48 protein-coding genes and 1 pseudogene are annotated in these 47,287 nt (G+C 69.3%); 23 read left to right on the top strand and 26 right to left on the bottom strand.

Going from position 1 to position 47,287, the window contains the following annotated elements; genetic code table 11:
- Window positions 1-383: ThuA domain-containing protein (locus tag Vau01_RS54825; protein ID WP_239152782.1), on the bottom strand; the 383-nt coding region annotated here is incomplete at its 3' end.
- Between the two features lie 250 nt (window positions 384-633).
- Window positions 634-1,713: a hypothetical protein gene (locus Vau01_RS54830; RefSeq protein ID WP_204010040.1), complete on the bottom strand. Its 1,080-nt coding sequence runs from the start codon at window positions 1,711-1,713 to the stop codon at window positions 634-636.
- 16 nt (window positions 1,714-1,729) lie between these two features.
- On the opposite strand from Vau01_RS54830, the pseudogene Vau01_RS65740 reads away from it, so the two are divergent.
- Window positions 1,730-2,010: pseudogene (locus Vau01_RS65740) on the top strand (IS701 family transposase); the annotation flags it as partial.
- 71 nt (window positions 2,011-2,081) lie between these two features.
- Here the strand turns inward: Vau01_RS65740 and Vau01_RS54835 are convergent.
- Window positions 2,082-3,086 (bottom strand): hypothetical protein, encoded by a 1,005-nt coding sequence (locus Vau01_RS54835; RefSeq protein WP_204010043.1) that lies wholly within the window; start codon window positions 3,084-3,086, stop codon window positions 2,082-2,084.
- Between the two features lie 167 nt (window positions 3,087-3,253).
- On the opposite strand from Vau01_RS54835, the gene Vau01_RS54840 reads away from it, so the two are divergent.
- Both Vau01_RS54840 and Vau01_RS54845 read left to right on the top strand, forming a co-directional pair.
- The gene (locus Vau01_RS54840) at window positions 3,254-3,484 is read left to right on the top strand and encodes a hypothetical protein (RefSeq protein ID WP_204010046.1); all 231 of its coding nucleotides are present in this window, start codon (window positions 3,254-3,256) and stop codon (window positions 3,482-3,484) included.
- A gap of 387 nt (window positions 3,485-3,871) precedes the next feature.
- A complete protein-coding gene (locus Vau01_RS54845; protein ID WP_204010048.1) occupies window positions 3,872-4,642 on the top strand; it encodes a hypothetical protein in 771 nt (256 codons plus the stop codon).
- A gap of 184 nt (window positions 4,643-4,826) precedes the next feature.
- On the opposite strand, the gene Vau01_RS54850 is transcribed toward Vau01_RS54845, so the two are convergent.
- On the bottom strand, window positions 4,827-6,158 hold the full coding sequence (locus tag Vau01_RS54850) for an Hsp70 family protein (protein ID WP_308440527.1): 1,332 nt from the start codon (window positions 6,156-6,158) through the stop codon (window positions 4,827-4,829).
- Window positions 6,159-6,572: 414 nt separating this feature from the next.
- Entirely contained in the window at window positions 6,573-7,583 is a 1,011-nt protein-coding gene (locus Vau01_RS54855; RefSeq protein WP_204010051.1) for a WD40 repeat domain-containing protein, read from the bottom strand.
- 210 nt (window positions 7,584-7,793) lie between these two features.
- Here Vau01_RS54855 and Vau01_RS54860 point away from each other — a divergent pair, with 210 nt between their 5' ends.
- Window positions 7,794-8,309: an FBP domain-containing protein gene (locus tag Vau01_RS54860; protein ID WP_204010053.1), complete on the top strand. Its 516-nt coding sequence runs from the start codon at window positions 7,794-7,796 to the stop codon at window positions 8,307-8,309.
- A 2-nt stretch (window positions 8,310-8,311) separates the two neighbouring features.
- On the opposite strand, the gene Vau01_RS54865 is transcribed toward Vau01_RS54860, so the two are convergent.
- The 10 genes from Vau01_RS54865 to Vau01_RS54910 form a co-directional block, all read right to left on the bottom strand.
- Window positions 8,312-8,731, bottom strand: a complete 420-nt coding sequence (locus tag Vau01_RS54865; RefSeq protein ID WP_204010055.1) for a hypothetical protein — start codon at window positions 8,729-8,731, stop codon at window positions 8,312-8,314.
- 92 nt (window positions 8,732-8,823) lie between these two features.
- Window positions 8,824-9,441, bottom strand: coding sequence for a nuclear transport factor 2 family protein (locus Vau01_RS54870; RefSeq protein ID WP_204010057.1), 618 nt, complete (start codon window positions 9,439-9,441; stop codon window positions 8,824-8,826).
- A gap of 13 nt (window positions 9,442-9,454) precedes the next feature.
- Window positions 9,455-10,876, bottom strand: coding sequence for an aldehyde dehydrogenase family protein (locus Vau01_RS54875; RefSeq protein ID WP_204010060.1), 1,422 nt, complete (start codon window positions 10,874-10,876; stop codon window positions 9,455-9,457).
- Window positions 10,873-11,559 (bottom strand): 3-oxoacid CoA-transferase subunit B, encoded by a 687-nt coding sequence (locus Vau01_RS54880; RefSeq protein ID WP_204010063.1) that lies wholly within the window; start codon window positions 11,557-11,559, stop codon window positions 10,873-10,875. Before Vau01_RS54880 ends, Vau01_RS54875 begins: the two co-directional genes overlap by 4 nt.
- Window positions 11,556-12,218, bottom strand: a complete 663-nt coding sequence (locus Vau01_RS54885; RefSeq protein WP_204010066.1) for a 3-oxoacid CoA-transferase subunit A — start codon at window positions 12,216-12,218, stop codon at window positions 11,556-11,558. The genes Vau01_RS54880 and Vau01_RS54885 overlap by 4 nt, the downstream gene beginning before the upstream one ends.
- The gene (locus tag Vau01_RS54890; RefSeq protein WP_204010069.1) at window positions 12,215-13,408 is read right to left on the bottom strand and encodes a thiolase family protein; all 1,194 of its coding nucleotides are present in this window, start codon (window positions 13,406-13,408) and stop codon (window positions 12,215-12,217) included. Before Vau01_RS54890 ends, Vau01_RS54885 begins: the two co-directional genes overlap by 4 nt.
- Window positions 13,405-14,370, bottom strand: a complete 966-nt coding sequence (locus Vau01_RS54895) for an LLM class flavin-dependent oxidoreductase (RefSeq protein WP_204010072.1) — start codon at window positions 14,368-14,370, stop codon at window positions 13,405-13,407. Before Vau01_RS54895 ends, Vau01_RS54890 begins: the two co-directional genes overlap by 4 nt.
- Window positions 14,371-15,453, bottom strand: a complete 1,083-nt coding sequence (locus tag Vau01_RS54900) for an ABC transporter substrate-binding protein (RefSeq protein WP_204010074.1) — start codon at window positions 15,451-15,453, stop codon at window positions 14,371-14,373.
- A gap of 14 nt (window positions 15,454-15,467) precedes the next feature.
- Window positions 15,468-16,337: a cupin domain-containing protein gene (locus Vau01_RS54905; protein WP_204010077.1), complete on the bottom strand. Its 870-nt coding sequence runs from the start codon at window positions 16,335-16,337 to the stop codon at window positions 15,468-15,470.
- A 68-nt stretch (window positions 16,338-16,405) separates the two neighbouring features.
- Complete coding sequence (locus Vau01_RS54910) at window positions 16,406-17,296, bottom strand: DUF6282 family protein (RefSeq protein WP_204010080.1); 891 nt, start codon at window positions 17,294-17,296, stop codon at window positions 16,406-16,408.
- A 198-nt stretch (window positions 17,297-17,494) separates the two neighbouring features.
- Here Vau01_RS54910 and Vau01_RS54915 point away from each other — a divergent pair, with 198 nt between their 5' ends.
- The 5 genes from Vau01_RS54915 to Vau01_RS54935 all read left to right on the top strand — a co-directional run bounded on the left by Vau01_RS54915 (window position 17,495) and on the right by Vau01_RS54935 (window position 21,633).
- Window positions 17,495-18,274, top strand: coding sequence for an IclR family transcriptional regulator (locus tag Vau01_RS54915; protein WP_204010082.1), 780 nt, complete (start codon window positions 17,495-17,497; stop codon window positions 18,272-18,274).
- 56 nt (window positions 18,275-18,330) lie between these two features.
- Window positions 18,331-19,128: an ABC transporter ATP-binding protein gene (locus Vau01_RS54920; RefSeq protein ID WP_204010085.1), complete on the top strand. Its 798-nt coding sequence runs from the start codon at window positions 18,331-18,333 to the stop codon at window positions 19,126-19,128.
- An 8-nt stretch (window positions 19,129-19,136) separates the two neighbouring features.
- The gene (locus Vau01_RS54925; protein ID WP_204010089.1) at window positions 19,137-20,024 is read left to right on the top strand and encodes an ABC transporter permease; all 888 of its coding nucleotides are present in this window, start codon (window positions 19,137-19,139) and stop codon (window positions 20,022-20,024) included.
- Window positions 20,025-20,027: 3 nt separating this feature from the next.
- The gene (locus Vau01_RS54930) at window positions 20,028-20,798 is read left to right on the top strand and encodes an HpcH/HpaI aldolase family protein (RefSeq protein ID WP_204010092.1); all 771 of its coding nucleotides are present in this window, start codon (window positions 20,028-20,030) and stop codon (window positions 20,796-20,798) included.
- A gap of 76 nt (window positions 20,799-20,874) precedes the next feature.
- A complete protein-coding gene (locus Vau01_RS54935) occupies window positions 20,875-21,633 on the top strand; it encodes an SDR family NAD(P)-dependent oxidoreductase (protein ID WP_204010095.1) in 759 nt (252 codons plus the stop codon).
- A 42-nt stretch (window positions 21,634-21,675) separates the two neighbouring features.
- Here Vau01_RS54935 and Vau01_RS54940 read toward each other — a convergent pair whose 3' ends face one another.
- Window positions 21,676-22,299: a hypothetical protein gene (locus Vau01_RS54940; protein WP_204010098.1), complete on the bottom strand. Its 624-nt coding sequence runs from the start codon at window positions 22,297-22,299 to the stop codon at window positions 21,676-21,678.
- Window positions 22,300-22,805: 506 nt separating this feature from the next.
- On the opposite strand from Vau01_RS54940, the gene Vau01_RS54945 reads away from it, so the two are divergent.
- Window positions 22,806-22,988, top strand: coding sequence for a YegP family protein (locus Vau01_RS54945; protein ID WP_204010100.1), 183 nt, complete (start codon window positions 22,806-22,808; stop codon window positions 22,986-22,988).
- A 107-nt stretch (window positions 22,989-23,095) separates the two neighbouring features.
- On the opposite strand, the gene Vau01_RS54950 is transcribed toward Vau01_RS54945, so the two are convergent.
- Both Vau01_RS54950 and Vau01_RS54955 read right to left on the bottom strand, forming a co-directional pair.
- Window positions 23,096-23,611 (bottom strand): WD40 repeat domain-containing protein, encoded by a 516-nt coding sequence (locus Vau01_RS54950; RefSeq protein ID WP_373320468.1) that lies wholly within the window; start codon window positions 23,609-23,611, stop codon window positions 23,096-23,098.
- The gene (locus Vau01_RS54955; protein ID WP_204010103.1) at window positions 23,494-24,006 is read right to left on the bottom strand and encodes a WD40 repeat domain-containing protein; all 513 of its coding nucleotides are present in this window, start codon (window positions 24,004-24,006) and stop codon (window positions 23,494-23,496) included. Before Vau01_RS54955 ends, Vau01_RS54950 begins: the two co-directional genes overlap by 118 nt.
- 292 nt (window positions 24,007-24,298) lie before the next feature.
- Here Vau01_RS54955 and Vau01_RS54960 point away from each other — a divergent pair, with 292 nt between their 5' ends.
- Both Vau01_RS54960 and Vau01_RS54965 read left to right on the top strand, forming a co-directional pair.
- Window positions 24,299-25,915, top strand: coding sequence for a family 10 glycosylhydrolase (locus Vau01_RS54960; protein ID WP_204010123.1), 1,617 nt, complete (start codon window positions 24,299-24,301; stop codon window positions 25,913-25,915).
- 71 nt (window positions 25,916-25,986) lie between these two features.
- The gene (locus Vau01_RS54965) at window positions 25,987-26,760 is read left to right on the top strand and encodes a hypothetical protein (protein ID WP_204010127.1); all 774 of its coding nucleotides are present in this window, start codon (window positions 25,987-25,989) and stop codon (window positions 26,758-26,760) included.
- Between the two features lie 292 nt (window positions 26,761-27,052).
- Here Vau01_RS54965 and Vau01_RS54970 read toward each other — a convergent pair whose 3' ends face one another.
- The 3 genes from Vau01_RS54970 to Vau01_RS54980 all read right to left on the bottom strand — a co-directional run bounded on the left by Vau01_RS54970 (window position 27,053) and on the right by Vau01_RS54980 (window position 31,267).
- The gene (locus tag Vau01_RS54970; RefSeq protein WP_204010130.1) at window positions 27,053-27,721 is read right to left on the bottom strand and encodes a DNA alkylation repair protein; all 669 of its coding nucleotides are present in this window, start codon (window positions 27,719-27,721) and stop codon (window positions 27,053-27,055) included.
- A gap of 465 nt (window positions 27,722-28,186) precedes the next feature.
- Window positions 28,187-28,375 (bottom strand): hypothetical protein, encoded by a 189-nt coding sequence (locus Vau01_RS54975; RefSeq protein ID WP_204010133.1) that lies wholly within the window; start codon window positions 28,373-28,375, stop codon window positions 28,187-28,189.
- 96 nt (window positions 28,376-28,471) lie between these two features.
- Complete coding sequence (locus tag Vau01_RS54980; RefSeq protein ID WP_204010136.1) at window positions 28,472-31,267, bottom strand: AfsR/SARP family transcriptional regulator; 2,796 nt, start codon at window positions 31,265-31,267, stop codon at window positions 28,472-28,474.
- A 133-nt stretch (window positions 31,268-31,400) separates the two neighbouring features.
- Between Vau01_RS54980 and Vau01_RS54985 the strand changes: the two genes are divergently transcribed.
- Window positions 31,401-32,510, top strand: a complete 1,110-nt coding sequence (locus Vau01_RS54985) for a glycoside hydrolase family 18 protein (RefSeq protein ID WP_204010139.1) — start codon at window positions 31,401-31,403, stop codon at window positions 32,508-32,510.
- 18 nt (window positions 32,511-32,528) lie between these two features.
- On the opposite strand, the gene Vau01_RS54990 is transcribed toward Vau01_RS54985, so the two are convergent.
- Window positions 32,529-33,197, bottom strand: coding sequence for a tetratricopeptide repeat protein (locus Vau01_RS54990; RefSeq protein WP_204010142.1), 669 nt, complete (start codon window positions 33,195-33,197; stop codon window positions 32,529-32,531).
- A gap of 250 nt (window positions 33,198-33,447) precedes the next feature.
- Here Vau01_RS54990 and Vau01_RS54995 point away from each other — a divergent pair, with 250 nt between their 5' ends.
- Entirely contained in the window at window positions 33,448-33,654 is a 207-nt protein-coding gene (locus Vau01_RS54995) for a hypothetical protein (RefSeq protein WP_204010145.1), read from the top strand.
- Window positions 33,655-34,264: 610 nt separating this feature from the next.
- The gene (locus Vau01_RS55000) at window positions 34,265-35,212 is read left to right on the top strand and encodes a hypothetical protein (RefSeq protein ID WP_204010159.1); all 948 of its coding nucleotides are present in this window, start codon (window positions 34,265-34,267) and stop codon (window positions 35,210-35,212) included.
- A 244-nt stretch (window positions 35,213-35,456) separates the two neighbouring features.
- Here Vau01_RS55000 and Vau01_RS55005 read toward each other — a convergent pair whose 3' ends face one another.
- Window positions 35,457-35,777 (bottom strand): hypothetical protein, encoded by a 321-nt coding sequence (locus Vau01_RS55005; RefSeq protein WP_204010162.1) that lies wholly within the window; start codon window positions 35,775-35,777, stop codon window positions 35,457-35,459.
- A 133-nt stretch (window positions 35,778-35,910) separates the two neighbouring features.
- On the opposite strand from Vau01_RS55005, the gene Vau01_RS55010 reads away from it, so the two are divergent.
- The 7 genes from Vau01_RS55010 (at window position 35,911) to Vau01_RS55040 (ending at window position 43,256) form a co-directional block, all read left to right on the top strand.
- Window positions 35,911-37,872 carry a sensor histidine kinase gene (locus Vau01_RS55010; protein ID WP_204010165.1) on the top strand — a complete coding sequence of 654 codons (1,962 nt, stop codon included), beginning with the start codon at window positions 35,911-35,913 and terminating at the stop codon, window positions 37,870-37,872.
- Window positions 37,873-37,874: 2 nt separating this feature from the next.
- Window positions 37,875-38,516, top strand: coding sequence for a response regulator (locus tag Vau01_RS55015; protein WP_204010168.1), 642 nt, complete (start codon window positions 37,875-37,877; stop codon window positions 38,514-38,516).
- Window positions 38,517-38,620: 104 nt separating this feature from the next.
- Window positions 38,621-38,842, top strand: a complete 222-nt coding sequence (locus Vau01_RS55020; RefSeq protein ID WP_204010171.1) for a DMT family transporter — start codon at window positions 38,621-38,623, stop codon at window positions 38,840-38,842.
- A 386-nt stretch (window positions 38,843-39,228) separates the two neighbouring features.
- On the top strand, window positions 39,229-39,540 hold the full coding sequence (locus Vau01_RS55025; protein ID WP_204010174.1) for a hypothetical protein: 312 nt from the start codon (window positions 39,229-39,231) through the stop codon (window positions 39,538-39,540).
- Between the two features lie 351 nt (window positions 39,541-39,891).
- Window positions 39,892-40,173 carry a hypothetical protein gene (locus Vau01_RS55030; protein ID WP_204010177.1) on the top strand — a complete coding sequence of 94 codons (282 nt, stop codon included), beginning with the start codon at window positions 39,892-39,894 and terminating at the stop codon, window positions 40,171-40,173.
- Entirely contained in the window at window positions 40,173-41,702 is a 1,530-nt protein-coding gene (locus Vau01_RS55035; protein ID WP_204010180.1) for a hypothetical protein, read from the top strand. The genes Vau01_RS55030 and Vau01_RS55035 overlap by 1 nt, the downstream gene beginning before the upstream one ends.
- Before the next feature lie 807 nt (window positions 41,703-42,509).
- On the top strand, window positions 42,510-43,256 hold the full coding sequence (locus Vau01_RS55040) for a hypothetical protein (protein ID WP_204010183.1): 747 nt from the start codon (window positions 42,510-42,512) through the stop codon (window positions 43,254-43,256).
- Window positions 43,257-43,396: 140 nt separating this feature from the next.
- Here the strand turns inward: Vau01_RS55040 and Vau01_RS55045 are convergent, their stop codons facing one another.
- Both Vau01_RS55045 and Vau01_RS55050 read right to left on the bottom strand, forming a co-directional pair.
- Window positions 43,397-43,720 (bottom strand): hypothetical protein, encoded by a 324-nt coding sequence (locus Vau01_RS55045; RefSeq protein ID WP_204010185.1) that lies wholly within the window; start codon window positions 43,718-43,720, stop codon window positions 43,397-43,399.
- 153 nt (window positions 43,721-43,873) lie between these two features.
- Window positions 43,874-44,224, bottom strand: a complete 351-nt coding sequence (locus tag Vau01_RS55050) for a cupin domain-containing protein (RefSeq protein ID WP_204010186.1) — start codon at window positions 44,222-44,224, stop codon at window positions 43,874-43,876.
- A gap of 553 nt (window positions 44,225-44,777) precedes the next feature.
- Between Vau01_RS55050 and Vau01_RS55055 the strand changes: the two genes are divergently transcribed.
- Window positions 44,778-45,809: a peptidase gene (locus Vau01_RS55055; RefSeq protein WP_239152787.1), complete on the top strand. Its 1,032-nt coding sequence runs from the start codon at window positions 44,778-44,780 to the stop codon at window positions 45,807-45,809.
- Window positions 45,810-46,242: 433 nt separating this feature from the next.
- Here the strand turns inward: Vau01_RS55055 and Vau01_RS55060 are convergent.
- A partial coding sequence (locus Vau01_RS55060; RefSeq protein WP_204010190.1) for a hypothetical protein occupies window positions 46,243-47,287 on the bottom strand: 1,045 nt, incomplete at its 5' end.

The following is a 47,287-nucleotide window of genomic DNA, read 5'->3' on the forward strand; positions in this document are numbered from 1 at the left end:
ATCACCGCCTGGAAGCGGGCCAGGTTGGTGGCGTTGAACTGGGCGGCGTCCTCGGTGGCCTCGACGGTGAAGTTGTTCTGGGCGCCAAGCTGCTGGATCGCAGCGATGCCGGCCGGGATCGAGTCGTGCCGGAACCCGGCTGTCTTGCTGAAGATCAACACATTGAAGTCCGCCGCTGCCTGTGCCGGCGCCACAGGGACGCCGACAGCGGCCAGAATCAGGGCAAGGCAAAGCATTAATCGCCGGAACATGTGGGTGATCTCGCTTCCTGCCGTGCGAAGTACAGACAGGCGTGCGCCGATCACGCCAACGAAACTGGTCGAATCCTGCACCGGCTTCGATGCCTCAGTCAATAGTCGGACGCAGACGTGCCGAACTTTCATTCACTCTCGATAAAAGTCCATCGTCCGACGACGGATCGCTTGACATCGGCCAGCGACGCCGGTCACTCTAATTGTTCGGAGAGCGCTCTCACGTCGGCGGGTCAGAGCCCGTTCCAGGCGTCCCATCCCATGAGGACGCCTACCGTCCCGACCCGGAGGGGTCACGATGAGAGCTGGACCGTCGGCCACGACTCAGAGGCCCCGAAAACGGCAGCGACCCCGCCTGCTGAGCGCCGGCGCGATCGCGCGGCTATACCGTCGCCGGCTCCTCGGTTCGCGGCGTGTCGACCGGCTGCCCGACGCGGCTGATTGCGGCCAGCAGTGCGCCGAGAATGAGGCCTGACAGTATGCCGACCGGGACAATGATGAGGTCCGTGTCGGCGGCGTTGACCGGCGGGTTGCCCGCGATCCTGGTGAATTCCGGGCCGAGGGGCCACCCGATCGCGAAGAACAACAACAGCGCTGTCGACAGCACCGGGTGCCCGACGAGCATGCCGATCGCCGCGATCGCCGTGCCCGGCTTCCACGGGCAGACCACCGCCGCCACGCCGGCGAGCAGCAGCCCGCCCGCAGCTACGTACAGCAGGATCTGCGGCCCCGTTTCGACCACCCGCAGCGCGACCGCGCCGCTGGCTGCGACGGCGGCGGCGCCCGCTACCGCGAGCCGTCGCGGAGAACGACGCGGTGCGGCCGCCACGGCACATCCGAACGCCATCACGACCAGCAGCACCCCGGTCACCAGCGCCGCCGCGTCCAGCGCCGCCGGGTCTGTCTCGGACGGCGATTCGATCCCGGCAGCCAGCGGCGCCGTCGCTGCGGCGACCGACGCCGCGAGAATGAGTGAGACCCGGTCCGGTGCCGATCCGGGCCGCGTGAGCAGCCAGCCCAGGAACAGCAGTGCGCACACCGCTGCCGACAACCAGCCAGCGGCCGGTAGGCCGGCCAGGTCGTACCGGTCAACGGCGAGGTCGACACCGATGAGGCCGCCAACGGCCAGCCACGCTCCGGCCGAACGCCAACGGTCGCCCCGAAACGCCAACACGAGACCGGCGACGACGGCGACGAGCACCGTCCATCGCAGGTCACGCGCCCAGTAGGTGTTGTTCTCCGCCCACTCGTCACGCCAGGGCTTGGCGGGCTCGGTCAGCCGCTGCAGCATCGTCAGATTGGACGCCCACACGATGACGGCCGCGCCGGCACCGCCCAGCCCGACCACGACGCTCCACCGGCCCGTCATCTCGATGATGTTAGTACGGCAGCCGAGTTCGTGAGGTAGATGACCGCTGATGGGTCCGGTCGGCGTGTCCGCCGCGGTTATGGCGGCCGCCACGTGATCATCAGCGACCGTCGACGGCCCGGTCCGCGCGGACCGGCTCGCCGCCACCCTGCCCAGCCGGGCGTGGAACCGGATCTCCGCCGGCCCCGGGCCGAAAGGCGAGCGGTACTACGACTGGGGCGTGGATCACCATCACCGCACCGGCCGACGAGACCGCTGGCAGTCACAGCCTGCTGATCCGCCGCCGGATCAGCGACAGCGAACTGGCCTGCTACCGCTGCTGGACAACCCCGACCGGTGCCGCTACACACCCTGGCCCGGATAGCCGGAACCCGCTGGAACGTGGAGACGCCATCCTCACCGTCATCGCCGCCCACGAACGCGCCGATGTGCGGATGTCTGGATTTAGGCGGTCGTCGTCGTTACTCGCAGGTCCATCTGACGGCGTGAACGTTGCCGTCCTTGCCCGTGGCGTGACCCGCCAGCCTGCGGCCGTCGTCGCTCATGCCCTTGACCTCGGTCACGGTGGCCGGTGTGACCAGTCCGGGCAACAGCATCTCGCCGTTGTCGGTGACATACACAGCCAGGTAGGGGCGGTCGGCCTGCTGGCCGACGATCCAACCGGAGCCGTTGACGTCGGCAGCGAACCCGAGGTGTGGATACGTGGTGGCCGTCCCATCGGCCAGGTTCCACCGCACCGCCGTACCCGTCAGCGCTTCCACCGCCGTGCCGGCGACCCAGCCGTCACGAAGTCGGGATGCCCCGACGAACGACGACGGGCCGAGGGGTGACGCGAGCTCGACGATCCGACCGTCCGGACGCCACACGACGACGCCGGGCTTGCCGGCTCGGTCGAACCAGCCGAGTACGGTTCCATCGTCGTCGATGTCGGCCGCCCCGGCGTGTTCGGCGCCCGGCGGGCGCTCAAGCTTTTGCGGCCAGGTCGAGCCGGCCTTCCAGATCACCGCGTCGCCGTGGCCGTGGCCGACGATGTCGCCGCGTTCGTTGATGCCGGTGGCCGTTCCCGACGCCATTCCTGGCAGCGCGGTGGTGCGTCCGTCGACAATCACCCACGGCGTCATCAACTCGAACGTGTCCGGAACGTTGCTCTGGCCCACGGCGGTCCCGGACGAGTTCACGTCATTGATCATCTGATGCGTTCCCGGGATCGCGACCTCCCGGAGCTGTCCGTTGTCCCATAGGCCCGAGAAGCGGTTGAAGTCGACGGCGTCGGCCGGGTAACCGCCGCCAGCGACGAACCTGCCGGTCGGGTCGGCGCTGTCCACGTTGCTGTACGACCAGTTCGGCGCCTCGGGAAGGGGGGCGACGATGCAAGCCTTCGGCGGCGCAGCGACGGCGTTCGCCGGATTCGTGAGCAACGCCACCGTTGCCGCGGCGGCCAACCCTGCTGAGAAGAAGCGATTCATGCCGATAGAGACACCAGCTTCGACGCGCGCGTTTACACGATGGTCACGGCCGACGAGCGACTGGCGCGGACCCTGCTCGGGCGGACGGCGAGGACCATGGTGCCGGCCCCGGCTCCGATGACTGGCATTGATCCTGCTCGCGCTGCCTGCATCCAATTCCTTCTTCCGTGCAAAGCAGTAGACCGCCGAAGGAGGCAGCGCTGGCCGAGGTCTCCATCACCGAGCACCTGCGGCAAGCCCAAAGCGATGCGGCGATCATCGAGGTACGCCTGGTGGCGCCCGACGTAGACGCGTCGCAGACCGCGGCGGACCGGGTGGCCACCGTGCTCACGTGGTCAGCAGCAGTCGGCCCCGGCCACGCCGCGACGGCGACGGCGACGGGTACAGCGTGTACCTGAACGCCGAACTACCGTCCACACAGGTCACCGGCGAGCCCGGCCCGGGTCGACCTGCCCGACCTGCACCCGATCGCCGGGCCGGTGCGAAACTTCCTCGCCGACCTGCGCAACGCCGGCCGCTCACCACACGGGCCCGCAGGAGAGCCCTCTCCCGCCCGGAACGATTGCCCCTGGTGACAGCTACCCAAGCGTGGGGCCTGGGACACGGACCTGTTGCTCAACAGTGACTCCACTCATGCCGGCCGATGCGGAGCCCGCTGCGGGCGGACCGGTGGAATCCAGAAGAATCGAATCATGATGATGAACTCGCCACGGAAGATAGCCGCAGCGCTGGCCGGCACCCCTCTCGCGGGCCTGCCGGTCGGTCACGGGCCGCGGGGAACGATCATGATCCAGGATATCGATACCGGCTCATTGTTGGACTCCTGGCGGGCGGCGCATGCGCTGCTCCCGGTCACGGGCCGATGGCCGATCCTCGTCGACGACTACCTAGGCGACCTGCAGGACTTCGAGCCGTACCGCGATCCCGACACGCCGACCAAGCGGGAACTGGCCGATCTCGACCGCATCGCACGCATGATCGATCCGTGGCCCCACTTCTTCCGTGGGAAGACCGACGAGCCGGTGACCGCCGATCACGTGCCTTTTCTCGCCAAGGGCTCGTTCAGCACGGTGGACCTGCGCGAGGAGGTGCAGGCCAACGTGCCACCGACAGCAGATGAGGCAACGCTCGAACGCTGGATCTATGACTGCGTCCGGTCCGATCCGAAGCTCACGGCCCAGGTGGTCGACGGCTTCGCCCGCCGCTACGTGAGTACCGACGTCTGGTTCACGCCGGACAACGTCGTGATGCTGTTGCTGCCCACGGACTTCGGATGGTTGGCGCCGAACTGGAGCAGCTTCCATGACGCGCTCGGATATGAAGACCAGCTGGCCGGCGCGCTGTGGCAGTGGCAGGACCAGTGGGACGCCCGGCTGGTGGCGAACTGGGGCACGATGCTGCAGTTCGTCGTCCACCGCCCACCGAAGCCCGGCGACCAGGCCGGGGCCCTGGCCGGCCAGATCAAAGCGATAGCCACCAGCCTCGCCGGGCGCCGCTGGGAACTGGCCATCGTCCTTCCACACGGCGATGCCTGGTTCATCCACAGCCGCCCGTGACGACGGATCGCAGCATTTGCCTGTCGCTCAACAGCCGTATGGATCTGTCATCGGCATGGTTGCTGGCTGTGCTCACCACGGGGTTCGCGTGTTCAGCGGGAGTGCGTCAACGCTGCGGACCTAGTCAGGTCAGTTGGCCAGTTGGTCTGCCGGGTTGGTCGCCCGGTCGCTCAGATGCCGAGCGTCAGGCCGGCTTGGCGAGCAGCGCGCCTTCGGCGACGACGGTCTCCGGGCTGTCCACGGCGGTTGGGGCGACTGCGAACGCGCGGTGCAATAACGTGGCGGCCAGCGGGATCCGGCTGGAGCCGCCGACCAGGTAGACGGCGGCTGGGGTCGACGCGGCGGCGCCGGCTGCCAGCGCGGAGCGGGTGGCGGTGACGGTGCGGTCCAACACCGGACGGGCCAGCATCTCCAGTTGGTCGCGGGTGATGAGCACGTCGTGCTCGAACAGCGGCAGGTGCACCGTCGTCGAAGCGGCACGAGACAGCATCTCCTTGGCGTGCCGAACGTCGTCCCAGAGGGTCCGCCGTTCGCGCCGCTCCGCCGGTGTGGAGGGATAGGTCAGGCGCTGCCACGCTTCAGGGTCACGAGCCGCGTAGGCCGCACCGATGTGCGCCACGAGGGCAGCGTCCACGTCGACTCCGCCGGCGTCGGGCAGGCCCTCGGTGGCAAGCACGGTGAAGCCGCCTGCGGTCATTCGCAAGACGGTGGCGTCGAATGTCCCGCCGCCGAAGTCGTAAACCACGGCCACCGCGTGCTCGTCAATCGGGGTGCGGGTGACGCTGGTGAGAAACCGGGCGGCCGCGACTGGTTCAGGCACCAGGGTCACGGTCGGCAATCCCGACCGGGATGCCGCGGCGGCCAGAACCTCCCGGCGGTGCACGGCCCAGGCTGCTGGGTGAGTGAGGGTCACGTTGTGCACCGGTCCGTCCAAGGCCCGTTGCGCCTCGTCCCGCACTCGCGACAACACCGCCGACACCAGGTCCACGACCGGATAGTCGCGGCCACCGAGCAGGACGCTTCCGTCGTCGATGCATCGCTTGGGGGCGGGTTCGTATCGGTCGGGCGACGTCCGGGCCAGGTGCATCGCGTCATTGCCGACCATCAGGTGACCGTCGTCCGCGGCGAACACCGCTGAGGGCAGGAGCGGGAGACCGTCGAACAGCAACGGCACCCGGCGACCGTCCGCGCTCCGCAGCGCCGCGACTGTGTTCGATGTGCCGAAGTCGATCGCGAGGTGTGCCCCGCTCGGTGGGTGCACCACCGCCGGGCCGGTGGGCGGCCGCGGCCGCGTGGATCCGGGAGGTGGCACCGAAGGCGGGCCGGACGGCAGTCGGGTGGGCGGTGGGACTGTGGCCGACTGCGGCGGACTGACCGGCGGCGGTCGCAACGGCGCGCGCGAGTTCCCGGCCGATGATCGCGTCCCCGCAGGTGGCTCCTTACGCACTGAGCGACGAGCCCAGCGCAGAGCTCCCCATGTCCCGCCGATCAGGAGCGCAAGGAGCAACGAGACCATGATCAGCGCGCTAGTGGTCACGCCATCTCCACTCTCAGGACACGGACGGACTCACAGATCCGACGCCGATGTCGCCGAACGTACCAGCGGCATGCGAACCCCGCCTGGATGCACCAACCGACGGCGAAGTGCAGGCCGACGGATCGACTCGCTCCCCGTACCGGACTCGGACGGGTTGCCGATGCGGCCGGCTCTTGCCGGGCTCATAGCGATGGCAGGCGGTCGCCGATTGTCGGGCTGACGCCGTCGAGGTAGGTGAGGTAGTCCGCGAGTCCGGTGGCGGCTTCGCGTTCGTCGGCGCGATCGGCGGCTTTGGACCCACTGCGCGGCCCAAACGTCACGTCTCGGCAATCGCGTGGCTCACTTTCGGTACGCGGATGGGAGACCGTCGCCGGTTCTGCGGCGGTTTCGTGGTCAGACGGGTGTGGTGGTTAAGGTGGGGCCCGGCCCGAGCAGCACCATGATGGTGCGGGTTCCGTCGTGGTATACGGCGCTGACGGTGTCGGGCAGTCGCCCGTCGATCGGCGTACCAGTGTCCAGGCGCCACCGGTGCACTCCGGCCGGTGCGTCGCCAGCGTCGCCGACGTCCACGAGCGCCGTCGGCACACCGCGGGGATCGGTGTAGACGTCGATCAGAACCGACCAGGGCGGGATCGTGATCGCGGTGCCGATCGGCGTGCCGGTCTGGGCGTCCCAGCGGTGCATCTCGCCGCCCGCCATGTCGAGGCCGACGAGGATGTCACGGTCCACGGTGCGCAGCACGGCGAGCTGGGAGACGTTCTGGATGCTGCCGTCGAGCGGCCCACCGACCGGTTCGCCGGTGACAGCGTTCCAGCGACGGATCTGTCCGGCCTCACACCCGGAGATGATCACCGGTATGCCGTCGGCGCGGGTCGTCGACGTCACCGCCTTGACGCTGATCGGGTGCCCGGACAGTGGTTGGTTGACGGCCTGTCCGGTGGCGGCGTCCCACCGGTAGACCTTCCGGTCGTGTCCGGCGCCGACGAACAAGGCGCGGCCGTCAGGCAACCTCACCGCCGTGACGTCCCAGATCGTGGTGCAGGTCTCGTCCTCACCGGGCTCGTACCAGATCCCGGTTGATGCGTCCATCCGGGTGATGCCCTCTTCGTTGGCGGAGGCCAGGACCGTCCGGCCGTCCGGCAGCGGCGTCCACGCGAAGCCGTCGACCGGCACCCACCGCGGGTCCTCCGACGTGCCCAACCACTCGCCGTCGTGTGCATCGACCCGGTACACCCCGTACTGACTGTCGGCACACACGACGACCCGCCCATCTGCGAGCCGAACGACGCAGGCATGCCCGAAGCGGGTATCCGGCTCAGGAACGCGACCCAACCCCACCACCTTGCGCCGACAGCGACCGGCCCGAATGTTCGGCGCGTGCACGCTAACAGAGCGGATGATCACGGGTGAGCCGAATCCAGGAGTCGCACGCTGTCGGATGCGCACCGGACATGATCGCTGGCCGGGCATGCGGCATATGCTTCTGCCGAGCCGACGTGCGTGCAGCGGCCGTCAGGATTTGTAGCGGCAGGTTCAGCGATCAAGCGGGAACGGCCGGCTCGGGCTGGGAAATCCGATCGGCGGAGGCCGCCACGGTGGCTAGGCTCGGCCGTCATGCAACCCCTCGACGAACACGAGATCCGGTCGTCCTTCGTCAACTGCACCAAGGGCGAGGCGAGCCGGATCCGGATGCCCGCCGGCCTGGCCAACGGTGACGTGGCCTGGGCCGACCTCGACTTCCTCGGCTGGACCGATCCTGGAGCGCCGGCACGCTCGCTGCTCGTGATTCCGGATACTGGCGGGCCGACAGGCCTGGTGCTCCGGCGTCCTGAGATGGCCAGCGCCAAGAGGAACGGGACCCGCTCGACCATGTGCCGCGTCTGCCTGACCGAGCATGGAGCCTCCGGTGTGGCGCTGTTCGTCGCTCCCCTGGCCGGCGCCGCGGGGCGACGTGGAAACACCGTCGGCGAGTATCTGTGCGCCGACCTCGCATGTCCTTTGTACCTGCGCGGCAAACGCCAGCCGAAGATGCGACTCGTTCGACGGGAGGAGACACTCACCCTCGACGAGCGGATCAGCCGCGCGATGACCAACCTGGCGTCCTTCGTCAGCCGCGTTCTTGCGGGGTGACGTCAGCCGGCCGGAGAAGGGCAGTCGAACTTTGCATAGGTGATCTCACGGACGTAGAAGTCCTTGACCGGCTTACGGAAACTGAACCGCCAGCATTCGCGCGCGTCCCGCTCGAACTTTCCGCCCTTGCGGTAGAACAACACGTCGACGTGTCCACCCGGTTGCGGGCCTTGGTACACCGCCGTGTCGAGCACCTGGCCACCGCTCTTGCCCGCGTAGTACTCCAGCAACTTCGCGATCGCCTCTGGTTGGTCGCCCCGCCGGTAGCCGTCGCCGTGCGCCTCGGTCCAGTGCGCGGTCCGTTCGACATTCTCCTTGAACGGGCTGGCACCGACGCGTCTCGACACGACGACCCCGACGACGACGGCGATCATGAGCCCGACCACCGCCACCGCACCAAACCACAGCAGTCGACGTCTCACGATGCGAGGATGGCACGCACCTCGGACGCTCGCTGTCCGGGCCGGTCGCGGCGGACGCTGAGCGGCTCAGCCGGGGCCCGGGGCGCTGACCGCTATCCCGTGCCGGCGAGCCAGGCGGACTCGCCCTGGTGGAACGCGTCGAGCTCGGCCGGTCGGTCGTCGCCGAGCAGGTCCTGACTCACCGTCACGCCGCGGGTCGACTGGATCCAGGTGAGGAACCGGTAGGACGGCCGAAGCCCGGCGAGCTGGGCCGCGTCGACCGGTAGCGCCGCACCCGCGTGGACGGGGCGCAGCTCGTCGCGCTCCAGCAGGACCTCGAAGCTCATCAGCCGCCACCGTCCTTCATCCCGAACGGCACGTGAGAAGAACCGGCAGTAGGCGTGGAAGTCGACCTCCACTCCCTCCACCGTGGTCCGGTTGAAGATCTTCGCCGGGCTCTCGACGGTCGCCCGGTCGCCCTCGACCCGCGCGTAGGCGGGGAAGACCCAGTGCTTGCTGTTCCCGGTCCGCGCCATCCACGTCTTCGTCGCCTCGACGTAGGCCTCGCCGCCGCGTCCGTCGTACCACGTGGTCCGGACGTAGGCGTCGTCGTGGAAGCAGTCCCGCATCACGTCGAAGAGTCGCTGGTCGCGGGCGAAGCGTTCCCGCCTCACCAGGTCGAAGAGCTCCTCGCGGTCCAGGAGGGCCGCCAGCCGGTCGGGGTTCACCATGTCGTCCTCTCGTTCACCGCGGATAGCCGAGCACGGCCTTCACCTCGAGGTACTCCTCGAAGCCGAACCGCCCGAACTCCCGTCCGTTCCCGGACTGCTTGTAGCCGCCGAACGGCAGGCTGCGGTCGAACGGAGCGCCGTTGAGGTAGACGCGGCCCGCACGGATGCGGTTGGCGACCCTGCGGGCGCGGTCGGGGTCCTTCGACTGCACGAATCCCGCCAGCCCGAACGGCGTGTCGTTCGCGATCTCGACGGCCTCGTCCTCGGTCTCGTAGAGCAGGATCGAGAGCACGGGGCCGAAGATCTCCTCGCGCGCGATCCGCATCTGCGGCGTGACGTCGCCGAACACGGTCGGGCGGACGTAGAACCCCTTGTCGAGCCCGTCGGGGCGCCCCGGGCCGCCGACCACGAGCGTCGCACCCTCGTCGATCCCCGACTGCACGAGCGCGGTGATCTTCTCCAGCTGAGCCTGGCTCACCACGGGTCCCATCGTGGTCGACGGATCGAACGGATCCCCGAGACGGACCTCCTCGACCGCCCGTCGCGCAGCGGCGTACGCCTCGTCGCGCTGCGAGCGGTGCACGAGCATCCGCGTGGGCGACTGACAGTTCTGGCCGCCGTTCGTGTAGCACGAGTGCACCCCGGCGACGACCGCGGACTCCAGGTCCGCGTCGGGCAGGATGATGTTGGCCGACTTGCCACCGAGCTCGAGCGCGACGCGCTTCACCGTGTCGGCCGCGAGCTTGGAGACCCTGATGCCGGCACCGGTCGAGCCGGTGAGCGAGACCATGTCGACGTCGGGGTGCGCCGCGATGGCCTCACCGACCGTGGGACCGTCACCGTTGACGAGGTTGAACACGCCGGGCGGCAGCCCGGCGTCGTGGATGATCTCGGCGAGAACCATGGCGCTGAGCGGCGCGATCTCGCTCGGCTTGAGCACCACGGTGCATCCCGTGGCGAGGGCCGGGGCCACCTTCGACGCGACCTGGTTCAGCGGCCAGTTCCACGGCGTGATGAGACCGCAGACGCCGATCGGCTCGCGCCGCACGACCCCGGCTCCCATCTCCTCCTCGAAGTGGTAGTCCGCGAGCACGCGGGCCGCCTCCTCGAAATGGAACAGCGCCACCGTGGCCTGGCGTTCGGTCGAGAACGTGATCGGCGCCCCCATCTCGCGCGTCATCGTCCGGGCGATCTCGGGCAGCCGAGCCCGGAAGCCGGAGATGATCCGCTCGAGGTACTCCAGCCGTTGCTCCACGCTGACGTGCGAGTACGCGGCGAAGGCCGTGCGCGCCGCCACCACCGCGCGGTCGACGTCCTCGGCCGTCCCGAGGCTGATCGTCGCGAACGTCTCCTCGGTCGCGGGGTCGAGGACACCCAGGGTCCGCGGCGCGGCCGGATCGACCCACGCACCCTCGATGTAGAACTTCGTGGTCATGCTCCACCCTCCTGACTCGCCGCGGTGAGCGGGACGTCGACGCGCGAGCGGAGCTCGCGGAACGAGATCCCCCACGTCTCCCGGACGAGGACCTGGCCCCGCCCGGTGATCTCGAACGTGGCGACGTCGGTGTAGACCCGGTCCACGCACCGCAGCGCGGTGAGCGGATACGTGCATTCCCTGACGAGCTTCGGCTCGCCGGTCCTGGTGAACAGCGACATCAGCACGAAGACCTGCTTGGCGCCCACGGCGAGGTCCATCGCCCCGCCGACCGCCGGGATCGCGTCGGGCTCGCCGGTGTGCCAGTTGGCGAGATCCCCCGATGCCGAGACCTGGTAGGCGCCGAGGACGCACAGGTCGAGGTGGCCGCCTCGCATCATGGCGAACGAGTCGGCGTGGTGGAAGTACGAGGCGCCGGGCAGCTCGGTCACCGGGAACTTGCCGGCGTTGATCAGGTCGGGATCGATCGCGTCGCCCGTCGCCGCCGGCCCCATGCCGAGCATGCCGTTCTCGGTGTGGAGGATGACCCCCGACTCCGGGGGGAGGTGGTCGCCGACGGTCGTGGGCTGACCTATGCCCAGGTTGACGTACGCCCCGCGGGGAATGTCGCCCGCGAGCACCCGGGCCATCTCGTCGCGTCCGAGCGGGCCACGGTCGGTGTGCTCGACGATGCTCTCGCTCATGACTGCACCCGCACGATCCGGTCGACGTAGATGCCCGGGGTGACCACGGCCTCAGGATCCAGCACTCCCGGCTCGACGACGTGCTGCACCTGAACGACGGTGGTCGTCGCGGCAGTCGCCATGACGGGGGCGAAGTTGCGTGCCGTCTTGCGGTAGACGAGGTTCCCGAGGGTGTCCGCGGTGTGGGCGCTGATGAGCGCGACGTCGGCGGCGATGGGCAGCTCGAGGACGTACATATGGCCGTCGATCTCGCGGGTCTCCTTTCCCTCTGCCAGGAGGGTCCCGACTCCGGTGCGCGTGTAGAACCCGCCGATCCCGGCTCCGGCGGCGCGCATACGCTCGGCCAGGGTCCCCTGAGGCGCGACCTCGAGCTCGATCTTCCCGCTGCGGTACAACTCGTCGAAGACCCAGGAGTCCGTCTGCCGGGGGAACGAGCACACGATCTTGCGCACCTGCCCGGCCGCGAGCAGCGCCGCGAGCCCGGTGTCGGCGTTGCCCGCGTTGTTCGACACGACGGTGAGGCCTCGCGCTCCCTGCCGGATCAACGCGTCGATCAGGTCGAACGGCATGCCGGCCGTACCGAAGCCGCCCACCAGCACCGTCGAGCCGTCGGCGATGCCGCTGACCGCCTCGTCGACCGAGGCGCAGAGCAGCGTCATGTGACGTTCTCGAGCACGACGGCCAGGCCTTGACCCACACCGATGCAGATGGCTGCCACGCCCCATCGTTCACCGGACTCCACGAGCCGCGCCGCGAGGGTCCCGAGAATGCGCCCGCCCGAGGCACCCAGTGGGTGCCCGATGGCGATCGCCCCGCCCTTGGCGTTCACGACCTCGGCGTCCCGCAGCCCGAGCCCGATCCAGGCGTCGACACAGGCGATCGACTGGACGGCGAACGCCTCGTTCAGCTCGACGGCGCCGATGTCGTCCCAGGTGATGCCCGCCCGCTCGAGCGCGCCGTTGGCGGCCTCGACCGGGGCGTAGCCGAACTGCTGCGGCTCCAGCGCCGCCCAGCCGCGACCGGCGATCCGCGCGAGCGGGTCACGACCGATGGTCGCGGCCGCGCTCGCCGAGCCCAGCAGGACCGCGCTCGCGCCGTCGTTCAACGGTGAGCAGTTGCCGGCGGTGATCGTCCCGTCGGGCCGGAACGCCGGCTTCAGCCGTGCCAACGCCTCGATCGAGGTGTCGGTACGGATGCTCTCGTCCTGGACCAGGTCGGTGCCGGGGACGGGCACCACGAGGTCGTCGTAGAAGCCCTTCGCCCACGCCTCCGCCGCGAGGCGGTGCGAGCGAGCGGCGAACTCGTCCTGCCGCTCCCGCGAGATCGAGAACTTCTCCTGCAACTGCTCGTTGCACTCGCCCAGCGAGGCCGTCCACTCGGCGGGCATCCGCTCGTTCACCAGACGCCAGCCCAGCGTCGTGGAGACGGCGGTGACGTCGCCGGCCGGGAACCGACGCGACGGCTTCGGCAGGACCCACGGCGCCCGCGTCATCGACTCCACGCCTCCGGCGATCGCGATCTCCGCGTCGTCGACCTCGATCATGCGTGCGGCCATCATGGCGGCGTCCAGCGACGAGCCGCAGAGCCGGTTCACCGTGGTGGCGGTCACCGAGACGGGCATGCCCGCCAGCAGCACGGCCATCCGGCCGACGTTGCGGTTGTCCTCGCCGGCGCCGTTGGCGTTGCCCCAGAACACGTCGTCGACCAGGCCGGGGTCCAGGTCCGGCGAGCGGTCGAGAAGTCCCTTCAACGCGGTCGCGGCCAGATCGTCGGTCCTCGTGTCGGCCAGGGCTCCGTTGAACCGGCCGAACGGGGTCCGGACCGACGCGTACACGAATGAGCTGCTCATCGGGTCGTCTCCATTGTCATGTCGTGCCAGTGCGGGAGGACGTGCCGCCCGACGAGGTCGAGCGTGTGGCGGGCGACGTCCGGCGGCGTGCCGAACGGGGCGACCCGCAGCTGGACGGACGTGACCCCCGCCCGGACGTACCGGGCGATCGTCGCGTCGATCTCGTCGGGCGTGCCCACCATGGGGAGCTCGAGCTCAGCAGGCCCGTCCGCACCCATCCATGAGCCCCGCTCGGTGTAGTAGTCGGTCGCGGCCTTCAGGTGGCGCGCGGCGAGCTCGCGGGCAGTGGCGGCATCCTCGTGGACGACGCAGAACCTGGTGGTGGCGACCACTCCCCCCGTCTCGCCCGGCCGTCCGCCGCGACACGACCAGTAGGCGGCCGACTGCTTGATCAACAGGTCGTCGCGGTAGTTCGTCGCGCCGTAGAATCCGTCGGCGAGCGTCGCGGCACGACGGGCCGAGGCTGCCACCTTGCCGCCCACCAGGATCTGCGGCCCGCCGCGCTGCACCGGGGGTGGGATCGCCACCGGCGAATCGGCACCCGCGGACCACATGGAGCGCAGCAGCGTCAGCGTGGCGTCGAAGGCCGCGCCGGCCGGACCTGACGCGGGCAGCCCGACCCGTTGGGCTACCTCCGGGCTGCCGAGCCCGAGGCCGAGGGTGAGCTTCCCGCCGCACAGCTGGTCGAGCAGCGCGGCCTCGTAGGCCAGCTTCTGCGGACTGTACGCGTGCAGGAGCAGCACCGCTGATCCCAGCGCCAGGGACGTCCGGCCGGCCAGATGTCCGAGGACCGTCAGGGCGGACGGGAGGTGGAACGGCTGAGCGGCCGCGTGATAGCTCTCCCCCACCCACGCGGAGTCGAATCCGTGCTGCTCCGCGTGGGCGAGCATCGTGACCGTGCGATCCACCTGTGGGCGGACCGGCTCCTGGGAGCTCAGGTCGAGCGCGACCCCCAGCCGCATTCAGCTGGCGCTCTCTGCTTGCTTCTTGACGTCGTCGTAGGAGAAGTCGTTGAACGCCTTGAACATCTCGTCGGTGTAGACATCCTTCGCCGGGAACTTCTTGCTCAGTCCGGCCGAGGCCATGAAGTCGAGCGCACGGGTGAACGCAGCCTCGTCGATCCGGCCCAGGGTCTTGTCGTCGAAGCCCTGTCCGGCCAGGCGGACCTCGAGGACCTTGATCCCGTCGGCCAGCGCCTTCTCCTCCGGGTCGGACCCGCGGGTCTCCGGGTAGAGCTTCCACAGGTCGCGGATCGCGGCCTCGGGGTTGGCCTTGGAGAAGACGAACGCCTTCGCCACCGCACGACCGAACCGTTCGAGGACGTCCTTCTTGGCCTTGAGGTTCTTCCGGGTCGTCGCGAAGCCGCCGCCCCACGCGTCCGCCGTCTCCTTGACCGGAAGCGGCGTCAGGTTGATACCGGCGTTCTTGACGATCTGGTACTGGATGTCCCAGAGCGCCAACGCATCGACCTGGCCGCTCTTGATGGCGTTGATCTGCTGGGCGCCGGCACCGATCGGCACCAGGCTGGCAGCGTCCGGGCTCATCCCGTTGAGCTCCATCGCGGTCCGGGCGAACGTTGCGCCGGAGCTCGCGACCGCGGTGACGCCGATCTTCTTGCCCTTCAGGTCGGCGATGCTCTTCACGTTCGAACCGTCCGGCACCTCCAGGCTGTAGATCCACTTCGCCCAGTAGGAGCTGAAGTAGGCCAGGTTCAGGTCCTTGTCGTGTCCGATGGCCACCGGCTCGACCGTCATGAGGCCGAGGTCGGCACCGCCGCCGGCGACCTGCTGCGCTGCCTGGGTGGCCGACGGGAACAGGTTGGTCGTGACCTTCAGACCCTCCTCCTCGTAGAAGCCCTCGGCCTCCACGACGGCCATGACCGCGTAGCCGGCGTTCCAGCTCGGGGACGCCATCGCGAACGTCACCGGCGTCAGACCGCCGGACTTGGCCGAGTCGTCGTCGGATCCGCACGCACTCAGCGTTGCGGCCGCGCACAGGACGGCGACCGCGCCAGTCACGACCTTCATCGCTCGTCTGGTCTTCACATTCGGAACCTTCCTCATAACTGGGTGGGGAGCGGGTAGGTGTCTTGGTTGAGCACTCGGCCCGGCGTCCGGGAGAAGTCCAGACGCGGCGGGCAGAAGATGTCGATCAGCTGGTTGGTCCCCGAGCCCACGGCCTCACTGGTGTGGATCATGGGCGGAGGGATCACGGCCACCGAAGGACTGCCGCACCGCAGGTGCCGGTCCTCGCGCCACTCGCTGCGACGCTTCGACCACGGGGTCCGCAGGTGGTGGACGTACTCCCCCTCCACGGCGAGCGAGCACTGCTCGAAGTCGTCGTGGTCGTGCGGCGAGAGGCTGTCAGGATCACGCGGACCGATCCTGGGCGCCAGGAAGTTGACCATGAAGGTGCTGCACCGCACGATCTGGCCCGGGCGGACGGCGTCCTGCGTCACCGTCAGGTCGGCCAGTCGGTAGGGCCGGATGCGGTAACCCTCCGGCGGGTCCGGCCACGGCTCGAACGGCCTGACGTTCGGGTGCGGCTCTGCGTACGAATCCCGGTTGCGCGCCTTGTCCAGCAGGTCGGTGGACCGGGAGCTGAACAGCCGCACGACGGTGCAGTCGTCGACGCCGACGATCGCGCTGCTGCCCGGCGGGACCATCACCACCGCCTTGCCCGAGACCGACGCGACCTCCCCCGTCGCACGGACCTCGACGCTGCACTCCTCGTAGGGGAGGATCACGACGTACTCGTCCGGCTGATCACCCCGCTCCAGCACGTCGCCGGCGACCAGCGTCGTGTGGGCGAGCACGAAGTTGTGTCCGCGGAAGTACCACGTCGACGATCCGCCGGGAGTCGTCTCGTCGGGATCGCCCGTACCGAGGTCGGAGAACTCCACGTCGGGCGGGGTGGCCAGGGTGGTCATCGTCTGTCCTTTCGGGTCAGCAGCAGGGTGCCGGTTCCGTCGCCTCTCTCGGCGACAAATCAGCGTTTTCAGTCGTCCAGGCCGAGCAGGAACGCCGGGTTGTCGCAGAAGATCTGCCGTAGCGACCTCTCGTCCAGGCCGAGGTCCAACAGCGCGGTCGCGACGCGGATGTAGGAGTCCACCGGCAGCGGCCGATCCTTCTGACCGAGGTCGGAGGCGATCACGGTGTGCTCCGGGCCGATCTTCTCGATCCAGTCCAGGAGGATCTTCGGGTCCCACTTCTTGGTCCCCTCGGGGTCGTAGAAGCCGGTCTCGTGCTCGATGAACGCTCCGTAGCCGATGAGCTCACGGCATTTCGCCTCGTCCGCACCGATGACGTAGTCGGGATGGTTGAGCAGCATCCGGGTGACACCCTTGTCCTTGGCCGCGGCGAACAGCTGGGTGATCGACTCGGTCTCCATGTGACCGCCGGTCACCATCGCGCCGGTCTCCTTCACCAGGTCGAGCACCTCGTGGACCGCAGGGATGAGCTCACCGTCCTCCTGGTGGATCTCGACCCGGGACGACGGCACCTCGACGCTCGCCGTGGGGAAGCCGACGCCCTCCGGATGGCAGTCGATGTGCCGGCCGGCCGAGAACGTCGGAAACCACACGGCCCTGCCCCCCATGCGCAGGCACATGGCCACCGCCTGCGGGTTGATGCCGCCGACCATGCTGTTCAGGGTGATGCCGCCGAAGACCGGCGTGCTGATCTTCGCCAGCCGGTCGCTCATCGCGAGCAGGTCCATGACGGTGTTGTGGTGGTGGGACTTCACCAGCACGCCCCGCATGCCGAGCCGCTCGCCGTCCTTGCCGGCCTCGGCATGGTCGATGCGTCGAGGGAACGGGTTCGGGCCCGAATGGCAGTGCAGGTCAACGCAGCCGTTCAGCAGCCTGATGATGGCGGGTGTGTCGGTCATGAAGTCTCCCGGCGTCGACGATGTTCGCATCACAGACTCGAAGTTCACCATCCGGTCTGTCAAGAGCGTGATTCGAATTGCGCTTCCGCGAAATCCCTGGGAAATCTTGCAGCGAGACGGAGGACGCGCTTAACCTCTGTCCGTACTGCGAACTACGCGCACTCTTTGTGGACACTCAACGTGACGGGGTGAGGGCCGATGACGGAGCGCCAGGTCGACAAGCCGGTGACTGCTCGCGAGCAGGACATCCAGGCGGTGAGCCGGACCGCGCAGATCCTCGGACTGTTCGATCCGGAGACTCCCGAGCTTTCCGTCGCGGAGACCAGCCGCCGGCTCGGTCTGAACCGGACTACGGTGCACCGCTACTTCAGCTCGATGATCAGCTCCGGCCTGCTCGAGCGCGTGGAGGACTCCGCACTCGTCCGTCCCGGACGGGCGATCCTGCAACTCGGCAGCTTCAGCCTGGGACGGCAGCGCATCCTGCAGATGGCGCCGGCCTACATGCGGGAGCTCACGCTCGAGATCAAGATCAGCATCGTGCTGTCGCTGTGGGGCACCTCCGGCCCGGTGGTCTCACTGGTGGAGGAGGCCGACCATCCCACCCTGGTGACGGTGCGCGTGGGCTCGCAGCTCGCCCTGAACTCCGCGCAGGCCAAGGTCTTCCTGGCCTTCCTCCCCGACCAGTTCCACGCCGACCGACTCACCGGCAGCCTCCCCGAGCCCCAGCGCACCGAGACCCGCCGTCGTATCGAGGCGATCCGACAGGCCGGCATGAGCAGCGACGTCAACCACCGCGGCATCTGCATCGTCGCGGCGCCGGTGTTCGCGGCGGCCGGGATCTGCGCCACGATCGCGGCCGTCGGCACCGAGCGGATGCTGCCGGCGGCGCTGGACTCCCGAGAGGCCACGGCGTTGAAGGCCGCCTGCAAGCGGCTGACCAAGGAGATGGGCGGCACGTGGCCCGAGGCGACTGACTGATTGCTGCCAGCACGACAGCCGAGGCGCGGGCAGCCTGCGCTCGAACCAGGTGAGGAATGACCGACATGCCGACCAGCACCGACACCGACTGCGTGATCCGCTTGGACTCGCTGTCCATGGTCTACCCGACGAAGTCCGGCGGGACCGTCCAGGCTCTCGACGACGTCTCCCTCAGTGTCCGGGCCGGTGAGTTCATCTCCATCGTCGGCCCCAGCGGCTGCGGCAAGAGCACGCTGCTGCGGATCATCATGGGCCTGTCCCGCCAGACCTCCGGACAGGTCACCTTCGGGCCATCGGAGGACACCCACCGCAACCAGCTCGGGATGGTCTTCCAGCAGCCGCTGCTGCTGCCATGGCGCACCGTGCGGAGAAACCTGCTGACGTCGCCGGACCTTCACAAAGCCCGGGACGCCGCGACCCACGCGAAGGCCGACGAGCTGCTGGTGATGCTCGGCCTGGAGGAGTTCGGCGACCGGTACCCCAACGAGCTGTCCGGCGGGATGCAGCAGCGGGTCGGGATCGGCCGCGCCCTGATGCACGACCCGCGGATCCTGCTCATGGACGAGCCGTTCGGCGCCCTCGACGCGATGACCCGCGACCAGATGGGACTGGACCTGCTGAAGATCTGGGACCAGGACCGCAAGACCGTCCTGTTCGTGACGCACAGCATCCCCGAGGCGGTGCTCCTCGCCGACCGCGTCGTGGTCATGACACCGCGACCCGGCCGGTTGGCGGACGTCATCGAGGTCGCGCTCCCTCGACCGCGGCGGCTCGAAAACATCAACACGCCCGAGTTCGGCGAGATCGTCCTGAAGATCCGCAAGTTACTCGACTCCGAGCACAGCGCCCACTAGGAGACCTGATGTCCACCAACACCAAGCGCCACGCAGCCGACCGAGGAGCACTCGCCGCCCCGGGCGGCGAGAAGTTGGAGGCGCCCACGAGCTCGGACACCCCGGTCCGACGCCGACGCCGCCGAGTGCCGGAGATCGCCTACAGCGTGCTGGTGTTCATCGGGCTGTTGGTGGTCTGGCAGCTCGTCGTGAAGATTTTCGACGTCTCCAGCATCCTGGTCCCCGCGCCCACGGCCGTCGCCGACTCCCTGGTCGACGGCTTCCAGGACGGCAGCCTGATCACCCACTCGATCGTCACCCTGAAGGAGATCCTGATCGGGTTCGGCATCGCGGTCGGCTCGGCACTGGTCTCCGCGGTGCTCATCACCCAGTTCCGGACGGTGGAGCGCGTGCTCTTCCCGCTGCTCATCCTGACCCAGACCATCCCGAAGGTCGCCATGGCGCCTCTGCTGATCGTCTGGTTCGGCATCGGGATCAGCTCGAAGGTGCTGACCGTGGCCCTGATCGCGTTCTTCCCCCTCCTCATCAACGCCGTCCTGGGATTCCGGTCCGCCGCCCACGAGCAGGTCGAGATGCTCCGGTCCTTCGGCGCCTCCCGGATGCAGGTCATGCGGCACCTGCAGATCCCGTCGGCGCTTCCGCACATCTTCGCGGGACTGGAGGTCGCCGTCATCCTGTCCGTGACCGGTGCCGTGGTCGCGGAGTTCGTGGGCAGCTCCGAAGGTCTGGGCTACCTGATCCAGGCGAGCAACTTCACCCTCGACGTGGGCAGGACCTTCGCGGTGATCGTCGTGCTGTCGGCCGTCGGCATCGCACTGCACGCGGTCGTCGTGCGGCTCGGCAAGTGGCTGGTCTTCTGGACCGCCACCCCCACCGATACCGCCAGCGAGATCTGAGCCATGGCACGGGTGCGCGACGGGATCAACGGCGGCACGCTCGGGACCTGGATCAAGCTCGCCAGCCCCGAGAGTGTCGAGATCATGGCCCACGCGGGCTTCGACTTCGTGGTCATCGACCTCGAGCACACGACACTGGACCTGGGCGCCGCCTCGACCCACATCGCGATGGCCCGCGCCCTCGGAGTGGACCCGCTCGTCAGGGTGCCCGACCACGGCCTCAGCGTGATCCAGCGGGTCCTGGACGCCGGCGCGGCCGGTGTGGTCGTGCCTCACGTCGACACGGTCGAGCAGGCCCGGGCGGTTGTGCGGGCCACCTGCTTTCCGCCCCGTGGCGACCGCGGGTCCGGCGGCACCAGCCGCGCGGGTCGCTGGGGGCTGCTGCCACGGGCGGACTACCTCGAGTACGGCAACGAGCAGGCCCTGTGCGTCGTCCAGCTCGAGAGCGAGGTGGCGATCAGGAACGCGAGGGAGATCCTGGCCCTCGACGGCATCGATGCCGCGTTCGTCGGGACCGCCGACCTCTCGATGTCGATGGGCGTCGCGGCGGGAAGCGACGAGGTGGACCGGCTCGCCATGTCCGCGCTGGCGGCCGCCGCCGCGGCAGGTGTTCCCATCGGCACCGCGTCCGCAACGAGTGACCAGGCCCGGGCCGCACTGGCCCGGGGCTACGACTACGTGGTGGTCAGCAACGACACCTCGATCCTCGCCAGCGGAGGCCAGGCGATCGTGAACGCGCTGAAAGCGCCCGTCGCCGAGCGAGTCGCCCCATGAGCGAGTGCTTGCACGAGCGAATCGGCTGGCTCAGCGCGGTGCCTCATGGCGTCGGCGAGCGAAGCGAGGCGGCGTCATGAGCGCGCCACGTGTCGCCATCGTGACGGGCTCGAGCTCCGGGATCGGAGAAGGGATCGCCCGCGCGCTCGCGGCCGACGGCTTCACCGTCGTGGTGAACTCGGCCACCTCGGTCGACGCCGGCGAGCGGCTCGCGGCCGAGCTCCCGGGGGCGAGCTACGTCCAGGCCGACATCGCCGATCCCGCCGACGCCGTGCGCCTGGTGGAGACGGCCGTGGAGCGGCACGGCCAGCTCGACCTGCTGGTGAACAACGCCGGGGTGTCGCGACCCGTCCCCCACGCCGACCTGGATGCGATCACCGCTGACGACTGGCACCGGATCCTCGGCGTCAACGTCGTCGGGACGTGGCAGGTCTCCGTCGCCGCCGTGAAGGTCATGGAGCCCGGTGGCCAGATCATCAACATCACCTCGGTGGGCGGCTCGCGCCCCCTCGGCAGCTCGATCCCCTACTCCGTCAGCAAGGCCGCGCAAGACCACCTGACGAGGCTGCTGGCCAAGGCCGTGGGTCCGGACGTCCGGGTGAACGCGATCGCCCCGGGGCCGATCGAGACCCGACTGACCTCGGACAGCCTCGCCGCGCGGGCAGCACGCACCGCGGCAATGACACCGCTGGGCCGGCTCGGACAACCATCCGACGTCGCAGCGATGGTCCTGGCGCTCATCAAGGCCCCCTTCGTCACCGGTGAGGTGATCCACGTCGACGGCGGCATCAACCTCGTCACCCACCTCGACGCGCCTCGCAACGACGACGCGTGATCCGTCCCGGACCGAACCAATAGCGCCCGGTTGCCTGTCGGATCAACTGGTGCTGAACCTCCAACCCTCGAGCACCGTTGGCGCCACCGTCGAGGTGGCTTGGTTGCTCCGCTCCCAGCAGTGGCCGCCAAAGCCGCCCGGCTTCTGGGCGTTGTAGCTCTGCCAGACCAACTGGCCCGTGTAGGCGACGTTGAATACCTCGACGCCGTACCGACCGACGACGCGGCTCTGGGCCGGCACGGTAACCGTCGCGTCGACCCCGATCTGGGTCGTCCGGGACTGCACGATCTGGGCGCTCACCGTCGTCTGGAGCGTCTTGGTGAGTTGCGCCGTCGTTCCGATGGTCACGGTCACCGAGTACGTGTTCGACACCGACGACGTGAAGGTGGCCTGGATCGGGGTGGACAGCGTGTTGTCGACGACACGTCCGTCGCTGACCGCGAACGCCGGCGATGCAGATTGGACCGTGTAGCTCACGCCCTCCCACACCAGCACGTTCCGACTTGCGGCACGAGTTTTCCACACGATGCCCGGGTCGGTCGGGCACGCGATGTCGGGACCGAACACACCGGCATGTGCGGGCGTGGGCACCACTACGGCTGACACCCCCGCGACGACCGCGACGGCCGCAGTCGAGGCAGATCGCCGCCATGACAGAATTCTCATACCGTTTCCTCCCTGCCCCAGCGTTCGCCGGGTGTGCGAGGACGGTATTCGTGGTCACTGGTAGGGCTCTGAACACGCACTGAAGAAGCGCTTACGACGCCGTTGACGACCCGACCGGGTCGGCGGACAGTGCATTCCCTGACGCGTCTGGTAATCACCAGATCGTCGGCGTTGACATCGGTCAGTCGATGCAGCCCCTGCCGGCGCTCTCTTCTGCCGCCGTCGATAGTCCCTCTGGAGCTCCTCGTATCGCCGCGACTGCGTGACTCTGCGTAGATAGTCGGGCGGTCCGGCAGCGCCGCCGCCAGAACGTGGTGCTCGGGGGTTGTAGCAGACCCGCTGCTCGGCTCCCGATCGGTGCGACGCCGATGCGGGGGCGCTCAACTTCCGGTTCGACACTGCGGCGAGCGGGTATGTGCGCCTACTGACGCACAGATGGCCAGATTCGCGGGACGATTCCGCGTCAAGATCATGGCGCGGTCCCGCTACAGAAGGTGAGGGCAGCGATGGCTGGCAAATTCGAGGTGTACTCCGATAAGGCAGGCAAGTTCCGGTTCCGGCTCAAGGCCTCCAACGGCCAGGTCGTCGCGACAGGCGAGGCATACGAGACCAAGACCGCGGCAAAGGCCGGCTGCGAGGGCGTACAGCGTGCTGCGAATGGCGCACAGATCGTAGAGACCGACGCCTGACACCCAGTCTTCTGCGTCGAGGATGACCCTGACAGCGAACCAAGGCCGCCGCCCGGGTGCATTTACTTTCCGGGCGGCGGTCGTATGCCTACTCCGCTCCGCCGGGCTCACGGCGTCGTAACGCCGGCCCCGAGCGTCGCCGTCAGTTGACCGGTCGCGGCGTCCCACAGCCGCAGCGGGCCGTCCGGGCTGCCGGTGGCGAGGGTGCGCCCATCCGGCGACCAGGCGACCGCCCAGCCGGCCGGCCCGGCGAGGGACCGGACGGGCGCCGCGGTGTCGGCGGCCCGCCAGAGGTGGACGTTGTTCTCCACATCGGCGGTCGCGATCAGGGTCGAGTCGGGCGACCAGGCCACCGTCTTGACGATCGCCTCATGGCCGCGCACGGTTGCCACGGGGATCGGGGCCGGTGCCGGCACGTCCAGATCCCAGACCCGAAGGGTCCGGTACGCACCGGCAGCGATCGACCCGCCGTCCGGGGACCAGGCCACGCTTGCGATCCACCTCGTCACGGTGGCGGCGGACCAGATCTTCGTTCTCGCTCCGGCGTCCCAGATGTGCACCGCACCCTCGGCGTCGCCGGTCGCGATCCGCGCACCGTCCGGGGACCAGGCCAGGTCCGCAATCCGGGGCTGCGGTAGGTGACCCGGATTTCGGGGCCTCGTCCGGTGGCGAGGTCCCACAGAACGAGCACGCCGCTGCGACCACCCGCCGCGAGCCGACCGCCGTCCGGGGACCAGCCGATCGTCCAGCATGCGGTGCCGTGGCCGGTGAACGAGCGGTCCAGCTTGCCGGTGTGCGCGTCGACCAGCCGGACCCGGCCGGAGCCTCCGGCGCTCGCGATCCGGGCGCCGTCCGGGGACCAGGCCAGCGCGTACACAGCGGAGCGGTAGCCCTTGAGCACCCGGGAGACGGTTCCGGTGGCGATGTCCCAGATCCGCACCGTGTCGGCACCACCGGCGGCGACGGCCGTGCCGTCCGGTGACCAGCACAGCGCCTGCGAGCACTCCGGTGCGTTCATCGGTCTCTCCTGTCGCCGGTCCTGCAACGAATCACGTACAGACCTGCCGCAGGGTTCCGGCGCATGGGAGCAGGAGTGACGGCCTCAGCGTTCAAGCCTGAGCGGCAGGGCTGCGAAGGCATCCTGATCTGCCGCGCTGCGGGCGGTATGCGGATCTGCCGGCGGGGTGGTATGGCCGTTCAAATGGTTTGAGCGGTAGGGCTTCGGTGAGGGCGAGGACGTGGGCGCGGCGATCGCTGGCTGACCACCGGCAGAGTTCAGATCTCGAGTGTCGGGACGTACACTGCCTTCGATGCGGCGTTTCAGGGCCGGGGTCGTCGTCGCGGCGGCCACGTTGGTGACGACCGGGTCCGTGGCTCCGGTTCCGGCTCCCCCGGTCGTTGGCGAGCCCTCGGCCAATGGCACTTCCGCCGAACAGTGGCGGAGCTTCTGGGTGGACTCCTTCCATTCCGGCATCTACACGCCGGCGGAAGTCGACGCGTTGGTCGCCGACGCTCGCGCGGCCAACGTCAACGCGCTGATCGTCCAGGTGGGCCGCTGGGCCGACTGCTTCTGCAACAGATCGCGCTTCCCACGCACGCACGCACCGATAGCCGCGTTGCCCTACGACCCGCTGGAGTACGCGATCCAGAAGGCGCATGCCGCCGGTATCGAGCTGCACGCGTGGGTCAACGCGACGCCGGTGTGGAACACCGCGGCCCCGCCACCGCAGCCCGATCACGTCCTCAACACGCACGGGTCGACGGCCACCGGTGCGGACCGGTGGCTCAACAAACGGGTCGATGGCGTCGAGGTCGGCGGAGCCACGATGCGCAGCCTCGATCCGGCCAACCCGGCTGCGGTCGACTACTACGTGGCCGGTATCGCGAGCATCGTCCGGGCCTACGACATCGACGGCATCCATCTCGACTACATCCGCTACCCGGACAACAATTCGAGCTCGACGCACAGTGACTGGGGATACTCCGAGGTCTCCCTCGCCCGCTTCCGCGCGGCAACCGGCCGCGAGAGCCCACCGGCGCCGAACGATCCGCAGTTCAGCGCGTGGCGACGGGCTCAGGTGACAAACTACGTCCGCAAGGTCTACCTGACCATGGGCTCGATCAAGCCGCGTCTGCGGCTGTCGCACAGCGCGATCGTCTACGGCCACGGGCCGCAGGCCGTCGGCGGGTGGACGAACACGCGCACCTACGCCGAGGTCTACCAGGATTGGCGAGGTTGGCTGGCGGAAGGGATCATGGATCTGACGATCGCGATGAACTACAAGCGCGAGAGCAAACCCGACCAGGCGCGCATGTTCGAGGAGTGGAATCAGACGCTCGCCGACAGCGCCGGCCACCGGCACACCGCAGTCGGGCCGGGACTGTACCTGAACACGGTCGACGAGAGCCTGGCCCAGTCGCGCAAGGCGCTCGCACCCTCGCCCGCTGGCAACACCGTCGCCGGCTGGAGCGGGTACTCCTACGCCGCACCGAGTGCGGCCTCGATGCGTGACCAGACACTCGCGAACGCCGACCGGAAACACCTGATCGCCGGACTGACGACAGCGGACCCGACCGGACAACGACCCCTGTTCGCCAGCCCGGCGACCGTCCCGGCCATGCCGTGGAAGGAACGACCCACAACCGGCCACATCGCGGGAACGCTCGTCATCACCGACGGCAGGCCGCTGGACCAGGCACCGGTCACGCTCACACACGTGCGTTCCGGGCGGACGGTCACCGGAAGGGTCACCGACGGCTCGGGCTGGTTCGGCTTCGTGGGCCTGGCGCCGGGAACCTGGCGGGTCAACGTCGCACTGCCGCCCGGCGTTCGGGGCACCTCCACCACGACCGTCGACGTCCGCCCGGGCACGACCGCCACGCCACGCCTGGGTCTGCTCGTCGGGCCGCCGGCCCCGCCACGGTGAAAGCGTTGCACCCGATGGCGACTTGCTCAGCGCGGTCGCCAGATCGACTTGGCGTGCGACGATAGATAACTGTGCATGGCTGGCTGGGCGGGATCGGCGCACTCATCGTGTTTGCCCTGTTGGTGTGGGGCCTCTTTCTGATGGCCGGCGTCCTTACGGTCAAGGCGCACGTCGACCTCAACAGCCAGGTGACGGCGTGGACGAACTACCGCGACTGGGCGCCGGTCACGGAACCGTCGCCGCTGCTGCTGAAGGCGGCCGACGCTGACAAGGCCGTGCTCGCTGTCCGCGGAGACGTGGGCGGCTATACCTGCACGATCATGTACGTCACCGGTTTCGAGTCGTTCTTCCTCGCCTGCGCGCTGCGGCTGCCGGGCATCACCGGGCGGGTGGCTCTGCGACGGCGCGGACGGTTGTCCTACGCCGTGCTCCGTGGCCGGGCTCTGTTCCAGCGCCGGCCGCGGACCCACACCGGCCTCCCCGAGCCGGACGTGCTGGACCTGGGCTTCGAGCGCGCGTACCGGGTCACCCTCGCGACCGGGCCCGCCGCGACGCTCATGACCCCGCCGGTGCGGCGGCGACTGGCGCGGGCCGCGGCAACGATTCCGGTCCAGAAGGTCCGGATCACCGACGACCTCGTCATGATCACTGCCGACACGTGGACGGTGCACGGCCATCTCGATCCACTCGTCGAGGCGCTCACGGCCATCGCCGAAGCCGCTCGAGCCGAAGTTCCACTAACGCCGTGGCCGCGGCGGCGTTTCCCGATGCCCGGCCGGGATGCCGGGGCGGTGACGCGGCTTCGGGCCGGCAGCCGCCAACTCGCGGGAGATGTGGACGCGTAGCGGCTGCACGAGGTCCAACGCCTGACTGCTGCGGTCTGCCTCCGGGCGTTGTTGCCACGCGATGTGCCGGACCTCTTTCTCGGCGGCGACCAGTTCCTCGGCACGCGGCCAGGCATGGAGCGCACGGCTGGTCGCGAATATCAGAGCCGCCAGGTCGGTGACCTCGATCATCCCGTCGTGAAGCCGGTCGAACGCGTCGAGCAGGTTGGTCAACATGCGGTGCTCGTCGATCGACATGCAAGGACAGTAACGCCGAGGCGAAACACTGCCGCAGCTGCGCGGTCGGCCGGGATCAGGCGATGTTGCGGTGTAGCTGCATGTAGTGCTGTCTTGTCTCGGGTGGCAGGTGCTCAACGGCGTACCGCAACGCGGTTCGGGGCATGGTTGCGGCGTTCCTGTCGAGAAATCCCAGTAGTGCTGGCTGATCACGCTTGCCGGCTTCACGTACCCATCCGCCGACGGCTTTCTGGACGAGGTCGGCAGGATCGTGGGCAAGGAGGTCGGCGATGGCAAATGTGTCGTGAAGGTCGCCGAGGCGGATGAAGTAGTAGGTGGCCACGATGGCGGTGCGGCGTTCCCACTGGCTTGCCGAGTGCGCCAGGCGGTACAGGGGTTGGCGGGATTTGTCGTACAGGTATCCGCCCACGACGTGGGGTGCGCAGCGGTCGACCAGGTCCCAGTTGTCGATCCGGTCGTGGCGACGCAGGTAGAGCTCGAACAGCTGCCGACGATGCTCGGGTGGGGTGCGTCGACGGCGTGCCTGCCAGTCCATGATGCTGACGGCGCCGACGCGCACGTCGTGGTCGGGGTGGTCGAGCAGGGCTTCGATCCCGGTGACCGGCATGTCGATCATTTCCTTGGCCAGAGCGAAGATCACCCGCATCGGTACCGTGCCGCCGGCCTGTGTGGCCTCGCGGTGCAGCCGATTGAGGAATGTCTCGGCGGTCGGGTCGGCGTCCACAAGTGCCCTCCGGTGTCCAGATGGTGAGGATCATAAGGACGACCGTTCTCCCGTGGCTGGGGGCGCCCTCACCACTGCGTCGAACGGACAACCGAGAACCAGACATCCGAAGCGCGAATTCTCCGGGCCACCAGGCGCGGGGACAGCCAGTAGGACCGGCGGGCCGCGGCATCCGACAACTCGGGCGGCGACGCCGAACTGGCGAAGTTCTACGCGACTACCGCGTGGTCCCTCGGGACTGCTTCACGGTCCGTCCCGCGTGACGGCGGCCGCGCCTCCCCGGACGCCGGTCCAGGAGGCACGGACCGGTCACGGGTTGTCAAAGATCGGGTGCGGTGGGCCGGCGGCCGCTGACAGAAACGCCATCACGGGTACCTCAACTGTTTCGGGGCGAGCGCGCCCGGGCCGTGTGGCCTGCCGATGTGGTTAGCCAGCCGGCCACACGAATCCGGGCCGAGCGTCAGCTCAGCAGCCGCCACCCAGGATGCACGGCTCGCAACTCGTGGTGCCGCCGGCGGTGTGACACCGCTGGATCCGCTTGATGCCTCCCGAGCAGTAGCACGTACGCCAGAAGGTGGTGTCGGCCTTCGCGGTGGTCTTCGGCACCAGCCGCTCCAACATCCGGTCAGCGAACCGAAGCAAGCTATCTGTCATTGAGGTCCTCCTCGTGTCGAGATCGGACCGGAGCCTGACATTCTCGGCTTGGCAAATCCTTGTCAAAGGGTTGACCAACCCGATCCGGCGGGCGCCTCACTGGTGTGAAAGCCTCGCTCGGGCTTCGCCGGCGTCTGGGTGACCGAGTTCGTCGAGGATGGTCAGGGCACGGCGCCAGTTCTCCCGAGCAGTGTGGTGGTCCCCCACCACGTGCCGGGTATCGCCGAGGCGGATGAGCGTGTCGGCTTCGTTGTACCGGTCGCCGATCTCGCGGTACAGCTCAACGGCGTTTCGACCACAGGCGGTGGCCTGTTCGTGGTGGCCGAGATGGCGGTGGGCGTACCCGAGGCTGTCCCAGGTGCTGGCCTCGCCTCTGCGGTCGCGGGAGTCCCGCTGCAGCGCGATGGCCGGTTCACAGTGGACCAGAGTCTGCTCGTAATTGCCGAGTTGGGCGTGGTACCAGCCAACGGCGTTCAAGGCGTTCGCCTGTCCTGCCGCGTTGCCGGCCTCGCGGTACAGGTCGAGGGCTTGTATCGCGTGATCGAGTGCCTGCGGGCACCGGCCCTGGCGGTCGAACAACCATGCCAGTCCGAGGTGGGTGTGGCCCTGACTGGTCCGGTTGTCGAGCTCGGTGAACAGCTCAAGGGCCCGGTTGAAGTGTGTGACCGCATCGTCGTGCCGGCTCAGCCGCGCGTAGGCGACGGCGAGGCCCCGATGGATGTGCGCCTGCCCAAGATGGTCGGTCTGGCCGTGGATGGCTCGAAGAGCGGTGCGGTGCGTGGCGGCCCACCCGTGCCAGTGGCCCCGTCGGTCGAAGAACTCCGTGAGCGCCCATGCCAGTTGCCAGGAGTGGGTGTTGAAGCCTGCCTTGGCGGCTTGCGCCACGACGGCGACCAGGACGACGCGCTCGGCGTCAAACCAGGCAAGCGCCTGTGCGTCGTCGGTGAGACGCTCCGTGGCGACCTCCGCCAGGGGTGTGCCGACGACGATCGGGTCTCGATGCGAGGTCAGCAGTCGATGCGCCGTGTGGGCGGTGTGCAGGTAGTGGTCGAACAGCCGGTGCAGCGCAGCGTGGCGTTCGGTGCCGTGGTCGTGGGTGTGGGCGAGTTCCGCGGCATACGCCCGCAGAAGGTCATGGAAACCGTACCGGCCGGGCCTGTTCTCGCTGACCAGATGCGCTCGGGCCAGTTCGGCCAGCAGCATGCGCACCGGCCCGATCGGCGTGCCGGCCAGACTCGCGGCGGCGGGTGCCGCGATGTCGGGCCCAGGGTGCAGACCGAGCAGCCGGAAGAGCCGCGCCGCACCGTGGCTGAGTGACTGGTAGGACCAGGAGAAGACGGCGCGTACCCGGGTGGCGTGGTCGCCGCCGTCGAAAGTGTCCAGGCTGACGCGCGGATCGTGCGGTTCACCGACGAGCGCGGCGAGGGCGAACGCCGGGTGCGTTGCCGCGCGAGCCGCCACGATCGCCAACGCCAACGGCAGTCGCGCGCACCTGGCGATGATGTCGTCCACCGCGCCGGCCTCAGCGGCGACGCGTTCGGCACCCAGACGGCGGGCCAGCAGCTCACGGGCCTCGTCCGCGGACAGCAGGTCCAGCGGCAGCAACTGGGCACCATCGACAACCAGCAGGCTGGCGAGCTGGTTGCGGCTGGTTATCACGACGGCGCACCCGGGCGACCCGGGTAGCAAGGGCCGCACCTGGTCCGCGTCGCGAACGTTGTCCAACATGATCAACATGCGCCGACCGGCCAGGAGGCTGCGGTAGGAAGCGACCTGGGCCTCCAGCGTGGCCGGAATGTGCTCTGCGGGCACCTGCAGTGTCTGCAGCAGTACCGGCAACGTTTCGCTCGGGCCAGCCGGCGGGTCGACCGGATCGAAGCCGCGAAGGTTCAGGAATACCTGGCCGTCCGGAAAACGATCGCGGGCCTGCTGTGCCCACCGCACCGCCAGAGTGGTCTTGCCCACCCCGGCGGTCCCGGTCACCAGACAGATCGAGGGTGCGGTCGCAGTGGCGTCCTCGGCGAGCAACGCGTCGAGGCGGCGCAGATCGTCGGAACGGCCCGCGAAGCTGGCAAGGTCGGGCGGCAGTTGGGCCGGCACGAAGCGTGCCTGCGTGCCCACCGGGAGCAGGTCTTCGGTCCGGGCGGTGTCGGCGATGATGGACGCCTCCAGCGCGCGCAACTGCGAACCCGGTTCCAGGCCGAGCTCGGCGACGAGTAGCTGGCGAGCCCGGCGGAAGGCATCAAGGGCGTCGGCCCGACGCCCGCACCGGTACAGGGCCACCATCAGCTGGCCGTGCAACCGTTCCCGCAATGGGTGTTCGACGGTGAGGCTGGAAAGCTCAGCGACGACGTCCGCGTGCCGCCCGGCGTCGAGCTCCGCGTCGATCCGGTCGCAGATCGCCGCGAATCGCGACTCCTCCAGCTCACTGCACAACCGTTCCCGCGCGTCGCCCGTCGCCGCGTCCCCAAGGGCCGGCCCCCGCCACAGGTCAAGCGCCAAGGCCAGCCGCGCGGAGCGCACCGAGGGATCCTTGACGGCTCGCGCCTCGTCCACCAGACGGTTGAACCGGTGCAGGTCCACGCACTCCGGCCGGACCTGCAGCAGGTAGCCCCCGCCCCGGGCCAACAGCCGAACCGACTCGGCGGCGTCACCGCCGGTCGCCGACCGTAGCGCAGCGCGGATGTGAGACATCACGGTCTGCAGCGCCGCCCGCGCCATCGGCGGCGGCTTCTGGTTCCAGAGCAGGTCGACCAGGCGGTCGACGGCGACCGCCCGGCCGGGCTCCAACAGCAGTACCGCCAGCGCCAGCCGTTCCTGGCGCCGCCGCAGTGGGACCAGCACGCCGGTCTCGGATCGGACTTCCACCGGCCCGAGCAGCCGCAACTCCACATCGGGCACTCTACGGTGATCCGCGGACCGGGCAACCACCGCCAGTATCAACACCACCGGTCCCTGAGCAAGGCCCGTTCCGCTGCTACGGTACGTCAATGATCGGCTGCGTCCTGGCCATGGTCGGCTGACCGTGGCGGCCGTCCTCGGCGCGTACTACCCCGGATACGCCGACAATCCGCGCTACCCGGTCGCTCGGATCCCGGCCGATGTCCTGACCCATGTCTTCTACGCGTTCGCCCGCATCGATCAGGGTCGGTGCGTAGTCGGCGGAAATGCGCCGCAACACTTCGCCGACCTGGCGGCGCTCAAGCGCGCCTACCCCGGGCTGCGGACGCTGATCTCGATCGGCGGCTGGGGCGCGGGCGGGTTCTCCGACGCGGCGCTGACGCCCGAGTCGCGGGCCGCGTTCGTGGACTCCTGCCTCGGGCAGCTCGGTGACTTCGACGGGGTGGACTTGGACTGGGAGTTCCCGGTGTCGGGCGGACCCGAGAATGTGACGCACCGGCCCGAGGACCGGCGCAACGCCACCCTGCTGGCGGTCGAGTTCCGCCGGCGCCTCGGACCCGACCGGCTGCTGACGGCCGCGCTGCCGGCCGGCCGGTTGCAGTCCGCCGGGCCGTACGATCCGGCGGAGAGCTTCGAGCTGGCGGTACTGGCCGGTGTGCTGGACTTCGTCAACCTCATGACCTACGACTTCGGTACGGCGTTCTCGCCGGTCGCCACGTTCAACGCGCCGCTGTACGAGATTGCCGAGGACCCGCTGGATCCGGCATTGCGCCCGTGGAACTGCGTTTCGGGTGCGGTGACGTACTACGAGGCCGCCGGGGTGCCGCGGGACAAGATCGTACTCGGGGTGCCGTTCTACGGTCGCGGGTTCCGGGTGACGGGTGCCGGTCGTGCCGAGGCCGGCGGTGGGCTGTTCCAGCCGCAGACCGGCACGGTCGAGGTCGGCGACTGGCGCGACATCCAGCGCGACCTGCTCCCCGATCCGGCCTGGAGCCGCTACCGCCACCCGGTGGCGCGTTCGCCGTGGCTCTACCATGCCGGCTCGCGGACGTTCGTGAGCTACGAGGACGCCGAGTCGATCGAGGAGCGATCCCGGTTCTCAGCAACGCACGGCTTGCGGGGGGCGTTCATGTGGGAGCTCGCCGGCGACGACGACGAGCACACCCTGCTGGCCGCGATGTCCCGCCCGTTTCAATCCAGCCTCCCGCTCGGGCGGCCCCGGCCGCGACGATGAGACGCTCCTCCGAGCGGGTCAGGTCGTCCTGAGTCTGGCGCGGACGGTGTCGGCCGTCGGGTGGTCGAGGTCGTCGAGGATCGTGAGGGCCCGGCACCAGGTGGAGCGCGCGGCAGTGGCGTCACCCGAAGCGCGCTGGGTGTCCCCGAGGTTGATGAGCGTCGTCGCCTGTTCGCACCGGTCGCCGAGATCGTCGAACAGGTCGAGAGCCTGCCGGTAGCAGCTCACCGCGTCGGGGTGCTGGGTGAGGTGGTGGTGGGCCTGCCCGAGGCTGTCCCACGTGCTCGCCAGCCAGGGCCGGTCGTCGAGTTCCCGCAGGAGCGGGAGCGCCCGCTCGCAGTGGTCGAGCGCGTGCCGGTACTCGCCGAGTTCGAGGTGGCACCAGCCGATCTGGGTGAGGGTCTCGGCATGTCCGGGTCGGTAGCCGGCGGCCCCGTACCGCGCCATGGCCCGCTGGGCGCAGTCGAGACCGCGACGGGCGTGGCCCCGCTCCGTCCACATTCTGGCCATTTCCAACAGGGTGTGGCCCTGCCCGAGGTCGTCGCCGGCCTCGATGGACGCGTCCAGCGCGCGCAGGTAATGCGTTTCGGCGTCCCGGTGGTGGCGGAGCAGGTAGCTCGCGCGGGCGAGGTAACGGTGGGCGTAGGCCCGCGCGCGCGGATCGGCGAGTCGTTCGCCGGACGCCACGGCGGCCCGGGCGCCGGCCAGCTCGGCCAGCAGGGCCCTGGTCTCCGCGAACGGCAGGCTGGCGAGGCTGGCCGCCGCATGGGCGGAGATGTCGGGCCCCGGGTGCGGCCCCAGCAGCCGGAACAGCCGCGCGGCGCCGGGGGGTGAGCGTCGTGTACGACCAGGAGAACACCGCCCGCACGTCGGTGGTGAAGCCGTCCAGGTGGGTGCCGTGCAGCTCGTCCGCCAACGCCCGTAAGGGAAAGCGCGGATGGGTGGCGGCGCGGGCGGCGACGATGGCCAGCGCGAGCGGCAGCCGCGCGCAGCGCTCGATGATGTCGGTGACCGCGTCCGGATCGGCCGCCCGAGGCCCTACCGGGGCGCGATCCCCGGTGACGAGGCGACCGTCACCATCCGGGAGAACAACCCGGTTGGCGGGAACTGGTTGGCCAGGGCGCGCCTGCACTGCGCGCGGTAGACGCACCCGTTCAGGCAAGCCGGCTGGCGGCGCCAGCCGGCTCGCCCCTGCGGTTCTGGTACGCAAGCTGACTTTGTCGATGCAATCGAGCAGGACTCGGCCCAACGATCCCCACCCCCGCCGGCCGCCGGCCAATCAACGCGGCCCCGTGGACGATTACAGGATGTCTGGTTGGCCCGCGAGGCGGCGCCCAGGTTCGGGAGAGTCTGTTCTCGATCTCGTAGTCACTACGTCGCGGACGCGAGGAGCCTGCCGCTTGCGTGAGGGTCAGGGGTCATCGGGGCGCGGCTAACGAGTCTGAACGTCGGCGGCCATGCCGGACGCGCCCCAGACCAAGACGTCCCCGGATCGACTCGCAGTCGGCAACGCCGGTACACGTTGAACGCTTCTCTGGTGGCAACGCCAACTGGCCCGACGACGGTCCTGGCGTGGCGTCGATGCCGTACGCGGCGCTTCGCCCGGCGAGCACCCCGCCGCCCCGGCGGACAGTCAACCGTCAACAGTGGACAAAATCTGTCGGCTACTTTCCTGAAACCGACCGACGCCCCATTGAGTGTTACTTGCATCGATGAGCGACATCGACCTCGGCACACAGGGGAGCGGGAGAGAGATGAATCTGATCCACGGGGGACGGCGGCTTATGGCCGTCGGCGTCCTCAGCCTCGCGGCGCTGGCGTTCGTCGGATCGGCGGCGGCCGCGTCGCCGGCCGTCGCCGGACAGGCGCCGGCCACCGGGCCGGCGAAGTTCACGGTCGACACGGCGCCGCTGGTGCTCAGCCACGACGGCACCCATTACACCGGGGACCTGCGGGTCACCGTACGCAACGTCGGTGGGGAGGCGTCAGAGAACACGATGATGGAGCTGGGCCTGCCGGCCGGTCTGAGATTCAACAGCTCCGACGGGGTCTGCACGTTCGGCGAGGCCCGGGTGTACTGCGCCATGTTCGGTGGGATCGAGCCGGGCGCGCGGAAGACCTACACGCTGTCGTTCGGTTCCTGGGCGGCTCCGTCAGCCCGGGCCCGGATCACTTCGGTGGCCGACCTGACGGTCACCCCGGATGGGGAAGGCGCAACCGGCGCCGCGTCGGACACCTACGCCGGCATTTTGAAGAGCACCACCGGTTCGATCCGTCACCCGCGGCCGTACGCGCCGAGCACCGTCGCCCGGACGCAGCTCACCGCCGGACCGGCCGCGATTCGGGAGCTGCCGGGCACGGCGGGTACGCGCGAGTTCGAGGTGCGCATCCCGGTGACCGTCCGGGCGGGTAACGACATCCCGAACGACTTTGGTGTGGTGCGCATCGCCAAGCCCGAGGGCACCAGTCTCCCGCACACCGAGCCGTCGGCGGTCTGCACGTTGGACTGCGAGGTGCCCGGCGACTGGATGGCCGCCGGTGAGACCCGCACCTTCGACATCGTCTTCACCTACAACCCGGCGACGCTGCCGGTGGACGAGAAGGTGACCCTCGAGGGCGTCATGAACCACGGCGGCCTGATCCAGCCAGAGGCGACCCCCGCCCGCAACACCGCGACGGTTCCGCTGACCATCGCGGCATAAGCGCGTATCCCCCGGGTGACCCGAACCGGGGTCACCCGGGACTCACGCCTTACTGCGCCTTTCCACAACCCGGCCGGCAGCTTCCCGATCACGGTCACCGCCACCGACAACGGCTCGTGCGTGCCCTGGCCCAGTGCGACCACGAGGGACCGTTCGGGCGGCCGGTGCGGGTCTCCCGAGCCTCGATCGACCGGTGGAACCGGGCCTGGCGCCGGGTGCGCGAAACGCTCGAATGGGGCACAGATCAGGCGTCGAGGACCGCGGGCGCCCGGCCGCGCGACCGGCGCCGCCCGCCCAGACGGGCGCCGAGGTACACCAGGCCCAGCCCGACCGCGTAGATGACCAGATTCACCAGGCCGTACGCGAACAGGTCGGCGTTTTCGTACCGGGGAAACGGGCCGCCGAACGCCGCGCCCGATCCGCTTGCCCACTCCATCACGAGTGACAGCGTCTGGAACGTGAAGACGAACGCGTGCGCCGCGATGTACGCGACGAAAGCCGCCATCCGGTTGCGGACGAAGAATCCCAACGGCAGCGGGGCGAGGATCATGAGGATGAGTTCCATGCGATGACGATGTCCCTCGGGACCGGTCCGCGTCTTCCGTGCCGTCGCTGAAACCCGGCACGGGTGGGCGCGTGCTGGTGGACGCGTGCTGGCACGGATGCGCCCGGGGTCCTCGGTCCGGGACGATGGAGGGATGACCACCCGGCCCCACGTACTGCTCGCCGCCGGCGTGCTCGCGTACCTGGCCGGGATCGCGGCGAACCTCACGATGAACGCGCCGGACGCGCACGCCAACGCGGTGCAGGCGCTCACGACGTTGTCGCCGGCGCTGGTGCTGGGGGTAGTGGTGGCGGTGCGTCGCCCGGCGAGCCCGGTCGGGCCGGCGTTGGTCGCGCTGGCGGCCGCGCCATCCGCCGCGTGGGCGATGGAGAACTGGGGTGTCAGCGACGCGCCCGCGGCATCCGTCGGTGCGTACGTGTCACCCGGGGCGTGGGTGTTCAACCTGGCCGGTTTCGTCGTGCTGTGCCTGGTCTTCCCCGACGGGCGTCCGCGCGGACGTTTCTGGGCTGTCCTTCCCTGGGCCTACCTGGCCGCGGCCGTCGCGGTTATCGCGCTGATCGCGGTCGAGCCGCTGGGCTACGCCGACCGCGGTGGACCGTTGCCGGGAACGACGCCGCTGCCGTGGCCCGACCCCGTGTTCCGGGCCCTGGAGGTGCTCGTCGGCCTCGGCCTGCTCACCGTGCTCGGCGGCGCCGTGGCCGCTCTGGTGGTGCACTACCGGCGCGGCGACGATCTGGTGCGGGTGCAAGTGCGCTGGCTGATGCTCGGTGCCGGGTCGGTGCCGGTTCTGCTGGCCGCCGGCTGGATCGCCGAGTTCGCCGGCGCGTCCGTCAACGTCTACCTCGGCTTCCTCGCCGCGATGGTTCTCTTCGTACCGGCGACGGTCGCGGTCGCGATCCTGCGCCACGACCTGCTCGACGTCGATCGCCTGCTCGGCGGCACGGTGGCCTGGGCGGTCACGTCGGTGGTGTCGGCCGGGGTGTTCGCCGCCGTGGTGCTGGCAATCGCGCAAGTCGGGGCCGGTGTTGTCGGTGGGACGGCCGGCAGCGTCACGGCGGCGGCATTCGTGACCGCGCTGGTTCTGCTGCCGTTGCACCGGCGGGTCCACGACGTGGTCGGCCGCCTGCTCGACCGGGAGCGGACCGTCATGATCGCGACCGTGCGGCAGTTCGTCCGCGACGTCCGCGACGGGCGCGCCGAACCGGAGGCCGTGCAGGACGCGCTGCGTTCCGCCCTCGACGACCGGGCGCTCGTGGTGCTGCTATGGCTTCCGGGCGCCGACGGGTACGTTGACCTGTCCGGCGGCGCTCACACGGTCCCGGATTCCGCACAGGCGATCGCCCTGACCGCCCGCGGCTCCGAGGTCGGCGCGGTCCTCCTCGGCCGGACGACGGCGCGGCGCCGACGCCGCGCCCTGGAGGCGGCCGTGGAGGCGCGGCTGCCGCTGGAGGTCAGTCGGCTACGGGTCGAACTGCGCCGTGCGCTTGCCGATGCCCGCGCCAGCCGCACCCGGCTGGTCGAGGGCGTGGCCGACGAGCGCCGCCGGCTCGAGCGTGACCTTCATGACGGCGCCCAGCAGCGCGTCCTCGCGGTCGGGATGAGGTTGCGGTCCGCGCAGCGCCGGCATCCGCCGGGCGACCCGACCCACGCGGACCTCGAGGCCGCGGTCGCGGCATTGGAGGGGACGGTCGCGGAACTGCGCCGGCTCGCCCACGGCGTCCGGCCCGGCCGCCTCGACGAGGGGCTCGACGCGGCGATCCGCGACCTCGTGCGCGACAGTCCGGTGCCGGTCTCGTTGGATCTGTTCCCGGGCCCCGCCGGTGCCGGTCTCGCCGGCGTGGGCGAGGCGGTTGCCACCACGGCGTACTTCGTTGTCGCCGAGTGTCTGAGCAACGCGCTCAAACACGCCGACGCGTCCTCCGTCACGGTGACGCTGGCGCGGGCCGGCGGGCGTCTCACCGTCGCAGTGGGCGACGACGGCCGCGGCGGCGCGAGCGGTCTCACCGCGTTGCGCGACCGCGTGGCGGCAGTGGGCGGTCAGCTCGAGATCGACAGCCCTCCCGGGGGCGGCACCACGGTACGAGCGGAGCTGTAGACGTGCGGATCATCGTCGCCGAGGACTCGGTGCTGTTCCGGGAAGGGCTGGTACGGCTGCTCACCGAGGCCGGCCACGAGGTGGTCGCCGCGGTCGGCGACGCTTCAGCCCTGACCGACGCCGTGGGCGCGGCCCGTCCTGACCTGATCGTGGTGGACGTACGCATGCCGCCCTCGATGACCGACGACGGTGCGCAGGCGGCGCGGGAGTTGCGTAGCGTCGACCCCGATTTGCCGATTCTCCTGCTGTCGCAGCACATCGCCACGCGGCACGCGGTCGACCTGGTGGCGACCGGGGCGTTCGGCTATCTGCTGAAGGACCGGGTACTGCGCGTCGACGACTTCCTCGACGCGGTCCGCCGGGTCGGCGCCGGCGGCTCGGCGCTCGACCCGGCGATCGTCGGCGCGCTGGTGAGCCCCGGACACGACCTCCTTCACGCTCTCACCATCCGGGAACGGCAGGTGCTGGCACTGGTGGCGGAGGGCCTGTCGAACAGCGCGATATCGGCCCGCCTGGTGGTGACCGAGCGCACCGTCGAGACGCATATGCGCGCGATCTTCCAGAAACTCGGCCTCCACGACTCCGACGACACCCACCGGCGGGTCCTCGCGGTGCTCGCGTTCCTGACGCGCGGGTCGAGGTGAGCCGGTTCCGTTTGCCGAAAATGCGCTGATGATCGGCATCGGGCCGGCGCCGGCGGCGTGACGCCGCAGTTTGTGGAATCAGCGCGAAGGGTAGATCGCCGTCCATGGTTGATGAACGGGTGAAGTCGGTCGGCGGCTATCTCATGCGGCTTGGTGGCGGGGTCCTGGTCATTCTCGGGATCCTCGGGGCATTCACCGCACTGTCGCAGGGCAATCTCATCGGGATCATCATCAGCGTCGCGTTTGTTGTCGGTGGGGCGTTCCTGTTCAAGCGCTCGAGCGGCACCAGGCGAGCGCGAGAATCGGCATCGGTCTCCCGCGGGTGACCACGTGAGGAACACGGCGCCACGTCGTGGAGAGGTCGGCGTCGATAAAGGCGTCAACACCACATGGCCTTGAGCGGGGACCAAGTTGCCGGCACTCAAGGCATCGACCTGGGGCACCTTCGCGCCGGCTGCGCACGACGAGCCGCACCGGTGCGGCTGTCAATATCGGTCCCGCCGTCGACAGGTATCGGCCTCACCGTGAATCGCACCAGCGCGCCCCGTCTCGGACGCCACCCGGCAACACCGTCGTAGCGATTCGGTTCTGGGGCATCGCGACCGCCCCAGCCAAGATCACGTTTACGGGTTTGCCGCGGACAACGCGGCCGTGCGGATCTGGGCTCGCGACCTGGTCGAGGCCGAGGGGCCGGCGCGCCGACGTCGACTGTGTGCTGGCCCTGTCGTACGCCGCGGCCTGCCGCGACGACGCCGAGCAGGCAGCCGAACTGATCGGGGCAAGCGGCGGCGGACTGTTCCACGACACAGCCAACTTCGTGCACCACATGCTCATCCGCGACCGGGTCGTACGCCCGATGCTCGACCCGCCGGCGTTCGAGGCGGCACTCGGGCGCGGCACGGCCAATCCGTCGCCGCGATCCTCGCCGAACAGGGCCTCTGACCGACGGCGGAGGCGTCGTCAAGCCCTGGCAGCCAAGGAGTTGTGCACCGCAACCTGTGGGAGCGTCGCCGGCGCGCCGTAGCCGTGCTCGACCAGCCACCGGATCTCCATCAAGCTGCGCAACGACGAGTACGCGCGAAACACGTCGATCTCGACCTCGCCGCCGTAGCCCGCGACGGCGCACGGGGTGTGAGCTGGGCCGATGTCCTGGTGGGAGATGATCGGGTTCGCGCGTCCGCGCCTCGGCCCTCCCGACGCCTCCCGAACGCTTGATCGGTGCACGCACAGCGGGCATCGTCGCGCAAGTCTGGACTACTGAACGTAGTCAACGGTAGCTCTGGCCATCTCGACGGTGAATCACCCTCGGTGCGGGTTAGGTTGCCGTTGTTGCTGGTTATGGTGGTCGCGGGCGCCAGTGTTCTACAGTCTGCCGGTGTCGTTGACCAGCGATGATCTGGATGTGATCCGGCGGAGGCGTTCGTATCGGGCGGGTATCTGGGTGGCCCGTGCGGCGCTGCCGGTGGGGCTGCTGTGTCTGATACTCATCGTGACCGACCCGGATGTCCGGTTCTCTGGTCCGCTGACGTTCGTCTCTCTGGTGGGTTCGGTGTTCTCGTCCCGCCAGGACGATCAGGCTCGGGTTGCCCTTCGCCGGACGCTCCACAGGGACGTGTTCGGGCTCGGTCTGAGACCACGCCCGGCCGGGGACGTCTGATGGTGGAAGGCGGCAGGCCGGGCGGGCGGCCGTACAGCGTGGAGTTGCAGCTGACCGTCGACGACGCCGGCGGCGACCTGGGCGAGTTGGCCTATCGCTGGTTGGACGAGGTGTCGATGGCCCGTGCCTCCGCGGCGCGGGCGCAGGTTGCACCGTTGCCCGCGCGGATCGCACAGGGGCCGCTGGGCGAGCCGGGTGACGTTTTCGGGTTCCTGTCGATGTCCCGCCCGATTCCCGGCCGGCGCCTGCGCGGTCAGTACCGTCATGCGTCGGAGGCGGGCATGCGGTGGGTACGGCAGGAACTGCGGGACGTGCCCCGGTCGGTACACCTGTGGTTCGGCAACCTCGACTACCGCGGCAACCGGGCCGGCAGCCTGTGCAGCGCGAAAGTCGACCGCCACGACACCGCACCGAACCGGGTCGTCCTGACCAGCACCGTGTCCGAGGCAGACCTGACCGATCCGCTCGACGGTGCCCAGGCGCAGCGGCTCTACCTCGACCTCATGTTCCGCTTCGCGGACCAGGCCAACCCGGCCTACGGCCACATCGCCTACCACGATCACGGAAGGACCGCGTTCGAGGCCGGCCTGCGCAACATCGACAACCCGGCTCCGCCGCAATGGTGGTCCTACCCGCGCACGCTCGAAGTCTGCCGCGAGGCACTGCGCGGATACTCGTGGCTGACGATCCTGCCGCAGGAACTCCTCGACCGGGTCGGTGGCCTGGACACCCTCGCCGGGAGCGGCGCATTCGTCGAGGTCCGCCCGCTGCACGCCGGCGGGGTGTGGCTACTGGCCACCGACGACTACCGCACCTTCGACGACGCCGCCCTGCTGCGCGTGTTCCACGCCCTGGCACCCGCACTCCGGCCGGGACCGGTCACGCTCTGGCCTCCGTCACCCGGCGAACCGGCCCTTCGCGTCGTCCCGAAGAATGCCGGCCGCTACCCCTTGGGACACGACCGGACACCACCCGACCGCGACCCGTCGACCCCGTTCTGGTGGACCGTCACCGTCGACAATCCCAACCCCGCCGACGTCTGCATCCAACGGGTCACGAACGCCGAACTCGTCTCGATCGGCGCGGTCGAGCCGATCGAGACGGCCTACTGGAGAATGCCGCTCGTCGCCGAGGTCGTTCTCCCGAAGGACGCCGACCCAGGCGAAGCGGCCGAGGTTCTCGCCGATGCCGTCGGACGCGCTATGCACGCCGCGATCGCCTACACACCCGCCATACCGGAAGGCGCCGCCGAACCACGACTGGTCGACTCACCGCTGGAGCCGCCTCCCGGCCACCAGATCGCCGTCTACTTCGCCCGCCTGCTTGTTGAGTCCAAGACGAAACCGGAACCGGCCAAGGTCTTCGCCCATCTCGACATCGCCTGGTCCCACGCCTGGAAACGGCGGTACAGCCGCACCGGCCACCAGCGACCCGTGTTCGTCCCGACCACCATGGACCGCTTCAACCTCGGCTACGCCGCCACGAACATCCACCGGACAAGCCTCGAAGACGGCGCCAGCAGGATCTGACAGCCCTGGATCTCAGCAAAGAACTGACCCGGCCGGGGTCAACCGACCGCAAACCAGAAGAGTGACACGTTCACGCACCGGTGCATTCATGCACAGGGGTTCGACGGCACTCCCTGTCCCAGTATGCGAGGGCGATGACCGTCGCTAATGACACGCATAGCTGGCTGCCGACAGCCAGATCAGGTTGCGCTCATGCCGTCGATCGAGCGCAGGCTCGGTGTTGACGATCGTCTCGGTTCGTGCGGGTGGGGTCGTTCCGCCGCCGGTGACGGTTCGTGCCGAGGTCAATGCATCTGGAACGCCGCGGGCGCGACCGGCGGAGGTCCTTGAGGAACGTCGGCAGCGGACGTGAAGCGGCCGGCCGACACTCAAACGAGCCGCGATCAAGGCGTCCGGATCTGGCCGCCGACCGCGCTCTACGTTGGGTAACTGCTCTTGGCCAGAGTGCGGCTGACGTGCCGACGTTTGCTGACCCGCCGACGATCATCTCAGCAGAGTGCGGCGCATACTGGCGCGCATCCCGGAACGCATGGCCGGGTGACCCGTTCGGCGAGGTGGCCCAGCCCTGCACGACATAGGGTGTCTGCTGCTCGTCGACGTCTGCCCCATCGCATAGCCCGACGCGCCGAGGCCGAGACTCCGAAGGCCGGTTGAGATTCCACCACCACGGCGATAGCAGCTGCTACACCGCACCGGGCGTTAAAGAGTTCCGCCGCCTGCTGCCGCCATCGAAGGGGTTCCGCTTTACGGTGACGGTCACAGCGGCGGCCACCGGGCCGTCAGCGCGCGGCGAATGGCGGTGAACCGGTGCACCTGCACGGCTACGACACCCTCGAGTCCGTCGGCTCGCGGCGCCTGTCGTCGCGGGTCGTGGACGGCACCCCGCTGCTGGCCGATCCGGCGTTCCTCGCCGCCGAGGCAGCCGGCGACGGCCCCTGGATCGACGAGATCTCCGCCGTGTTCGACGTGACAGCCGACGACCTGCGCACGCTGCGCCACCGCCACCTGTCCGACCCCGACGCGCTGCCGGTATTCACGGTCCCCCTGGTCACCGGCGGCGCTGTCCTGATCATCCACCGCATCGACCCGACGCCGGACCATCTCCAGTACCGAACCGACTACTGGCTGGCACCGGCCACCGGCACCGGCATGCGGCTGGCCGAGATCTCCGGCCACGGCTCACGACCCGGACTGCGCTGGCCCGAACTGCGCGCAATCGCCCGCACCGCGTCCCCCGATCCACTCGTGACCGCCCAGCGGCTCCTGCTCCTCGCGCCGATTCTGGGTGACGACGCCGCCGGCGACGAGGCGGTCGACTGGTTCGCGCGGGCGCTGGAGGTCGTCACCGGCCGCGACCGCCGCGACCGCGCGGTACGCGACGCCGCCTTCATGACCGTCTTCCCGAACGACCCGTTCGACGAGGGCGCCTGGTCGTGCATCGACGGCGTGTGGGTCTGCCACGCCCGGCACAGCTGCCGCAACCCCGTCGGCGATCACGCGCTACGCCCGGACGAGTTGCGCCGCTGCTCCGCGGCGCTCACGCCGGCCAGCTGAACACACCGGCGGGGTTGACCGGCCGGGCACTCAGCATCGACAGGCCGGTCGAGGCCTTGGCCAGGTGCGGCCATACATGACGGGGTGCGGGATTTCCAGCGGTGCTCCTCCGAGGGCCAACGCGAGCACAGCGGCCACAATCAGCTTGATCGGCTGAGCATTAGCCGCTGGCCGCGATGCCGGGCAGCGAGCGCGTCGACGTCGATACCGGCCTCGTCGAGAACGTTCTCGACGCGTCTGATGACCTCGAAGATCTCGGCGTCCGGCGCCGCCTCGAAGCGGTGCTCCACCAGATCGGCAACCGCTATATCGAAGCACTCCAGGACCTCATCGGTCTCCTGGATCATCGGCTCGGGCCAGAGCTCGACCGCGAAGGCGTCATCCGGATCAAGGGCTCCGGACGCCAGGCCGGCCTTCTCTTCCGCCACCTGCTCCCGCCACCGGGCGGTTGGACGCTCCACCATGATCGGCACGGTAGCCCACGAAATCGTGATGGCTAATCGAATCAGACCCGGCCGATAGCCACGCACGTTGCGATGAACGAACAGCCTGGAGCCGAGACCCACATCGCAGCAAGAATAGTGATTTTGGTGTCCGGATCTGCCGCGATCCAGGCGCTACGACGCCGGATGATTGGCGACAGTCTCCTGGCTCACCTCGATGACGACGGCAACGAGCGGCTCGTCGGCTCGAGTCGTGTGTTCTTCGCCCGCTGCCCAGAACGCTGCCTTGCCGGTCGCGATTGGCTCCCACACGCCGTCGTGACCGCACACGCTGCCGCGTCCCGCCACCACCACGAAGAGTTGATCGACGGTCGCCGGATGCCTGCCGATCTCGCCACCGGCCGCGACGTGCATGACAGCAACACCGCCACGACCGATCCGCGTCAACGGGCAGAACTTGACCCCCGAACTTCCGAAGTCCGTGATATCTCTGCCCTGTTCCACCGGATACGTCATGATTCGCATCGGCTGAAGCTACTCCGCACCGGACCTCACGGCCGGTCGCTGCGACCGAACGACGCCCTGTAGTGCCGCTGGTCGGGCATGGTCGACTCGGTCGAGGCCCGATAGGTGCGGGGTGGTACATGGCGGCCGGCGGACGAAGCCGGCAGTCCGCTGTTGGTCCGGCTCTGGCCGGACGATCGGCGCAGGCTGCGCGAGTTGGGGTGCGAGCTGGTCTGGGCAACCACGTGGATGGACGACACGGGCGAGGTGATCTCGCCCCGTCTCGGCCTTGCGCAGTGGCCTGTGATGGCGTGGCCCGACGAGGACGAGGTGGGGTGTGGGCTGCAAGTTGTAGGAGAAGGCCGAAGTCGACACCGAGCGCACGAACGCCGTACTGACGGCGAACCAGCCGGTACGCGAGGCCCTGCCGGGCCGGCTCGCCCGCGTGACGGCCGTCACCCGGCGCCATCCAACCGGCCGGCAAGCCCGAACAGCAGATAGGCACCTGCTTCCACCCGTTGTGGCCCACGGCCGGAAAGGCATGACCCTCGTGCGACGCAATGCAATCCGACGCGTGATAACCCTTCTTGGCGGCGTGGTGGTCACGGCCGTCATCGTTTCCGGCGCCGCGACGGCCGAGGCCACATCACTGTCCACGCGCGACCGGGCCGATGCGGCCGCTGGCTGGCTGGCCCGGCAGATGACCGCCGGGGAACGTTTCGAGAACAACTTCGGCTTCATCCTCCCGAACCAGGATCTGACCGTCCACGCGGTCTTCGCCTTCACCGCCGCCAGGACCGCGGATGCCTACAGCAGACGTGCGATGGCCTGGCTGGCGCGTCCCGACATCCTCACCGGGTACACCGGCGATGGCGCCTTCACGTCCTTCGCCACCACCAACGCCAAGCTTGCCCTCCTGGTGCAGGTACGGGGCGGTGACCCGACCTCGTTCGGCGGGGTCGACCTCATCAGTCGGCTGCGCGACCTCCAGCAGCCCTCCGGCCGGTTCTCCGACCGGACCGGGTTCGGCGACTTCAGCGGCCCCAACACGCAGTCCTTCGCGCTGCTCGCGCTGGACCGCACGGCGGAGGGCGCGCCGGCGGCGGCCGCGGACTTCCTGATCGCCGCTCGCTGCGCCGACGGTGGGTACCCGCTGGTGTTCGGCCAGCCGACGTGCACCAGCGCGGTCGAGCCGACCGCGTTGGCGACACAGGCCCTGATCGCCGTTGGCCGACACGCCGACGCGGCCGTGAGCCTGCAGTATCTCCTGTCCGCGCAACACGCCGACGGCGCGTTCGGCGACTTCTCCGGGGTACCCAACGCCACCGGTACGGCGGAGGCCGCGCAGGCGCTGCGCGCCGCCGGCCGGTTCGTCGCCGCGTCCAAGGCACAGTCGTTCCTGGCCGGGCTCCAGGAGGGCTGTTCCTCCGATCCGGCCCGGCGCGGCGCGGTACCGAACACCGCGGGCTTCTACGACCCCACGGCCACGACGCTGCGGTCCACCGCGATCGCGACCCTTGGCCTATCCGGATCCCACTACTCGCACCTGACCACACGTGGATCGACGTCCGGCGCACCCACCCTGAAGTGCCCGAAGAAGAAGTGAGGTTTCGCCCTGTGGGTCGGCGCGTTGGTGGCAGGTGCGGATCGTTGTCGAGGGAGGCCATGCCGGTGGGAAGCTGCGCGAGTACGGCGCGGGTTGCGTTGTTCACGCTGGTCGGGCCACGACCGATCCGGGACTCGTCGCGTTTGCCGGTGACGTCGGCGGAGATCAGCCACATGCCGGTCTCGTGGGCTCGCCGGGCCCTGATCTGGTGGTGACGGTCCTGCCATCACCGCGCCTTGTCCCGATGCATCATGTCTGCACTGGTACAACGCAACGTCACGGAGGCCGCGCCGAAACGGTCGTAGGTTGCCAACATCACCCGGATCGAGCAGGGTGCGCCATGTCGGCGCCGGCCGCGGCGATGGCCCGGTTGAAGAACTCGCGTCGCAGCGAGGCACCGTGGCCACCGGCCGTCGCGCGATGGCATCGCCGGTCAGCGCAGCAGGTCCTGGAAATCGCCGACCGCCTCGCCGTAGCGCTCGTTGAAACTCTGCAGTACCGCCGACATCAGCAGGGTGAAGTCGACCTCCGCCACGCTGCGCGGCGACGGAGCGCCGAGTACGTCCTCGTACTTGAAGCGGACGACGTCCAGGTGGACCGGCCGCCGAAGACGCCTGGCCCCGAGCAGGTTCAGCAGCGCCTCGGCGAGCGCCGGATAGGGGGTGGACTCCGGGTCGGTGAGCCATTGCGTCACATCCGCCACCGGGACGCTGTGATCGATCCCGACCATGTGCAGCGCGATCAACGTGGCGGTGGCGATGGCGGCGGCCGCAGCCCTACCCTGGTTTGCATCCGTAAGGACGCGGGCGTAGGCCCGCAGCGCCTCGGCGCGCTCGAACCACGGCTGGGGGCAGGCGGCGATGTTACTCAGGTAGACGGGGTTCTGGGCATCCCGATAGTCCAGGACGAGCGGGATGTCACATCCCGGGTGGCGTACCTCGATGCGGCCGGTGCGGCCACCGGCGAAGAACGGGTCGGCGGACGTCAGGTACGGGCCTTGGACCAAGGGCAGGGTGGTGAGATCCTCGGGCAACTGCTCGTCGTCCATGCGCAGGACTCGTGCCGTGTACTTGTGTCCCTCCGGCAGGAGCCGGAACGTGAAGCTGTGGTTGTCGGGAGTGTGGAAGACGAACGTGCCACCGTAGTCGAGTTTGGCGGGGAGATGGGTGTTGCGTTCCAGCGTCCGCTTCTGGAACGTTTCGAAGTCCATGGGCAGCGACGTCTCGGGGTCGATGGTGTCGGCCTCCATCGCGTACAGCATCCCGAGGTTTTCCGGTCCCCCATCGCCGATCCCTTCGACTCCGGCGGGCGGCGTGCGGTACGCGGCGATATAGAACCCGAGCCGACGCTCCGGCGCATCGCGATTGAGGTCAAGTAGATACCACGGCCCAGCGGGAAACGCGCCGTCTCCCTCGGAGAACATCAGGTTCAGCTTGTCGTCGGTGCCCTTCCAGGCTAGGAACAGCCGGCCGTTGTGC

Source organism: Virgisporangium aurantiacum, from assembly GCF_016863635.1.
Classification (GTDB): Bacteria; Actinomycetota; Actinomycetes; order Mycobacteriales; family Micromonosporaceae; genus Virgisporangium; species Virgisporangium aurantiacum.

Coding starts and splice junctions, on each gene's coding strand:
- Vau01_RS54995 (WP_204010145.1), top strand. CDS start 33,448: ATGGGTGGCGGCGCGGGCGGCGACGATGGCCAGCGCGAGCGGCAGCCG.
- Vau01_RS54870 (WP_204010057.1), bottom strand. CDS start 9,441: ATGGTGAACCCCGACCGGCTGGCGGCCCTCCTGGACCGCGAGGAGCTC.
- Vau01_RS55045 (WP_204010185.1), bottom strand. CDS start 43,720: ATGGTGGAGCGTCCAACCGCCCGGTGGCGGGAGCAGGTGGCGGAAGAG.
- Vau01_RS54940 (WP_204010098.1), bottom strand. CDS start 22,299: ATGAGAATTCTGTCATGGCGGCGATCTGCCTCGACTGCGGCCGTCGCG.
- Vau01_RS55010 (WP_204010165.1), top strand. CDS start 35,911: ATGACCACCCGGCCCCACGTACTGCTCGCCGCCGGCGTGCTCGCGTAC.
- Vau01_RS54935 (WP_204010095.1), top strand. CDS start 20,875: ATGAGCGCGCCACGTGTCGCCATCGTGACGGGCTCGAGCTCCGGGATC.
- Vau01_RS54850 (WP_308440527.1), bottom strand. CDS start 6,158: ATGGTCTCGTTGCTCCTTGCGCTCCTGATCGGCGGGACATGGGGAGCT.
- Vau01_RS54860 (WP_204010053.1), top strand. CDS start 7,794: ATGCAACCCCTCGACGAACACGAGATCCGGTCGTCCTTCGTCAACTGC.
- Vau01_RS54930 (WP_204010092.1), top strand. CDS start 20,028: ATGGCACGGGTGCGCGACGGGATCAACGGCGGCACGCTCGGGACCTGG.
- Vau01_RS54960 (WP_204010123.1), top strand. CDS start 24,299: ATGCGGCGTTTCAGGGCCGGGGTCGTCGTCGCGGCGGCCACGTTGGTG.
- Vau01_RS54920 (WP_204010085.1), top strand. CDS start 18,331: ATGACCGACATGCCGACCAGCACCGACACCGACTGCGTGATCCGCTTG.
- Vau01_RS55000 (WP_204010159.1), top strand. CDS start 34,265: ATGAATCTGATCCACGGGGGACGGCGGCTTATGGCCGTCGGCGTCCTC.
- Vau01_RS54835 (WP_204010043.1), bottom strand. CDS start 3,086: ATGAATCGCTTCTTCTCAGCAGGGTTGGCCGCCGCGGCAACGGTGGCG.
- Vau01_RS55005 (WP_204010162.1), bottom strand. CDS start 35,777: ATGGAACTCATCCTCATGATCCTCGCCCCGCTGCCGTTGGGATTCTTC.
- Vau01_RS55050 (WP_204010186.1), bottom strand. CDS start 44,224: ATGCGAATCATGACGTATCCGGTGGAACAGGGCAGAGATATCACGGAC.
- Vau01_RS54880 (WP_204010063.1), bottom strand. CDS start 11,559: ATGAGCGAGAGCATCGTCGAGCACACCGACCGTGGCCCGCTCGGACGC.
- Vau01_RS54925 (WP_204010089.1), top strand. CDS start 19,137: ATGTCCACCAACACCAAGCGCCACGCAGCCGACCGAGGAGCACTCGCC.
- Vau01_RS54945 (WP_204010100.1), top strand. CDS start 22,806: ATGGCTGGCAAATTCGAGGTGTACTCCGATAAGGCAGGCAAGTTCCGG.
- Vau01_RS54875 (WP_204010060.1), bottom strand. CDS start 10,876: ATGACCACGAAGTTCTACATCGAGGGTGCGTGGGTCGATCCGGCCGCG.
- Vau01_RS54915 (WP_204010082.1), top strand. CDS start 17,495: ATGACGGAGCGCCAGGTCGACAAGCCGGTGACTGCTCGCGAGCAGGAC.
- Vau01_RS55035 (WP_204010180.1), top strand. CDS start 40,173: ATGGTGGAAGGCGGCAGGCCGGGCGGGCGGCCGTACAGCGTGGAGTTG.
- Vau01_RS54955 (WP_204010103.1), bottom strand. CDS start 24,006: ATGAACGCACCGGAGTGCTCGCAGGCGCTGTGCTGGTCACCGGACGGC.
- Vau01_RS54975 (WP_204010133.1), bottom strand. CDS start 28,375: ATGACAGATAGCTTGCTTCGGTTCGCTGACCGGATGTTGGAGCGGCTG.
- Vau01_RS54895 (WP_204010072.1), bottom strand. CDS start 14,370: ATGCGGCTGGGGGTCGCGCTCGACCTGAGCTCCCAGGAGCCGGTCCGC.
- Vau01_RS54885 (WP_204010066.1), bottom strand. CDS start 12,218: ATGACGCTGCTCTGCGCCTCGGTCGACGAGGCGGTCAGCGGCATCGCC.
- Vau01_RS54910 (WP_204010080.1), bottom strand. CDS start 17,296: ATGACCGACACACCCGCCATCATCAGGCTGCTGAACGGCTGCGTTGAC.
- Vau01_RS54905 (WP_204010077.1), bottom strand. CDS start 16,337: ATGACCACCCTGGCCACCCCGCCCGACGTGGAGTTCTCCGACCTCGGT.
- Vau01_RS54845 (WP_204010048.1), top strand. CDS start 3,872: ATGATCCAGGATATCGATACCGGCTCATTGTTGGACTCCTGGCGGGCG.
- Vau01_RS55020 (WP_204010171.1), top strand. CDS start 38,621: ATGGTTGATGAACGGGTGAAGTCGGTCGGCGGCTATCTCATGCGGCTT.
- Vau01_RS54890 (WP_204010069.1), bottom strand. CDS start 13,408: ATGAGCAGCTCATTCGTGTACGCGTCGGTCCGGACCCCGTTCGGCCGG.